Annotated in this window: 45 protein-coding genes, 6 tRNA genes and 3 rRNA genes (1 of these 54 only partly in view); 29 read left to right on the top strand and 25 right to left on the bottom strand. The window is 42.8% G+C overall.

Features of this window, described 5'->3' with window-relative positions; all coding sequences use genetic code 11:
- A partial coding sequence (locus E0H82_RS09050) for a transposase (protein WP_165492939.1) occupies positions 1-218 on the top strand: 218 nt, incomplete at its 5' end.
- 132 nt (positions 219-350) lie between these two features.
- Here the strand turns inward: E0H82_RS09050 and E0H82_RS09045 are convergent.
- The 5 genes from E0H82_RS09045 to rnr are packed head-to-tail and all read right to left on the bottom strand — an operon-like array spanning position 351 to position 6,537.
- Positions 351-794, bottom strand: coding sequence for a hypothetical protein (locus tag E0H82_RS09045; RefSeq protein WP_131264318.1), 444 nt, complete (start codon positions 792-794; stop codon positions 351-353).
- Between the two features lie 16 nt (positions 795-810).
- Positions 811-1,017 carry a YheV family putative metal-binding protein gene (locus E0H82_RS09040; RefSeq protein ID WP_016168574.1) on the bottom strand — a complete coding sequence of 69 codons (207 nt, stop codon included), beginning with the start codon at positions 1,015-1,017 and terminating at the stop codon, positions 811-813.
- A gap of 38 nt (positions 1,018-1,055) precedes the next feature.
- The gene (locus tag E0H82_RS09035; protein ID WP_131264317.1) at positions 1,056-3,095 is read right to left on the bottom strand and encodes a M3 family metallopeptidase; all 2,040 of its coding nucleotides are present in this window, start codon (positions 3,093-3,095) and stop codon (positions 1,056-1,058) included.
- A 58-nt stretch (positions 3,096-3,153) separates the two neighbouring features.
- A complete protein-coding gene (locus E0H82_RS09030; protein WP_131264316.1) occupies positions 3,154-4,041 on the bottom strand; it encodes a VanW family protein in 888 nt (295 codons plus the stop codon).
- 54 nt (positions 4,042-4,095) lie between these two features.
- The gene (rnr, locus tag E0H82_RS09025) at positions 4,096-6,537 is read right to left on the bottom strand and encodes a ribonuclease R (RefSeq protein ID WP_171458275.1); all 2,442 of its coding nucleotides are present in this window, start codon (positions 6,535-6,537) and stop codon (positions 4,096-4,098) included.
- 265 nt (positions 6,538-6,802) lie between these two features.
- On the opposite strand from rnr, the gene E0H82_RS09020 reads away from it, so the two are divergent.
- From E0H82_RS09020 to E0H82_RS08990, 7 genes are all read left to right on the top strand, one after another.
- Positions 6,803-6,892: transfer RNA gene (locus E0H82_RS09020), tRNA-Ser, on the top strand.
- A 14-nt stretch (positions 6,893-6,906) separates the two neighbouring features.
- A tRNA-Arg gene (locus E0H82_RS09015) sits at positions 6,907-6,983 on the top strand.
- Positions 6,984-7,031: 48 nt separating this feature from the next.
- Positions 7,032-7,108: transfer RNA gene (locus E0H82_RS09010), tRNA-Arg, on the top strand.
- A gap of 72 nt (positions 7,109-7,180) precedes the next feature.
- Positions 7,181-7,783: an HAD-IB family hydrolase gene (locus tag E0H82_RS09005; RefSeq protein WP_131264315.1), complete on the top strand. Its 603-nt coding sequence runs from the start codon at positions 7,181-7,183 to the stop codon at positions 7,781-7,783.
- A gap of 110 nt (positions 7,784-7,893) precedes the next feature.
- Positions 7,894-7,970: transfer RNA gene (locus E0H82_RS09000), tRNA-Arg, on the top strand.
- Between the two features lie 211 nt (positions 7,971-8,181).
- Positions 8,182-8,685 (top strand): YcxB family protein, encoded by a 504-nt coding sequence (locus tag E0H82_RS08995; protein WP_131264314.1) that lies wholly within the window; start codon positions 8,182-8,184, stop codon positions 8,683-8,685.
- 3 nt (positions 8,686-8,688) lie between these two features.
- Entirely contained in the window at positions 8,689-9,366 is a 678-nt protein-coding gene (locus E0H82_RS08990) for a fumarylacetoacetate hydrolase family protein (RefSeq protein WP_228258643.1), read from the top strand.
- 42 nt (positions 9,367-9,408) lie between these two features.
- On the opposite strand, the gene E0H82_RS08985 is transcribed toward E0H82_RS08990, so the two are convergent.
- Positions 9,409-10,215 (bottom strand): AraC family transcriptional regulator, encoded by an 807-nt coding sequence (locus E0H82_RS08985; RefSeq protein ID WP_131264312.1) that lies wholly within the window; start codon positions 10,213-10,215, stop codon positions 9,409-9,411.
- A gap of 117 nt (positions 10,216-10,332) precedes the next feature.
- Here E0H82_RS08985 and E0H82_RS08980 point away from each other — a divergent pair, with 117 nt between their 5' ends.
- Complete coding sequence (locus E0H82_RS08980; protein ID WP_131264311.1) at positions 10,333-11,268, top strand: DMT family transporter; 936 nt, start codon at positions 10,333-10,335, stop codon at positions 11,266-11,268.
- A 63-nt stretch (positions 11,269-11,331) separates the two neighbouring features.
- On the opposite strand, the gene E0H82_RS08975 is transcribed toward E0H82_RS08980, so the two are convergent.
- From E0H82_RS08975 to E0H82_RS08960, 4 genes are all read right to left on the bottom strand, one after another.
- Positions 11,332-11,817, bottom strand: a complete 486-nt coding sequence (locus tag E0H82_RS08975) for a hypothetical protein (protein ID WP_131264310.1) — start codon at positions 11,815-11,817, stop codon at positions 11,332-11,334.
- A gap of 77 nt (positions 11,818-11,894) precedes the next feature.
- Positions 11,895-12,944, bottom strand: coding sequence for a linear amide C-N hydrolase (locus E0H82_RS08970; protein ID WP_131264309.1), 1,050 nt, complete (start codon positions 12,942-12,944; stop codon positions 11,895-11,897).
- Positions 12,941-14,098, bottom strand: coding sequence for a TIGR00341 family protein (locus E0H82_RS08965; RefSeq protein WP_131264308.1), 1,158 nt, complete (start codon positions 14,096-14,098; stop codon positions 12,941-12,943). The genes E0H82_RS08970 and E0H82_RS08965 overlap by 4 nt, the downstream gene beginning before the upstream one ends.
- A gap of 268 nt (positions 14,099-14,366) precedes the next feature.
- Positions 14,367-15,617: a YihY family inner membrane protein gene (locus E0H82_RS08960; protein WP_131264307.1), complete on the bottom strand. Its 1,251-nt coding sequence runs from the start codon at positions 15,615-15,617 to the stop codon at positions 14,367-14,369.
- Positions 15,618-15,729: 112 nt separating this feature from the next.
- On the opposite strand from E0H82_RS08960, the gene wrbA reads away from it, so the two are divergent.
- Positions 15,730-16,332: an NAD(P)H:quinone oxidoreductase gene (gene wrbA / locus E0H82_RS08955; RefSeq protein ID WP_131264306.1), complete on the top strand. Its 603-nt coding sequence runs from the start codon at positions 15,730-15,732 to the stop codon at positions 16,330-16,332.
- Positions 16,333-16,394: 62 nt separating this feature from the next.
- Here wrbA and E0H82_RS08950 read toward each other — a convergent pair whose 3' ends face one another.
- The 5 genes from E0H82_RS08950 to E0H82_RS08930 all read right to left on the bottom strand — a co-directional run bounded on the left by E0H82_RS08950 (position 16,395) and on the right by E0H82_RS08930 (position 20,586).
- Entirely contained in the window at positions 16,395-16,763 is a 369-nt protein-coding gene (locus E0H82_RS08950) for a hypothetical protein (protein WP_131264305.1), read from the bottom strand.
- A 251-nt stretch (positions 16,764-17,014) separates the two neighbouring features.
- Positions 17,015-18,076: a sensor domain-containing diguanylate cyclase gene (locus E0H82_RS08945; protein WP_131264304.1), complete on the bottom strand. Its 1,062-nt coding sequence runs from the start codon at positions 18,074-18,076 to the stop codon at positions 17,015-17,017.
- A gap of 280 nt (positions 18,077-18,356) precedes the next feature.
- Positions 18,357-18,932 carry a xanthine phosphoribosyltransferase gene (locus E0H82_RS08940; protein ID WP_131264303.1) on the bottom strand — a complete coding sequence of 192 codons (576 nt, stop codon included), beginning with the start codon at positions 18,930-18,932 and terminating at the stop codon, positions 18,357-18,359.
- Between the two features lie 90 nt (positions 18,933-19,022).
- Complete coding sequence (locus E0H82_RS08935; protein WP_131264302.1) at positions 19,023-19,736, bottom strand: DUF3108 domain-containing protein; 714 nt, start codon at positions 19,734-19,736, stop codon at positions 19,023-19,025.
- A 166-nt stretch (positions 19,737-19,902) separates the two neighbouring features.
- Positions 19,903-20,586: a hypothetical protein gene (locus E0H82_RS08930; RefSeq protein WP_131264301.1), complete on the bottom strand. Its 684-nt coding sequence runs from the start codon at positions 20,584-20,586 to the stop codon at positions 19,903-19,905.
- 230 nt (positions 20,587-20,816) lie between these two features.
- Here E0H82_RS08930 and E0H82_RS08925 point away from each other — a divergent pair, with 230 nt between their 5' ends.
- A complete protein-coding gene (locus tag E0H82_RS08925; protein ID WP_131264300.1) occupies positions 20,817-21,698 on the top strand; it encodes an energy transducer TonB in 882 nt (293 codons plus the stop codon).
- 42 nt (positions 21,699-21,740) lie between these two features.
- Here E0H82_RS08925 and E0H82_RS08920 read toward each other — a convergent pair whose 3' ends face one another.
- From E0H82_RS08920 to miaB, 4 genes are all read right to left on the bottom strand, one after another.
- Positions 21,741-22,058, bottom strand: a complete 318-nt coding sequence (locus E0H82_RS08920; RefSeq protein ID WP_131264299.1) for an antibiotic biosynthesis monooxygenase family protein — start codon at positions 22,056-22,058, stop codon at positions 21,741-21,743.
- 79 nt (positions 22,059-22,137) lie between these two features.
- On the bottom strand, positions 22,138-22,620 hold the full coding sequence (ybeY, locus tag E0H82_RS08915; protein ID WP_131264298.1) for an rRNA maturation RNase YbeY: 483 nt from the start codon (positions 22,618-22,620) through the stop codon (positions 22,138-22,140).
- A gap of 18 nt (positions 22,621-22,638) precedes the next feature.
- Complete coding sequence (locus tag E0H82_RS08910; protein WP_131264297.1) at positions 22,639-23,715, bottom strand: PhoH family protein; 1,077 nt, start codon at positions 23,713-23,715, stop codon at positions 22,639-22,641.
- 39 nt (positions 23,716-23,754) lie between these two features.
- A complete protein-coding gene (gene miaB, locus E0H82_RS08905; RefSeq protein ID WP_131264296.1) occupies positions 23,755-25,209 on the bottom strand; it encodes a tRNA (N6-isopentenyl adenosine(37)-C2)-methylthiotransferase MiaB in 1,455 nt (484 codons plus the stop codon).
- A gap of 354 nt (positions 25,210-25,563) precedes the next feature.
- Here miaB and E0H82_RS08900 point away from each other — a divergent pair, with 354 nt between their 5' ends.
- From E0H82_RS08900 to E0H82_RS08880, 5 genes are all read left to right on the top strand, one after another.
- Positions 25,564-27,522 carry a lytic transglycosylase domain-containing protein gene (locus E0H82_RS08900; protein ID WP_131264295.1) on the top strand — a complete coding sequence of 653 codons (1,959 nt, stop codon included), beginning with the start codon at positions 25,564-25,566 and terminating at the stop codon, positions 27,520-27,522.
- A gap of 91 nt (positions 27,523-27,613) precedes the next feature.
- The gene (locus E0H82_RS08895) at positions 27,614-28,228 is read left to right on the top strand and encodes a ribonuclease I (protein WP_131264331.1); all 615 of its coding nucleotides are present in this window, start codon (positions 27,614-27,616) and stop codon (positions 28,226-28,228) included.
- A gap of 171 nt (positions 28,229-28,399) precedes the next feature.
- Positions 28,400-29,386 carry a malate dehydrogenase gene (locus tag E0H82_RS08890; protein WP_131264294.1) on the top strand — a complete coding sequence of 329 codons (987 nt, stop codon included), beginning with the start codon at positions 28,400-28,402 and terminating at the stop codon, positions 29,384-29,386.
- Positions 29,387-29,548: 162 nt separating this feature from the next.
- Entirely contained in the window at positions 29,549-29,806 is a 258-nt protein-coding gene (locus tag E0H82_RS08885; protein WP_131264293.1) for a DUF2789 family protein, read from the top strand.
- A 145-nt stretch (positions 29,807-29,951) separates the two neighbouring features.
- Positions 29,952-30,203 (top strand): DUF2789 family protein, encoded by a 252-nt coding sequence (locus tag E0H82_RS08880; RefSeq protein ID WP_016168546.1) that lies wholly within the window; start codon positions 29,952-29,954, stop codon positions 30,201-30,203.
- Between the two features lie 87 nt (positions 30,204-30,290).
- On the opposite strand, the gene E0H82_RS08875 is transcribed toward E0H82_RS08880, so the two are convergent.
- Both E0H82_RS08875 and E0H82_RS08870 read right to left on the bottom strand, forming a co-directional pair.
- Positions 30,291-30,818 carry a hypothetical protein gene (locus E0H82_RS08875; protein ID WP_131264292.1) on the bottom strand — a complete coding sequence of 176 codons (528 nt, stop codon included), beginning with the start codon at positions 30,816-30,818 and terminating at the stop codon, positions 30,291-30,293.
- 59 nt (positions 30,819-30,877) lie between these two features.
- Positions 30,878-31,480, bottom strand: coding sequence for a 2OG-Fe(II) oxygenase (locus tag E0H82_RS08870; RefSeq protein ID WP_131264291.1), 603 nt, complete (start codon positions 31,478-31,480; stop codon positions 30,878-30,880).
- Between the two features lie 115 nt (positions 31,481-31,595).
- Between E0H82_RS08870 and E0H82_RS08865 the strand changes: the two genes are divergently transcribed.
- From E0H82_RS08865 to E0H82_RS08815, 11 genes are all read left to right on the top strand, one after another.
- Complete coding sequence (locus tag E0H82_RS08865; protein ID WP_131264290.1) at positions 31,596-32,453, top strand: 23S rRNA (adenine(2030)-N(6))-methyltransferase RlmJ; 858 nt, start codon at positions 31,596-31,598, stop codon at positions 32,451-32,453.
- A gap of 46 nt (positions 32,454-32,499) precedes the next feature.
- A complete protein-coding gene (gene pssA / locus E0H82_RS08860) occupies positions 32,500-33,324 on the top strand; it encodes a CDP-diacylglycerol--serine O-phosphatidyltransferase (protein ID WP_131264289.1) in 825 nt (274 codons plus the stop codon).
- 31 nt (positions 33,325-33,355) lie between these two features.
- Positions 33,356-34,429, top strand: coding sequence for a DUF6670 family protein (locus E0H82_RS08855; RefSeq protein ID WP_131264288.1), 1,074 nt, complete (start codon positions 33,356-33,358; stop codon positions 34,427-34,429).
- A gap of 439 nt (positions 34,430-34,868) precedes the next feature.
- Positions 34,869-36,405: ribosomal RNA gene (locus E0H82_RS08850) — 16S ribosomal RNA — on the top strand.
- Positions 36,406-36,466: 61 nt separating this feature from the next.
- Positions 36,467-36,543: transfer RNA gene (locus tag E0H82_RS08845), tRNA-Ile, on the top strand.
- A 71-nt stretch (positions 36,544-36,614) separates the two neighbouring features.
- Positions 36,615-36,690: transfer RNA gene (locus tag E0H82_RS08840), tRNA-Ala, on the top strand.
- 341 nt (positions 36,691-37,031) lie between these two features.
- Positions 37,032-39,925, top strand: a 23S ribosomal RNA gene (locus E0H82_RS08835).
- 171 nt (positions 39,926-40,096) lie between these two features.
- Positions 40,097-40,211 (top strand): 5S ribosomal RNA (gene rrf / locus E0H82_RS08830).
- Together the 16S, 23S and 5S rRNA genes with 2 tRNA genes alongside form the textbook arrangement of a ribosomal RNA operon.
- 366 nt (positions 40,212-40,577) lie before the next feature.
- Entirely contained in the window at positions 40,578-41,939 is a 1,362-nt protein-coding gene (locus tag E0H82_RS08825; RefSeq protein ID WP_131264287.1) for an MFS transporter, read from the top strand.
- A gap of 358 nt (positions 41,940-42,297) precedes the next feature.
- Positions 42,298-43,458 (top strand): PQQ-dependent sugar dehydrogenase, encoded by a 1,161-nt coding sequence (locus E0H82_RS08820; protein ID WP_131264286.1) that lies wholly within the window; start codon positions 42,298-42,300, stop codon positions 43,456-43,458.
- Between the two features lie 195 nt (positions 43,459-43,653).
- Positions 43,654-44,382, top strand: a complete 729-nt coding sequence (locus E0H82_RS08815) for a sulfite exporter TauE/SafE family protein (protein ID WP_416224494.1) — start codon at positions 43,654-43,656, stop codon at positions 44,380-44,382.
- Here the strand turns inward: E0H82_RS08815 and E0H82_RS08810 are convergent.
- From E0H82_RS08810 to E0H82_RS08795, 4 genes are all read right to left on the bottom strand, one after another.
- Positions 44,372-45,295, bottom strand: coding sequence for a LysR family transcriptional regulator (locus E0H82_RS08810; protein ID WP_131264329.1), 924 nt, complete (start codon positions 45,293-45,295; stop codon positions 44,372-44,374). The two genes, E0H82_RS08815 and E0H82_RS08810, sit on opposite strands and share 11 nt — an antisense overlap.
- 120 nt (positions 45,296-45,415) lie before the next feature.
- Positions 45,416-46,720 carry a solute carrier family 23 protein gene (locus E0H82_RS08805; RefSeq protein ID WP_131264285.1) on the bottom strand — a complete coding sequence of 435 codons (1,305 nt, stop codon included), beginning with the start codon at positions 46,718-46,720 and terminating at the stop codon, positions 45,416-45,418.
- Between the two features lie 370 nt (positions 46,721-47,090).
- Positions 47,091-49,781, bottom strand: coding sequence for a phosphoenolpyruvate carboxylase (gene ppc, locus E0H82_RS08800; protein ID WP_131264284.1), 2,691 nt, complete (start codon positions 49,779-49,781; stop codon positions 47,091-47,093).
- A 145-nt stretch (positions 49,782-49,926) separates the two neighbouring features.
- Complete coding sequence (locus E0H82_RS08795) at positions 49,927-50,550, bottom strand: TetR/AcrR family transcriptional regulator (protein WP_131264283.1); 624 nt, start codon at positions 50,548-50,550, stop codon at positions 49,927-49,929.
- Between the two features lie 145 nt (positions 50,551-50,695).
- Between E0H82_RS08795 and E0H82_RS08790 the strand changes: the two genes are divergently transcribed.
- Together E0H82_RS08790 and E0H82_RS08785 are read left to right on the top strand one after the other, a co-directional pair.
- Positions 50,696-51,814, top strand: a complete 1,119-nt coding sequence (locus E0H82_RS08790) for an efflux RND transporter periplasmic adaptor subunit (RefSeq protein ID WP_131264282.1) — start codon at positions 50,696-50,698, stop codon at positions 51,812-51,814.
- Positions 51,814-54,361: the 5' portion of an efflux RND transporter permease subunit gene (locus E0H82_RS08785; protein WP_131264281.1), read on the top strand. 575 nt of this gene lie beyond the right edge of the window; 2,548 of the gene's 3,123 nt are visible here — the first part of the coding sequence; its start codon is at positions 51,814-51,816; its stop codon lies off the right edge, out of view. The genes E0H82_RS08790 and E0H82_RS08785 overlap by 1 nt, the downstream gene beginning before the upstream one ends.

Here is a 54,361-nt window from a genome sequence, read left to right as displayed (position 1 = left end):
TAATACCAATAAAAGCAAAACGAGGATGTCAATTAGATCCTGTATTAAAACAACACAACCGTGAAATCAATAAAAGAAGAATAGGAATTGAACATGTATTTGGTGTACTCAAGACCTTCAAAATACTTTCAGAGCGCTATCGAAATAGAGGGAAAAGGCTCGGTTTAAGATTCAATTTAATTGCTGGAATTTACAACTTAGAATTGAATGAAAAATGAGTTATGAAAGAGATCTATTGATATGCACGAATACATGATCTATTGGTTAGATCTGCAACACGAGCAGATCAGCTAGAAAATTCGGCATAGAGGGAAACGGAATCCATTCTAGCCGAATTTTATTTGAATATTTTATTGCGCTTTGGCGAGCTGAGCTTCGAGTAATTTCACCTGTTCTTCTTTCAAGGCTATTAGGTCATCTGCATCAGTATGTTGCGCTTTCAATGTTTTCTCTTGTTCATCCAGTTGTGTCTGAATGTCATCCAGTTTCGCAATTTCTTCTTTGGCCAAGCTGGCATTTTTCGGCACATCTTGTTTTAAAATGGCTTCATCGACCAATTGAATCGGTGCTTCAGTAGTCGTATTTGCAGCCGCCGTAGAAGCCGAATTGTCCACCACAGGTACAGCCGCTTTCACCACGGGTTTTGCAGGTGCATGAACCACTTGCTGCTCAACTTCATGTTGTGGTTGAGTGCTCGACATCCATTGATAAGCTAAAAAAATAGCCACCAATACAACCAGTCCAGCAATAATCCCCATTAAAAGTTTTGAATTTTGTCTTTGATCTAACGTCATGACTTAAACCTTGCTGTTATTCAGGCTGACGAGGTTTGAATTGAATGACCCCAATTTCGTCTGGATGTTCAGGTTCAGCAGACTCGACATGGGTTGGGCGCTTTTCTGTATATTCACACGTTATACATTCAATCCACTCGTCATCCACAGTGATGATTTTAACCACACGATCTAAAGCTCCGCATTTAGGACATTTTGCGCCTGCGATAAACTGTCTTTTCATGTCAGTTAATAACACCCTGTGAACAATAATGACGTAGTTTAAGCGGTTTTATCTGCGTTCGTCCAACCCTGATGGCGTAATAATGCATCTATTTTTGGTTCACGTCCGCGGAAATTGATAAATGCATCAAGTGCGGTATCTTTTCCGCCAACTGCTAGAATAAACTGTCGAAACTCTTTGCCAGTCTGGGTATTGAAAATTCCTTCTTTTTCGAAACGATCAAAGGCATCGCTGGCTAAAACTTCCGCCCATTTATAAGAATAATAGCCCGCAGCATAACCTCCCGCGAAAATGTGACTAAAGCTATGTTGGAAACGGTTATAAGATGCTGTTGGGGCAACGGCATAGTTCTGACGAATTTGATCTAATGTTGTTTGAATGCCCGCTGAATTTAAAGCAGGGGTAGTACGATGAATATTCAGATCAAATAAGGCAAACTCGATTTGACGTAAGGTTTGCATACCAGACTGGAAAAAACGGGCATCAAGCAAGGCTTTGAGCAAGGATTCAGGAAGTACCGCTTTGCTTTCAATATGCTCGCTGAGTAAATCTAAACTTTCTTTGTCCCATGTCCAGAATTCCATAAATTGACTTGGCAATTCTACCGCATCCCAAGCAACGCCATGCGTCCCTGCCACAGAAATATGATCGACTTCGGTCAGCATGTGGTGTAAGCCATGCCCAAATTCGTGGAATAGGGTGGTGACTTCATCATGAGTCAATAAAGCCGCTTGTCCTGCGACGGGTGGAGTAAAGTTACATACCATGTAGCAAATCGGTTTTTGTAAACCTTGTGCGGTTTGCATACGGGAGCGGAAGCCACTCATCCATGCACCACCACGTTTGCCACTCCGCGCGTAGAGGTCAAAATAGAAACCACCGACCACTTTACCTTGATCTTCCAGTTCAAAATATTGTGCATCTGGATGCCAAACAGGGGCTTCACGTTGCACAATTTGAATGCCATATAGGCGTTCAACAATGCTGAATAAGCCTTGTATAATTTTAGGAGCAGGGAAATATGGTTTTAAATCTTCCTGAGATAGATTGAATTGCTGAACTTTGAGTTTTTCTGAGTAAAAACCTGTATCCCACGGTTCTAGGTTTTCAACCCCATCTTGTTGTGCAATGGCTTTCAGTTCAGCAATTTCTTGTTCAGCGGGTTGACGTGCATGTTCTGCCAGTTCGATTAAAAAGTTGGCGACGGTGTCAACATCAGGTGCCATTTTGCTGGCGAGGGACAATTCAGCATAGTTGTTAAAACCGAGCAACTGTGCCATTTCCTGACGCAGACTCAAGATTTCTTCCATCACTATCGTATTATCAAATTCAGCTTGTTCTGCTTGATCGGAAGCGCGGGTGGTATAAGCACGATACAATTCTTCGCGGATACCGCGATCTTCTGCGTAGGTCATAATCGCCAAATAAGCAGGAATATCTAAGGTGGCAACGGCTTGTTCAAGTTCACGTTGCTGACCATATTGTTTTAACAGTTCAACACTGCTGGCAGGTAGACCTTTAAGTTGGTCTTTGCTTAAGGGTTTGAAATAGGCTTGAGAGGCATCCAACACATGGTTGGAGAAATCGGAAGACAATTGCGATAAGCGCGCTGAGATTTCAGCATAACGCTTTTTCGCTTCGCCTTCTAAGGCTACGCCAGAGAGTTTGAAATCACGTAATGCCAGTTTGATGGCACTTTGCTGTGCCGCAGGTAATTGCTGAAATTCTGCTGAATCTTGTACCTGTTGATAAGTTTGGTACAGTACCGTGTGTTGCCCAAGCGCCGTATAATATTCACTGAGTGCAGGGAGTAAAGACTGATAGACATCACGAGTTTCAGCATTGTTCATCACTGCATTTAAGTGGGATAAAACACCCCATGATTCACTCATATTATTTTCAAGTTCATCGACTTGGCTTAAAACTTGAAGTTGTGCAGGGTGCTGTTCAGGTACTGCAGTGAGTTCGGCTAAAAATTGCTGACCGTGTTGAATGGCTTGTTCAATTTGTTGTTTTAAGTCGCTAAGTTGAATTTGATCAAACTGAGGAACAGGTAGAGTTGCTTGATCTAAGTGCATGTGCATTCGCCATTTCATTTTAAACTTCATCTAGATGTAGGGGCTCTTGCACGGGAAATCAAGTTTTAATTGATCGAGTTTGCTGTTCAGACCTAAATTCAGCCCAAGAGGTAAAGGATTGATCTATACGCTGAGGAATATACAAGACCTTGGCAAAGTTACGGGTCATACATTCTGTTTCCAGAATTTCACCACTTTTGTATTTTTCTTTGCGATGGCGCCAGATTTCGTTCTGTCGATAATAGTCTTGCCCAATTTTTAAGAATGCATGCTGTTGCTCAAACACATGATAGACATACCCCAAGTCTGCCGAACAGCGAAGTTCTCCTTCCAGACATTTGTCACTAAACCACAAGCGGATTTGAAAGCTATGTGGCGTTGGATTATAAAATTGATAATCAATATAGTTATAAAAGATCGCAGCACCGCTGCCAAAAGGTAAAACCCGTCCTTGATCGGGGAATGGGTCAAAGGAGTGCTGGGCGCGCTGCACCACTTGTAATGGGCTATGGAGTACCAACCAATGAATCAGATTGGCAATTTGACAGATTCCACCACCAATCCCACCGCGTGCTTGGCCAAAACTCAGTTCCATCCCTTCAACATAGCCTTTGGCTTGTGTAGGTTGCCCGACCAGTTGGCAGAAAGAAAAGGTTTGTTTGGGATGAATAAGAATGCCTGAAATACAAGGGCTGGCTATTTTTAAGTTGATCACTTTGTTGTGTTGCCAGTGCTGTTCACTGTCGCCTAATTTTCGAATCAAGACTGATTGATGTTTTTTAACCCGATAGGGTAAGCGCGTTGAGCATTTTTGCTGGGCATAATCTTGACCATCAGTTTTCCATTGCCAATGACGTAATGCCCGTCGAGTGCGGGTCGATAAAAAATAAAACAGCGGATGATACTGGCTAATGGGTTTACGGATAAAACGTCGAATAAATTTCATTATAGTTTTATAAAAAAAGGGTGTTAAGACCAGAAGTCTTAACACCGCATCGGTTTATTCGCTACGCACTTTCGCGTTGGCTTTTTTCTTTTTGTCTTTGCTCTTTTTCTTGGCTTTGTCTTTGCCTTTAGTCTCAGTTTTACCCGAGGCTTTCTTATCGGCTTTTTTAGCGAAAGAATTGGCTTTGGACTTGGCTTTCTTTTTCACAACGGGTTGATCGCCAGATTCTCGTGCTTCAGTTGCAGCTTTCGCCGCACGTGGGTTAAAAGTTTCTTCTTTCGCCTGAACCGTTGCTGCTTTGGCAATACGTGGAGCACGGCTACGAATCGCACGTCCCGCGTGGGTCAGTTGTTGAATCAGTTCAAAATCAATCTTGCGCTCTTCTAAGTTCACGCCAGCCACTTTAATTTTGACTTCATCGCCTAAACCAAACGTTTGTCCACGGTTTTGTCCCACCAGACTTTGGCTGACTTGGTCAAACACAAAGAAGTCATCGCCGAGTTTACTGACATGTACCATACCATCGACATACAGGTCTTTCAGGGTCACGAACAGACCAAATTCAGCCACAGCCGAAATCACCCCGACAAATTCATCCCCTAGATGCTGTTGCATATAGTGGCATTTTAACCACATGGTTACAGAGCGAGAGGCTTCATCTGCACGACGTTCAGTCTGAGAGAAATGTTCACCAGCATCATCCAGTGCTGCGCCTGAAAGTGGGAATGGTTTTCCAGCTAATTTTGCTTTAATGGCACGATGCAGCAGTAAATCTGGGTAGCGGCGAATTGGCGAAGTGAAGTGGGTATAGGCTTCATAAGCCAGACCATAGTGTCCTGCATTTTTCGCGCCGTAATAAGCTTGCATCATAGAGCGTAACAACACTGCATGAATACTTGGTGCATCGATACGATCTTTGGTCGCTTCAATGACTGCCTGATAATCTGCTTGTGTGGGTTGGTCTGGGAATTTCAGTCCCAATAATTTAACAAAATCACGGACTTTTTGAATGCGAGAGAACTCAGGTGGTTCATGCACACGGTACAGCATTGGAATATCATGCTCGAGAGCAAACTCAGCCGCAGCCACGTTCGCCAACAACATACATTCTTCAATCAGTTTATGTGCATCGTTACGCGTGCGTGGCAGAATTTCATTAATACCACCCAAGTCATCAAAGGTCATGTAGGTTTCGACGGTTTCAAATTCCATAGCATGACGTTTGCCACGTAAGTCTTTAAGGATTTGGTACAGTTGGAGTAAGGTATTCAGTGATTTACGTACTTCACGATCTTCAGGCACTGCAGCACTGTCGCCATCGAAATATTGGGCAACTTGTGTGTAGGTGAGACGTGCTTTGGAATGCATGACTGAAGGGTAGAATTCAAAGCTTGTGACGCGACCTGCACGGGAAAGTTTTAAATCACAGACCATGCATAAACGGTCTACATGCGGATTTAAAGAACACAATCCATTCGAGAGTGCTTCAGGCAACATTGGCAGCACAAAATGCGGGAAATAAACTGAGGTGCCACGTTCTTGTGCTTCATCATCCAGCGGTTTGCCAATACGGACATAGTGACTGACATCGGCAATCGCCACGACTACACGATAGCCTCCGCCAGAACGTTTTTCGGCATAAACGGCATCATCAAAGTCGCGAGCATCTTCACCATCAATGGTGACTAAAGGCAAGTCGCGTAAATCGATACGACCTTCACGGTCTTTAGCATTGGGTTCTTTAAAGCTTTCAGCTTCTTTCAGGACTTCTTCTGGGAATTCATATGGCAAACCAAACTCTAGAATGGTTTGCGGAATAATGATTTCGGTATCCGCTTTGTCAGCCATGGACTGAATCACGTGTCCCGTTGCGAATTCTTCACGAGTTGGGTAGTCGTCAATCGCAATACGGACTGAATCACCCAGTTTGAGTTTTGCATGCTCAATCAACTCTTTTTCTAGTGTAATGGGTTGATGTGCATTTGGATTGGCAGGTTGAATAAAGTATTCACCTTCATGTTGTGAGACTTTTCCGATGATTTGCTTGACGCGACGTTGCAAAACTTCAGAGACAAAGCCCCAAGCTTTACCTTTGCGGTCAACCGAAGTTTGTTGCACTTTAACCCGATCACCATTAAAGACTTGGCGCAGTTCACGTTCAGGTAGAAATAAATCATCATGACCTGCGATACTGGCTGTACCAAAGCCTTTACTGTTGATATAGACCGTAGCTTCATGGCTTGGTTGATCGGCCATACGTTGAAATTTAAAACCATCTTTCATGAGTTGACCATCACGCACCATAGCGATGAGGCGGTGACTTAGAGCATCAATGCTCTTTTGATCGGCAATTTGGAAATGTTCCACTAAATCAGCATGTGATTGTGGCGAGTTTAATTGTTCTATGGTTTCTAAAATGAGCGTACGGCTCGGAATAGGATTTTCGTAGCGTTCAGCTTCCGCTTTAGCTTCAGGATCGACCCAATTTTTCATCATGGATTTGGTTTTGTGTCAGAAGATAGGATTAGCATAAGACATGCTGCGTCAGACTGCACGTAAATGATTGCAATAATGTGTTTTTCACAGCGCAATTCAAGTGAGCGGGTTGAGTTTTGGATGCTAGAACCTGAGATACCGTATAAATTCCGTTCAAGTTTGAATAAATTGCTTAAAAAGTATTTAAATGAGCAAAAAAAAGCAAAAAATTGAGCGTCTTTGCTTGCAGTGCTAGCATGAAGTTTGTATTATGGCGGCACGTTACGGTGAGATGGGTGAGTGGCTGAAACCACATCCCTGCTAAGGATGCGTACGGGTAACTGTACCGAGGGTTCGAATCCCTCTCTCACCGCCAACTTTACTTATGTCGCGCTCATAGCTCAGCTGGATAGAGCACTTGGCTACGAACTAAGGGGTCGGGAGTTCGAATCTCTCTGAGCGCACCAATAAGTAAACTGTATGTAACGTATCGCCTGAATTGGCACACAAGTAACGCGCTCATAGCTCAGCTGGATAGAGCACTTGGCTACGAACTAAGGGGTCGGGAGTTCGAATCTCTCTGAGCGCACCAACTTGAACAATTAACCGCACATGTTGCGGTTTTTTTGTGCGTGAAATTTATAAAAATAGTAGATTAAATAATATGAACCTTGCACTTTTTGATTTCGATAACACCATTACACATTCCGACAGTTTTAGTCATTTTTTAAAATATTCATTGTCCTATCGAAAACAGTTATTCGGAGGTTTAAGCGTTGCGCCGTGGCTCATTGGGTTTCGGCTAGGATATGTTAATGATCAACAAATTCGAATCCGACTTTGTCGTGCTGCTTTTAAAAACTATCCTTCCATAATGCTTGAGCAACAAGGTCAGCAATTTTCGAAAACAATTTTGCCCAATTTAATGAATGAACATACCCTTCAACAAATCGCTAATCATCAACAAAAAGGAGATCAAGTTGTGGTGGTCTCATCCTCTTTAGATGTTTATTTAAGCCATTGGTGTCAGCAACAGCGCATTGATCTGATCTGTAATCAGTTAGAAGTACGAGAGGGCAGTTATACTGGAGAGTTAGAGCATGGTGATTGTGGGTATATGGAAAAAGCTAAGCGTATACAACAGAAGTATGCCTTAAGTGATTTTGATGCCGTATATGCCTATGGAGATAGCCCGAATGATCATGCAATGTTGGCGTTAGCCGACCATAAATTTTATCAGGGACAGGAAATAAAGGTTTCGAATTAGTTGTCTGTTTAAGGAATGTTTGCCTAATAACTAAGCATTCAAAATCATTTTTTGAAAAAAGACTAGGCATCTTGATAAAAGTGCGTATAATGCCCAACCATCAAGACGTCGCGCTCATAGCTCAGCTGGATAGAGCACTTGGCTACGAACTAAGGGGTCGGGAGTTCGAATCTCTCTGAGCGCACCAACTTGAGAGCATAGATCATTTATTTGTTCTATCGCATAAAAAAGAAACCGCATTTTTTGCGGTTTTTTTGTGCCTAAAGTAACGCAAAGGCATGTCTATTTCGTGACAAAAATAAAAATCTGTTGCTGCTAAGTCACAATGAAAAGCATAAAGAAAAGCTAAAATTTGGTGTACTATGCTGTAGTCTCGTTTTCAGATTGATGATGGATTTATGTCAGACAGCAAGCCTGCCTTATCTTTACGTTATTATTTAAATCTTGAGGAATCTCAGGATGGCTTTGCTTTAGCCACCTTTGGTAAAAAGCTGTTCACACGTTTTATTACCCCTTTAATTAGTATTGCCATCATTGGATGGGGTATTTATTTAGGTTTTACTGGGGTAGGACGCTATTACGTTGCACTGGGCGTATTTTTCTTGGTTTTACAACTGGTTTTGCGCTATTGGTTCTTGCCGATGATGTTTAAGCGTCAGTTTGTAAAATATCAATTTGGTAAAAGCGAGCAAGGCATCGATTTGTATCAGGAACATGCCGATATTTATGCCAATGGGCGTAAAAAAATTGTGCACTATCATGAAGTACAGAATTTTGCATCTGGTAAGCTGACCTACATGCTGGAATTAAAAAATCGCACTGTGGTGATTGTGCCAAAACGTGCCTTTGCAACAGCTGAAGATCAAAGCATATTTGAAAATACATTTAAACATTCTAAATAAAAGATTTATTGTCACAAAAAAGTCGAAGGGAAGATTATGAGTACACGTCCATCTAAAATTGTTTGTGTCGGTCGTAGCTATGCAGACCATGCGAGAGAGTTGGGAAATGCGATTCCCGACCGTCCTGTATTGTTTATTAAGCCACCGAGCAGCTTAAAAGCACTGGAAGATGGAATTTCGTGGAACTCGGCGTGGGGCAGTTGTCATTATGAATGTGAGCTGACGCTCAGAATTGATCGTGAACTGAAAGCAGAAACTGATCCATTAAAAGCCTTGCAAGCAGTGGGTGCAGTGACTTTGGGTTTAGATTTAACCTTACGTGATTTGCAGGATGATTTGAAACAGAAAGGTCAGCCGTGGGAACGTGCCAAAGCTTTTGATGGTTCATGTATGGTGGCAGATTGGGTCAATGTTGCTGATGTAGTTAAAGATTGGAACGATGTACATTACACCTTGCAGGTGAATGATGAACTTCGTCAACAAGGCAATACATCGCATTTAATTTTTGATATTGGTACATTATTGGCAGATATAAGTCAGTTCTTTACCCTAGAAGTGGGTGATGTGATCATGACGGGGACACCTGCAGGCGTTGCAGCATTACAAGCGGGTGATCAACTGAAAATGACTTTGCAAGGTCAGCAACAAGACTATGTTTGGAATACTTTTGTTCATGCTTAAGTCAAGTTGAACTTAAAGAGGACTGTATTTACAGTCCTTTTTTTATTGGGATTGTTTTTCCGCGGCGTAGTTCTTGCGAAATTGATCGGGGGTGCAGCGCATCCAACGTTTGAATAGGTTAATAAAAGCAGAGGCATTGGCATAGCCTAAATCAAGTGCAATACTTTCTACCGTTCTGTTTTCATTCAGCATCGACATGGCTTTAATCACTTTAAGCCGTTGTCGCCATTCATTTAAGGACATGCCCAGTTCTTGCTGACTATAACGCGCCAGCGTGCGCTCGGTCATATTAATCCGCCGTGCCAGTTGTGCCAACGTGCTTTGATCGGCTGGATATTGTTGTAGATAGTCCAATAAACTCTGTAAAGCAGGATGCTGACTCGAGGGTAAATAACTGCCCACCCATTCGGCATGCTCCAGTTGATCCAATAGCACATGCAACAAACGCAAGTGTTCGGGGTCATGATCAGGCAGAGGATGATAGCGTAAATGATGTAATAACGCAGGAACTAAAGCGGAAGTGAGCAAAATACCTGCCTGTTTCGGCAGTCTTTCACACAGACTTTCATGTACATACAAAGTGGAATGAGTCACTTCGGTACGGTTAATGCCTGCATGTTTTAAATGTGGAGGTAACCAAATGCCATAAGGGGGCGGGGTCAGAAAATGAATCTGATCCACTTTGACTTCGAGCACGCCGTTGAGGGCATAGACAAATTCTCCCCAAGCATGTTCATGCGTGGGATAGCAAGATTCTGCGGGTGCATCGGAAATGCGAAACCATAGCGGTGCAGGAATATCATCATTGGTGGGCATGGGATGATAGTCATGTTGTTGACGTGTATGCATCTATTTCTCCCGCTGCTCATTTTGCCTGAATAATAGTATGGGTTGTCTGTTTTGAAGTATATCTTTTAAAAGTGACAGGTCTATAGTGGTGATTTATGAGTTGAGCTGGAGTAGATCGTGAGTGAGCGTCGGGCATTAGACAGTAAAGCATCGGGCATTATGTTTGTGCTGTGTATTATTTGGGGTTTGCAGCAAGTCATTTTAAAAATGGCTGCGCCAGATATTTCCGCTGTGATGCAAATTGCATTACGCTCAGGTCTTTCCGCACTCATGGTTTACCCCATGATTAAGCTTGCAGATGGCGTCTCTTTGTGGCGTCGAGATTATTTGGCAGCAGGTATTTTGGTGGGGGTTCTGTTTGCCTCGGAATTCTTTTTGGTGGCACAAGCATTACGTTTTACCTCGGCATCACATACGGTGGTACTGCTGTATACCGCCCCAATTTTTGTGGCATTGGGGCTACACTGGAAGCTTCCGTCTGAGCGGTTGAGTATGTTGCAGTGGTCTGGGATCGTGCTTGCATTTGTCGGTATTAGCATTGCTTTTCTATTTCATCCAACTGGTTCGGTAGCGGCATCGAGCACTATTTTGTGGGGAGATGCCTTGGCATTACTGGCGGGGATTTTATGGGCGGCAACCACGATTGCAGTGCGTTTAACCAAGCTAGCAGAAGCACCTGCAACCCAGACTTTATTTTATCAACTGTTGATTGCTTTCCTTCTGCTATTTCCACTGGCATTTGCAATGGGGCAAGCCAGTATTGATTGGACGCCGTTTGCGATTGGTAGTTTACTGTTTCATACCATTATTGTGTCTTTTGCCAGTTATCTGATTTGGTTTTGGCTGTTAAAAGAGTATCTGGCTTCTCGTTTGGGGGTGTTCTCCTTTTTAACCCCGTTGTTTGGGGTGTTATTTGGGGTTGTCTTGCTGAATGAAAAAATTGAACTGAACTTTGTTGTCGGTACAGTATTGGTGATGGTGGGCATTATGGTGGTGAGTTTACAAGGCTGGGTACAATCACGAAGTTTGGCAAAAGCCTTAAAATCGGATTAATTCCACTTAAAATATTTAGAAAAAAGCCTGTCATAACGACAGGCTTTTAATTAGGTCAAAAAATTAAGGTTGGTATAAGTTAATAAAAGCACGATAAGCAGCGGATTGTTGTCCATTACGATATACAGGACGGGTAATATTGCCTTTGTTTGTCACCAGTTTTAATTCAATATCTTTGGCATTTTTAAACGTGCTTAAGAAGGAACTCGGCACCACAATATAGTTAGATGAGCGATGAGGAACCATACGGCTGATGTATTCATGTGTGGTTGCTGCCGTAGGGGCATAACTATAGGTTTTTTGATCAATTAAGAACACAAACTGCTGAATATCATAATCATCTTTGGCGCTTGGCAAATATGCCGTGACTTTTAAATTGCTACGATTTTGTTCGTTCCGGGTGACTTTCACCGCAGGACAAAGTTCATTTTGTGCACAGATTAACAACCCTGTCGATGCGATATTTTGAGGTTGTGTGCTTGAAGTTGCACAGCCTACAAGCCCCATAGTCGCTACTATTCCAAATAGACTGATTTTTAAAATATTCATGTTTAACCTTTATTGATATCGATAGAAAACTGACGACACATCTTTTTCATAAATGAACGCTATGTACCATGCAGTATTTATTCTTTTCCTAAAAACTGAAATGCTTTCGTGGTCTTAAAGTGTGTTGTGGCATCTCCAGCATAGATATTGGCTTGATCTGCACCTAAGTCCAGTTTCTTGAAAGGCGTAGATTTAAAGTTAATTTGCTTTAAATCTACCCAGAACGTATTGGGTGAAACTGCCGATTCAAAAAAGTATAACAAATTCTTATGGTCAACAACCGTACGCCAGCGTGTTGATGAAATATTTGGTTCTTCTTCCGTATTTAGACCGAAGGGAACCGACGCATTTCGAATCACACTAAATACACTGGCAAGGCTCTGTTTGCTATTGGCATTTTTAGGAATGGCATTGACATAAAATGAGGCGCGGGCAAAACGATCTGAAGCACGATTGGTGCCGGGTAAGAAAGTTGTTCCTCCAATGTTCTTCCAATATTGATTCAGTGCCAACTGTTCATCAAAAGTGGGGGAATTGGTCATGACTTGATACTTGGCATTATGATGAATCACTTGTTGACCATCGATGTATTCCACAATGGCACTATCTCCCGATGCATCTGAAAGAGAAAGATGTAAGGTCGCAAGACGCTTTTCCCCAGGCACATTATCCGTGACTACAACAAAAGGCTCTTTCTCCAGTGCCCGAATGGCTTCATTGACAGTTGCGTAATTATCTAAAACATATTGTGCCCAAAGTGAAATACTTAAAGTGGGCTTTTTATTGTTTTTTACTTCTGGATATTCAGATTCGACCAGCCAAAGTAGGTTGGCTGTCAGTCCTTTTTCATTGATCCCATCGGTGGTTGAAATGTCATAACCTGTCGCAATCACACTGCCATATTTAGCCGTCCAATGAATGGATTGAGGCCCTGCCAAACCATTACGGGCGATGTTTTGCGGCATAATCCATAGATTGGTGCCAACATCGACTTTCCAGTCCATTGAGCGAGCAGTCATGATGTTTTGATTATTCCCATGAAACACTACTCTGGTGCAGGCTTGAAGCGATGAATGAATCAAAAGCCCGCTGGTTAATGTTGCAATAAAAAGTAATTTTTTTGTCATGAGGGATCCTGTTGTTTGAGTATTTTAATGGTTGGTTGTTCTGTTGTTATTGGATTTAAAGGAACGATTTTCGTAGGTTGGGTTTGAAGAATTTGAATTGGGATAAATCGAATTTGCACATAAGTGGGATGACCATTCCGGTCTGCGTCAAGTGTACGGTTTAACTCATCAATTTGCTGGGTTGAAGGAGGCGTAACACCACGAATAAAGACACGTGCAAGCGTAAAGTTAGGGTGTGGATCAAACTCAACGGTATCAATAATATTGGTTTCATTGTTTAACGTTTGGCTGAGTTGATCAGTAATTTTAGATTTATACAGTTCATTATGAACGGTATAAAATAAATTGAAACTGAGATAAATAGCGAGGGTTAAAAGAATAACGAGGCTGACCCCATTACGTTTGATGAACTCTAGGTATTTGCTAGAAACTTCTTCATTCGAGCCACGTCGGAATCCAGCAATCCAAAGTACCATCGCAGAACTGACTTGAATAGCAATAATATTGGTAAAAGTGAGCAAGAAGGCATTGGCAGAGAGCCGAAATTCAGCACGAGATAATAAAATACCACTGGCAACTAAAGGGGGAACCAAAGCAGTTGCGACGGCAACCCCGACCACGGCGACAGACAGGCGGGGAGAAACTGATGCAAATGCACCTGCGGCCCCTCCTGCAAGGGCAATCATCAGATCCAAAGAGTTAGGATGTGTGCGTGCCAAAATTTCATTGGTAATGCTGATATTGGGATATAGAATACCGAGTAGAAATCCAATCCCATAAATCATCAGAATACCTAAAACCAAGGTTTGTAGGGCTGTTCGAAATAAAATCCAGCGGCTATCAATTAAGGCTAAAGAAATACCTGAAATTGGTCCGAGCATCATGGCAACCAGCATTGCACCAATGACCACGGCAGTGGAGTCACTCAGCAGGCCATAGGCTGCAATAATCGCAGCGAGTGCATTCATAATGAAAAAGGTTTTACTCGGAAGCGCATCGGTCTGAATATTGAGACGCACCTGTTTGTGGTCGATTTTCCTTGAATTTTCACGTACTGCTTGCTGGTAGCGTAGCTTTTCTTTGAGGTTCTCAAACTGTTTCTGTTCGGGTTTGTCATCAATAATGATAGTGGGTGTTTCTTTTTTGTCTGTCATAGCGAATTCTCGATTGAATCACGCAAACAAAAGCATTGCTTGTGGATATTATTGGTTAAATTATACTTTTAGATGATTTTATCGTTTGGTCTAATGCTAATTTTAGCTGTTTTTTTAATCGTTTTGTAGCGTGAAATTTAGATAATTAAAATCATTCAACGACAGATTTTGCTGCTGGAACTTATTGTTAAAATAAAAAAATGACACGACTGCATGGTCTTAATTTAAGGAGATGGACTATATTCCATCTCCCGGTGTTGAAATAGGTTTAGCGCTGCTCAAAAATGCTTGCTAGGGGTAGAGAGAGTTTGGCTGCCAGATAATCATCCGCTTCTTCAAACATAGGACCAATCCGCTGCATCCACTCATGGTCATCGGTATGAATATTTTTAACGTCGGGACGGCGTGGCAGAGGATAGGGAAGTGATTTATAAAAACTCCAAAAATCGACCTGCGTTAAATTACGGACTAACACATATTCATTGTTATCGGTACGTTTCACTAAATTTTGCTGCTCTAATAATAAAACATAGCTTGGCCAGTGCCCAATTTCTTCCCGACCTAAAACATCCAGCGCTTCTTTGTCGGACATGCTTTCACCACTTTGTTGCTTGATATGGAAAAGTTGCAGGATATCCAACAGCATAATCACAGGATGGCGCCGTTGTTCTTTTCCTGTATAGAAAGCGGTCAGTGCATAACTAATTTCGACGCCAAGCAGCACAATATTCCAAGACAGAAAAATCCATAACAGGAAAATAGGGAGCGCAGCAAATGCACCATAGATAATTTCATAACTGGTGAAATTAGACATGATGTAACCAAATAGGTTTTTTAATAATTCAAAAATACTGGCGCTGAATATGCCTGCAAAGAGGGCAGCTTTAATTGGAACGCTACGATTGGGAATGGTCCAATATAAAATAAAAAAACCTAGAATTGAGAGCGTAAAGGAGATGACCCAGAGCAGGAAGGCACCATCGACTTCATAGCCTGCCAAATGGCTACTCAGCAGATTCATGGACGCTACGGTAGAAGATAGGACAAATGCACTGCCCAGTATAATTGGACCTAAAGAAATAATGGTCCAATAGCGCATAAAGCCAATCATACCACCACGTTTTTCCCGAACACGCCAAATACGATTAAACACATTTTCAATACTGGTGAGCATCATGACGGTAGTCACAAACAGAAATAGTATCCCGATGATGGTCAAATTATTGGATTTATCAGTAAATGCGGTCAGTACTTTGTCAAAAGCGATGGTGGTTTTTGGTAAAAAATTACTATAAATCAACTGCTGTAGCTGTTGTCGCGCAGGCTCTAGAGCTTTAATTGAAGAAATAATCACTAAAAATACGGTTAACATCGGAACCACCGCAAACAGTGTGGTATAGGTTAAAGAACCTGCTTGTTCGCGGCATCGGTCTGCTTCAAAACGTCGAAGGACAAATAAAACAAACTGAAACCAAGTTTTGCTGTAAAAAGGCAGTCTTACTAAATACTTTTCTATCATGCGTTTCTAGTCTCAATTTTTGATCATTTTATATAATTTTCAAGCACAAGCTTAACCAAAAAGTCGGCAAAATACCGTATAGTTTTCATTTTTAGCTTAGATCATAAATGTCATGCAACCTTATGTCCTTGTTTTATATTACAGCAAATATGGCTCTACCAAAGAAATGGCGCATTTAATTGCCAATGGCATCGAGTCGACAGGGATGGCTGTCAAGATTCGTACTGTGCCTAATTTGGCTACAGTCGTGACGGAAGCGGCTGCAAGTATTCCTGCTGAAGGGGATATTTATTGTACTTTAGAAGATTTGCAGTATTGTTCGGGTTTAGCTTTAGGTTCACCCACACGTTTTGGCAATATGGCATCAGAAATGAAATATTTTTGGGATCAAACCACCAGTTTGTGGTTAAACGGTGCTTTGCATAATAAGCCAGCCTGTGTTTTTACCGCGTCAGGTTCAATGCATGGCGGACAGGAAAGTACCTTATTAACGATGCTTCCTCCATTATTTCATCATGGCATGATGGTGATGGGATTAACCAATGCACAAGCCGCATTATCGAATACCAAAACAGGTGGAACACCTTATGGTGCAAGTCATGTGAGTGGCCCACGCCATGATCAGCAGTTGAGTCAAGATGAAAAAGTGCTCTGTACGGAACAAGGGCGCCGTTTAGCCACCATCGTACAAAAGTTGCAGACTCCGCTGGTTTAACTTGAAAGGTCAGCATCAAGATGATGTTGACCTTTTGTTTTTAAATCTAAGCCAGTACAGGCTTATGATTTCTCAATTTTTTGCTTAAAGCGATAATTACATTTTGAGCATTTGTAATCGAGAAAAATATTCTTATCCATCACAATACCTGCTTTCTTGCCAAAATAATTGCCTAGAAAGCCTCCTGTAATTCCAACACTAATTCCACCAATAAAAGTGCCTATTGTACCGCCCACAATAACGCCCAGTGGCCCAGCTACAGCTCCAATCGCGGCACCTGTTGATGCTCCAGTGGCAGCGCCACCCACAGTTCCTGCTGCAACGCCTGCAGAACCCAGTAAAATCCCACTGGCTTTTTTCAGGTGTTGGTCATGGTCGCGTTTTTCAACTTCACTTGAACCACATTTAGGACAGAGAATCGTATTTTCCATAGATGATTTGCCTTTGCGTGCCGTAAACTCAATCACGAGATACAGCAATTTTTGTCAAGATTTACGTGTGAGCAGAACCACCATGTGCTGCTTCGACTTGGATGAATTCGCTAAGTCCGTAAATCTAGAGTGAATTCTAGCGAAAAAGAACAGTCATGTGTTTAATTGAGTTGTAAACAGCTTGTCCTTCTACATATCATTGTGAAGTAAATATGAAGCACAGATACGTATATTCTATTTCATCTTGATGTTTATATTTTATAAATAGGCATGTCTAAATGAACCCGATTGCGTCCTGCTTGCTTGGCTTGAGACAAAGCTTTGTCGGCACGTTTCAATACCGTTTCCGCACTCAAGTCTGTAGCGTGTGCTTCAGCGACCCCAATACTAACGGTAAAACAGATGATTTCTTCTAGATACGGAATTTTCAGATCTTCAATTGCCGCACGTATTTGTTTAAAGCGCTTGATGGCGTCTTTGGCAGAGTGGGTTGGTAAGATAATGGCAAATTCTTCTCCCCCAATTCGTGCAAGAAAATCATGCTCACTTAAATAAGTTTGAATGCATTCACACATCTGCTGGAGCACATAATCACCAGCTTGATGACCATAAAAATCATTTAAAGTTTTGAAATAGTCAATATCGAGGATACCCATACTAAAGGGCGTGTTGGCATTAGAAAAGAGCGACATGTTGTGATTGCTTTGTTGTGTAAACATGCGTCGATTAAAAGTGCCAGTTAATTCATCGGTCGAGGTGAGTTTTTGCATTTCCTGCACCTGTAAGTGCAATTTAATGTTTAACGCAATCCAGTTTGCCAAACATTGTAAGAAGATGGCCTGTTGCTCGGTGTAATGAAACTTGGCGTGGTCGGCAACGTTTAATGTACCCAAGCAGTTTCCATTATGTATTAAAGGCACATCCATGCATGATCCCATGCCATTTTGAGCCAGCATTTGACAATCCAATTCTTCAAATAAAGTTACATCATCACAAATACGGAGTGTGGCAGTACTAAAAACGCGCCCAACAAAGGTATTTTGAATGGGCAGTTTAAAATCAAGAGGAATCGCCTGATTGCCCGATATGGAGTACAGTTTGAGAAAATTAGGTCGATCATACAGGGTAATACTGACACGTTCAGCTTGAAAGACCTGAGAAAGCCAGCAGGCAATTTTGTCTAAAAGACTTCGTAAGCAATCTGCTTGTGCAAGATCATGAATGAAGTTGATTGGAAGTTGAATGCAATCACTTTCATTTAGTGGCTTCAGTTGATTTGGGGGATAAACCCGTTCAGCAGTATTGTTGTTCATTGCCAGATATTCTCTAAATTCAATGGTCAGTTGAAGCGGTATACTTATTGGAGTTGAATTGTTGATGAAATCAGTGATTCTGTAGTCGCATTTCAATGGTAATTTAGTTTGAATACATCAGACAATACATGTACTTACACTTACATACTAAGCATTTTTTCTGAGTTTTTCTAAAAAAATATCAAACTGATCAGGACAAAAGTGACGTGAGTATTTAGAACATCAGGAATAGACCAATAAAAAAGAGCGCTTAAGCGCTCTTTAAATACAGGATTTGAACTTAGTCACGTTCAAATTCAACGGTACCATTGGCTAAAGATTTTACACGTGCCAAAGATTCAACACGGTAACCTTTTTCCAATAACAACGCGCGACCAGGCTGGAATGATTTTTCAATCACAATGCCAATTCCTACAACTTCAGCTTGGGCTTGGTGAATCAAATCAGCAAGACCTAAAGCAGCTTGACCATTGGCTAAAAAGTCATCAATTACCAATACTTTATCTGTAGCACTGATGTGTTTGTTTGAAATTGCAATGGTGCTTTCAATTTGCTTGGTAAACGAGAAGACTTTTGAGCGGTATAAATCATCTTTTAAAGTTAAAGACTGATATTTACGTGCAAAAATGACAGACACGCCGAGCTCTAAACCAGCCATAACAGCAGGTGCAATACCTGATGCTTCAATTGTGATGATTTTGGTGATTCCCGCATCTTTAAACAGACGCGCAAATTCTTGACCAATTTGTTGCATCATAACAGGGTCAATTTGGTGGTTTAAGAAAGAATCGACTTTCAGAACTTGATCAGAGAGAACGATACCTTCTGCTAAGATTTTCTGTTCTAGTGCGTGCACGGGAGAATCCTCGGGGGCAGGTGCTTTTTCAAGCAAAAGCGTATTTTAGAAAGCACCTGAAAAAAATCAAGTAAAAATCGTCAAAATGAATTACTTCGTGGATCCTTTATATCCAGTCAGCAATAAACCATAAGATGATTTCCCATCCTGATGGGTCACTTTCACTGGAAGATAATCCAATTTAGGAGCTAACCAGAAGATGGTATCACGACCAGGTTTATCGTGTTTCATCACCACTTTAACGGTATCGAAAGTGCCATAAGAGGTTTTAATTTTTTCAGAACCTTGTTTTATGAATTGGCGGGCTTCGACTTCTTTTGCATCTGCAATCAGATAGGTCGATTTCATGCCAACACCTTTCAAGTCTTCACGAATTTGCAATTCGGCATTGAGCTCATCCAGTACGCCAGCCTTCCAAGCAAACGAACGTGCTTTATCATCTTTTTTGGTGTTAATGGTTTTGCTATTTGGATTAAAGTTGATAGTCATGGTGTTGTTATGCACCAAAATTTTGCTGGTTCGGCTGAAACTATTGGAACTAATTTTGCCAGCATTGAAACCGAAACGGCTGGTTTCAGAAGCAGAAGCGATCGAACCTGCTTTGGCTGCGAAAACATAGGTCCAGTTATTTCCTGAGTTGCTTAAGGTACGAGTCGCCGAGCCCATGTTCTTGCCATTGTAGTTAAATTGATAACTTGCTTGGAAGGGACTCATGGCGAATGCTTGGCTGGAAAAGCCAGTAAATAACAATGTAGAGGCAATACCCGTAGTCATTGCTATTGTTTTCAAAACATTTTTAGCCATTAGTGAAAGTGTTCCTGTGAAGTTTAAAATAAGTGTATTGTAAAATTACACCCGTTTATTATGCCTAAGCATTATGAAGATAAAATCTGCTTTTCTGTGCAAAATGTATCTTTCCTGTAGCCTTTTTTCTTGGTATTTCACGCCAAGTTAGCGATGAAATCTGTGCTTATGTGCGCTTTTGTTTAATCGGTGTGACGTGGTTTTCAGGAATTCCCTCATGTGCCCAATCTTCAATTTCATCTTCAGTCATTCTGCCAAATAAGGCGGCTAAATTGACATTGCCTAAAACCACTAATTCAGCTTCGCGCAAAACCGCATGATTGACATGCACCTTATTGAGTGTATCCAGAATTGAACGTTTTTTGCCTAGCCAACGATTCAGATCTAAATGTAATAAATCATCCTTTACTTTAATCACATTCAATTTTTCTAAAATCATGCCTAAAGGATCTTTATTCAGAATTTTTTGATAGAAAAACAGGGCAGCATTAAAACCCATTTTATGGAACCCATTTTTGAATTTAGCTTCTATAACCTGCGTATCACTAATTTGCTCGAACACAATCAGTTGAATATCTTTGTTCATTTCCATTTGAACCAGCTTTAGATCGACAGAGAGGGTAGTATAAATCCCTTTAAACTCTAAAGTGGCATAGAGACGTAACCAGTCATCATGTAGGTCTGCATGCAAATCTTTCAGCATTTTTACATTGTCAGTGACAAAGCGTTGGAAAGTCGCATTTAAAAAGACTTGTGAGAGTGGAAATTCACGTTCATCTTCAATAAAGCCTTCCGCTTTTTGGTACACTTGATGTAGCCGTTTAGAAATATTGGAAAGTAGCGTTTGCATAAAGGCATCCTAGCAAGTGAATCTACTGGCTTTTGATTAATTTTGCCGAATTGTATTTAAAATACAAAAATTCAATCTTGCAGTTTAGCAAAATTAATTGCACCATTTTCAGTATTTTAAGGCAGTGATTCTGTTGTATTGATGAACGTCAGGTTTTTATCAACATAATAGCAACCAAGTCAAAATTTTACTGTATATGCAGTGTGGGGAAGGCAGTTTGTCGGTTAGTTATGATACTGAATAAAATAAATTATACGCCTTTATTGCGCGCGTGGTGGAAAGACCCGATTTTTACAACTGCGGTGGGCTTTGCGCTGGCCTTACATCTTGCTGTTTTAGCCATTGAATTTGCTGCGCCCACGCAACAGGATGCAGCAGTGAAGGAAATTGCGGTAACGTTACGACCGAGCGAACAGAAGGTTGAACAGGCTGACTTTCTGGCGCAAGCAGATCAGAAAGGTTCGGGAACATTCCGCGAAGCGCATCGGATATCGAGTGACATGCCAGCACCGATGTTGGAACAAAGTGCGGGCGAAAAGCAGATGGAAACGTTGCAAAAAACTCAACAAAAGCGTGAACTGAATTTTGAAGAAAAAGTCTTGATGACCACGCTCAGTTGGCAAAAGCAGGCTGAACAAACTCGTCGGAAAAAGGCGATGGATGAATTAAACAGTCAGTTCCAAGCCAAAGCCGCTATGGTAGCGAGTCTGGAAGCACAATATTTACAGCGCCAACAAAATTTCAGCCGCCAACAGAAAATTAAAACGGTCGATGGTATTCAAGCCAAGCAAGATATTACCGCGGCATATTTAGAAAAATTTAGACAGAAAGTGGAATTTTACGGCAACCGTTATTATCCAGAGCAAGCAAAACAACAGCGTTTAGCGGGTGAAGTTCGCTTGATGGTGATTCTGAACCGCAATGGCGGGATTCGGGCCATTCGTTTAATTGAAAGTTCTGGGCATGACTTACTCGATGAAGCAGCGAAAGCATCGGTACGTAAAGCAGCGCCATTTACTGGATTTGATCGTAATATGAAAGATATCTCTGAGTTACGCATTGTTCGAACTTGGCGTTTTGACCCTGCGGAAGCCGAGTTTGAAGTGCATTAAATTGCAGGGAGAACGCCATTCTCATCATCACATTTCTGTGGGCTAAATAGTGTTTGCTTGGGAATGGGGTGCGTTAGAATAGTGGCGTTCAATCTTACAAATTTCTACACTAAACGATTGATACCATTGTTCTTTGCCTAATTGCTGCGCCACTTGGTGTTCTGCATCTAGATGCCATGCCTGAATGTCTGCCAAGCAGTCCCAGTAAGACAATGCAATTTCAAAGTCTTGCTCGGAAATGGCTTCAAACTTTTGACAATTAAACTGACTCAGTGCTTTTTCACGTAATAACTGCGCCGTTTGAGAATATTGTTCATCTAAGGCTTTAATTTTGGCTTTAAAAATGACCACGTATTTCATAGCTATCCTGTTGTATCTCGTTGAGATTTGTCATTGTGGAGTGCATAAAAAAGCGAGCCGAAGCTCGCATTTTTCTGATTTAATCTTGTTCTAAATAGGGATTGTCAAAACCTAGTTTTGCTAATATTTCGATTTCTAGAGCTTCCATTTCCTCAGCATCTGCTTCAGAGGTTTCATGGTCGTAGCCCATTAAGTGCAAAGTGCCATGTACCAGCATATGCGTGAAATGCGTCAGTGGTGCTTTGTTTTGCTCTTGCGCTTCTAAAAGCACAACAGGAATGCAAATCACTAAATCACCAAGCGGAAATGAATCAAGAACTTGTGCCATTTCATCTGGCAGGTCACTTGGAAAAGACAATACATTGGTTGGCTTGTCTTTACCGCGGTATTCCAAATTTAATTTATGACTTTCAGCATTGTCGACACAGGCAATACCTATTTCACAGTCACTTTGTGTATCGATATGGCGTAAGCTGGTTTCCACGATTTTTTTGATATAAGCGCGTTTCAGTACCAACTCTGGGGACTGAAACGACTGTTGTAGAGAAAGACTAAGTTTCAAAATGAATCCTTAAAGTGGTTAATCTTGTGCATCCGCAGCAGCATCATTTTCAGCAATTAAGGCTTCTTGACGCGCTTTACGTTCTGCACGTGCTTCGGCACTCAGGCGTTGTTGTTCACTGTCCCAACCTTCGTAAGCTTCTACGATTTTTTGAACCAGTTGATGACGAACCACATCACGTGAATGGAAGCGGGTGATGTGAATTTCTTTTACATTTTCAATGACACGCAGTGCATGTGCGAGACCTGATTGTTGACCACGTGGCAAGTCGACCTGCGTGACATCGCCCGTAATCACTGCACGTGAACCAAAGCCTAAACGCGTCAAGAACATTTTCATTTGTTCAGGCGTGGTGTTTTGAGCTTCATCCAGAATTACGAAAGAATGATTTAAGGTACGACCACGCATGTAAGCCAGTGGGGCAACTTCGATCACTTGACGTTCAATCAGTTTAGCCACTTTTTCAAAACCGAGCATTTCATACAAGGCATCATATAAAGGGCGGAGGTATGGATCGATTTTCTGACTTAAGTCACCCGGTAGGAAACCGAGCTTTTCACCTGCTTCGACTGCAGGGCGCACCAATAAAATACGTTGGATTTCGTTGCGTTCTAACATATCGACTGCTGCGGCAACGGCAAGATAAGTCTTACCTGTACCTGCGGGGCCAATACCAAATGAAATATCGCTTTGTAGAATACGCTGAACATAGCGTCGTTGGTTTGCACCGCGTGGATTAATACGACCTTTACGGGTTTGTAGATAAACATCTTCTAAACCTGTGTGGTCATTATCAGAAAAGTCGTCTTGAATTTCACGGTCAGTTTGGCTGCCTTGAATCATCATGTGGATGACATCGGCAGTAATTTGTTGAGAGGTTTCAGCTTCTTCATGCAGACGTTGCAAGAGTGTCTCGGCTCTTTCGACTGCATCAATCTCCCCATCGATGTAGAAATAATCACCTCGATGGGAAATTTGGACATCTAGACGTTGTTCAATTTGTTTCAAGTGACCGTTATAAGCACCGAGCATGCTCTTTAAACGCTCCATTGAAATACCAGGAAAAGTTACTGTACGTCGAATCGCTGCAGTCAAGAGAGTTCCTTTATGGTAGCTTGAATCTATACCCTTACATTACGCCACGTCAGGCTCAAGATTCAAGAGTTCACCATAAACAAAATTCAAAGTTTTAATCTCGGTAATTTCGATCTCAGCGAAACGTCCAACCCATGCTGCATCGCCGATAAAGCTCACGTAACGGGTGTTGTCTGCTGTACCAATCAGTAAGTTAGGATCTTTATCCGAAACTTTCTCAATTAATACCCGTTGTATGCTGCCGAGCATGGCATCTGTTTTGTCAATACTTGAGCGTTTAATCCACTTTTGAACTTTGGCTAAACGTTCTTTTTTCACCTCGTCAGGGGTGGTGTCTTCAAGGTCAGATGCAGGTGTACCTGGGCGTTTTGAATAAACGAAACTATAAGAGTGATCGAAGTCCATATCTTTGATGAATTGATAGGTTTCTTCAAAGTGAGCATCAGTTTCGCCCGGGAAGCCAATGATAAAATCACTGGATAAATGCATGTCAGGACGAACTTTGCGTAATTTGGCAATTTTGTCGATATACACATCAATCGTGTGGTTACGCTTCATGGCTTGCAGAACATCGTTTGAGCCACTTTGTACGGGCAAATGTAGATGCGACACCATTTGCGGTAGGTCGCGGTAACATTCAATCAAGTCATCGTTAAATTCAAGTGGGTGCGAGGTGGTATAACGCAAACGCCCAATCCCCGGAATTTCTGCAACCAGACGTAACAAGTCTGCAAAAGTACAGATATTACCTTCGAAAGTTTCACCGCGGTAACCATTGACGTTTTGACCGAGCAAAGAAATTTCTCGTACGCCTTTTTCGGCTAAGGTGGCAATTTCTGCTAAAACATCATCGAGTGGGCGTGAAACTTCTTCACCACGGGTGTAAGGCACCACACAGAATGAACAATATTTTGAACAACCTTCCATAATTGAAACAAAAGCCTTGTAACCTTCAACACGCGGTTCAGGTAAAAAGTCGAATTTTTCAATGTCTGGGAAAGAAATATCCACCAGTTTGATTTTTTCTTTCTTGGGTTTTTCAATTTGATCGAAATGCTGATCGAGCATTTGCGGCAAACGGTGTAAGGTTTGCGGGCCAAAAATCATATCGACATAATTGGCACGTTTTTGAATGTTGTCGCCTTCTTGCGAGGCTACACAACCACCAACACCAATAATCAGATCAGGATTTTTGTCTTTCAGCTTGCGCCAACGACCTAGCTCAGAGAACACTTTTTCTTGCGCTTTTTCACGAATCGAGCAGGTATTCATCAGTAGAATATCGGCTTCTTTCGGGTCTTGAGTCAGCACATAGCCGTGCGAGTCGCCAAGTAAGTCTGCCATACGGTGACTGTCATACTCATTCATCTGACACCCTTGCGTTTCGATATACAGTTTTTTAACTGAACCGTTGGCTGGGGTGTGCTGTGGCTGGGTAACAGTGTTTTCTGAGGCAGCTTGGGCACCATTTGGAATGAAGGTTTGAACCGTCATGTAGGCTCCTAACAGGATAAAACGGAGAAACGTGTAACAACTGTATCTGTTTTGTGGGTTGATAATAAAAAACTATTCAACATTTACACGTACAGAAACAAGGGTTAAACACGATAGCAGTATAAGAAAGGCGCGTATTTTAGCAGGATTTACAGAAAAACGGACAGCTTTAAATATTGAAGCAAAAATATTGATTTATGAAGCAAAAATGCTTGAAAATTAATATTGCCTTATCAGAAGGTTACATAACACAACAACAGCGCGGCTAGAGAATATTCTAAACTAGCCGCACGAACGAAGTGTTTACATTGAGATTGAGTCGAATAGGTTAAAATAAAGGATGAAGGCACACATATGTTAAATCGGTGGTTAGATAAAAAAAATTATTATCACGTACTTGCATGGAGTGTGGCTTCAATAGGTATATTCGGGCATGCCTATGCAGCAGATGAACAATTTAATGATGCTTTGCAGGCAGCCAATTCTGGCAACACTGAGTTATTACAACAATACCAAATGTCCATGCAAAATGATGCTTTGGGCTACTACCCAGAATATTGGGCTTTAAATGCCAATTTGGGCTTTCAGCCAGCAAACAATATTGTTAATTTTGCCCGTCGTTATCCTCAATCGGCGATGGCAGAAAAATTAGCGGCAGATTATGTCGAAGAAAAGGTCAAGCAAGCTGATTTTAATAGTGCACAGCCTGTTTTACCCTATGTGACCAATCCCGATCAGGCAGAAAGTTGTGCAGTTGCCCAAGTGCGTGCAAAAACTGGGGATGCATTGGTTTTTGCAGAATATAAAGATGTTTGGCTGACAACCAATTCACAACCAGAGTCTTGTACAGGTTTAGCACGACAAATGCTATCGAGTCCTTTAATGACTCAGCAAGATAGGCAACAACGTTTATGGGGATTGTTGCGTGCAGGTCAATCTGGGCAAGCAGTAGCAACAGCACAGTCGTTGGGATTAAATTTAAGCCTAGCTCAGTTGAATCAGATTCAAGCCGATCCATTAAACTATGTTTGGTCTGCACCTAAAGCGAGCGCAGAAGAGCAAGCTTATTTAATCTTTGCGATGGGGCGTATGGCAGATAGTGATCTGGATGCCGCGATGTCCTCTGTGCAACGTGCTGCTCAAGGAACACCAGAAGCAGTACAAAAAGCCTTGTACCGTGCAGTGGGGTATGTGGGCGCTACAACGGTCATGAAGAATAACTTCAAACGTGAAGTGCTCAATAATTTGGATGCCAGTTATGGCTTACCATTTAGCCCAGAAGAAGCCGAAATCTATGCGCGCCAAGCCATTCGTTTTAGTGCTTGGGAAAGTTTAATTCGTGCCATTGATGCCATGAGTGTCAATCAAAAACAAGAAGATCGTTGGCAATATTGGTTGGCCCGTGCTTATGAGCAACGTAATGATGCCAGTGCGAAACGTAGCGCACAGGAAATTTTCCGTAAATTGGCTCAAGGCGACCAGTATCATAATTTATTAGCCAAAGACCATGTAGGACAGCGATACAGTACGATTCCAAGTAATGTTCAGCCGACCAACAATGACTTGCAGCGTTTGAGTCAAGATATTCATTTTAACCGTGCTTTTGCACTGCGTAATGTCAATGCTCCAGACAATTATGTGAATCGTGAATGGAACTGGGCAGTACGACAAGCTTATTTAAAACATGATGATGGTTTGTTGCTGGCGGCTGCTAAACGTGCAACCGATATGGGGTGGTATGACCGCGCTATTTATGCAGCCGATCGTACGGAAAATAAACATAACTATGCGTATCGTTATGCGATGCCCCATCAAAGTTATGTGGTCAGTCATAGTCAGAATGCGGGGATTGACCCTGCATGGGCATATGGCTTAATGCGTCAGGAAAGTCGTTTTGTTTCGAGTGCTCGTTCACATGTTGGTGCTGGTGGTTTAATGCAGATCATGCCAGATACAGCACGATTAGTTGCCAAGCAAATGGGTGAAACTTATAATCCTGCCGCGTTATCGGATATGAATACCAATATTCGTTATGGAACATTTTATCTGTCGATGATTAATAGCCAATTAAGCAGTAATCCCGTGTTGGCGACTGCGGGCTATAATGCTGGGCCGAATCGGGCACGTCGTTGGCAGCCTGATGATCGTCCCCTTGCCGCAGATCAATATACGGAAACCATCCCGTTGAATGAAACCCGAGACTATGTCAAACAAGTTATGACCAATGCCACGCATTATGGGGTCTTGTTGGGACAGGGGGCTCAGTCTATTGGGAATCGTATGCAAGTGATTCCTTATCGCGGGACGCCATAAATTTATTGTGTAATAAGCAGCATGAGAAGGTCGAGCATTCATGTGGTTTGATGTAGTTGAAAATAAACAGATTAAAGCGACTTACCTAGCAATGGGTGGGTTAGGTCTGGCTGTTTGTACTCAGCTTACCCATGCTGCTCCTTCTGTTGCGCCGCATGGTTATGTTATGGAAATACAAATGACACCCGCGGCGTGTATGATGGATAGTCAACGCAGTAAACGACGCAAATGTTTAGAAGGATATTCGCTGAATATTGTCGGATTATTACCTGAAACTGCACAGAGAGACTGTGAAATCTCATCTTCTGCAACCTTGTCTCCTCTGCAAGCCAAAGTCGTGGCTAGAGTCATGCCTGACGAAAATGCACGTGTTCAACTTTGGCAATCGATTGGAGGCTGCGTGCCAATGGGAGCGAGTCAGTATTTCCGCACCATTATTAATTATGCAGAACGCTTAAAGATTCCAGCAGAGTTATCGAGTCCAGAAACACGAACTTTGCCGCAAAATCAGATTAAATTACAGTTTTTACGTTTAAATCCGACCTTGCCCAGTACAGGAATTCAGTTGGGTTGCCAGAGTTATCGTGGTGAAAACTTTTTGACCAAAGTGAATGTTTGTTATAAAACCAATGGGCAATATAAACAGTGCTCTACTGCGGTTGTTGGCAATTGCCCAAATCAGATCACGATTAAAGGGTCATACTAAGTTTTTTGGGACGGTTAATTTATATTTCCTATCAGACTTTTGTTGAAATTGATGCTCTTTTTTATGCATATCCTGAAGGATTGGAGTACAATCTTTGCCGTTTATGATAATTCGATGAAAACGGACAGACCCGTTTAATCATATTAACGATCCTCAATTGGAGATACTTACATGAAGCAACCTGTTCGCGTTGCCGTTACTGGTGCAGCTGGTCAAATCGGTTACAGCTTATTATTCCGTATTGCCAGCGGTGAAATGCTTGGTAAAGACCAACCTGTTATTTTGCAATTGTTAGAAGTTCCATTTGAGAAAGCTCAAGCTGCGCTTAAAGGCGTAATGATGGAATTAGATGACTGTGCTTTCCCATTATTGGCTGGCATGATCGGTACTGATGATCCGAAAGTTGCATTTAAAGATGCTGACTACGCGTTATTGGTTGGTTCACGTCCACGTGGTCCTGGTATGGAACGTGCTGACTTGTTAAAAGTGAACGGCGAAATCTTTATTGGTCAAGGTCAAGCATTAAACGAAGTTGCTAGCCGTGACGTTAAAGTGCTTGTTGTAGGTAACCCTGCGAACACCAACGCTTACATCGCAATGAAATCTGCTCCAGATCTTCCAGCGAAAAACTTCACTGCAATGTTACGTCTTGACCACAACCGCGCGTTAACTCAACTTGCTCAAAAAGCGGGTGTTGCAGTTTCTGACATCGAAGACATGACTGTTTGGGGTAACCACTCTCCAACAATGTATGCTGACTACCGCTTTGCAAAAGTAAACGGTGAAAGCTTAAAAGACAAAATCAACGATGCAGCATGGAATAAAGATGTATTCCTTCCTACCGTTGGTAAACGTGGTGCTGCGATCATCGAAGCACGTGGTTTGTCTTCTGCTGCGTCTGCTGCTAACGCTGCAATCGACCACATGCGCGATTGGGCTCTTGGCACAAACGGCAAATGGGTAACAATGGGTATTCCTTCTGACGGTTCTTATGGAATTCCTGAAGGCGTAATGTTCGGTTTCCCTGTTACAACTGAAAATGGCGAATACAAAATCGTTCAAGGTCTTGAAATCGATGAATTCAGCCGTGAGCGTATCAACTTCACGCTTAATGAGTTAGAAGAAGAACGTGCAGCAATTGCTGACATGGTGAACTAATTTAATCTTTGTTGATTAAGTTAAAAAAGCGCTCCATTTAGGGGTGCTTTTTTTATGCTGGAATAGAATCAACAAAAAATAACATGCTGAAAAAATATACAGAATGATTTTGTCGTACTATTCGGTTACCTTAAAAAGAGAACAATGAGATAGGGGTGTAATATGTTTGATGTACAGCCAACCCTAATACTGCTTTTCGACCAGTTGGGTTTAGATTCCAATGAAAGTGCAATGGATCAATTTATACGTCAGCATCAACTGGCGGCAGATGTCGTACTGCATCAAGCAAGCTTTTGGACAGATGCACAGCGTGAATTTTTACATAGCCACTGGGATAAAGATGATGAATGGGCAATCGTGATTGATACTTTAAATGAGCAATTGCATGAAGATGCTGGAGGCATGAATTTCTCAGGTTAATAACAAATAAATGTAGGCTGTCGCACTTTCCTGTAGTTCACAAAAAGCTACAACAAAGTCGCGATAGCCCCTTTTTTTGCCTGCACAATTCTTATAAGTTAATTAAATAATAAATTATAGATAAACTGATAAGGGGCGGGAAACGATGAAAAATAATCCATCCTTAGAGCTACTGTTTTCGCAATTAGGTCTGGCAAACAGTCTGGCCGCTATAGAGCTGTATGTGCGTACACATCAGTTGCCTGCACATTTATCTTTACATGAAGCACCGTTTTGGAATCGTTCACAACGCGATTTTCTCATTAGTCATTTGGTACAGGATGATGATTGGGCAATCTGGATTGATGAGTTAAATCAACAACTTCATATGGATGCTTATAAATTACAAACGGCTTAACATCCTGAACGGTTGTTGTGTTTACTCAATGTATATTTTAAAAAAAGCGTCTCTCAGGACGCTTTTTTTAATACAAATTTTCGATGTTTAGTGTGGTTTTGGCTGTGTGAGTTGTACGAACCATAGCGTTTCACGATAAGGTGCAAAAGCAGAGTGTTGCTGTAATAAGAAAGCATCAAATTCAGAGGTTTGACTATATTTTTTCAACCAATGGCGACTTAGGGCAGTGTCATTTTTACATGCGCTGGCGTAGGCAAGAAAGAAATAGACATCACCATGCTCATGCACAGTTAAGGGTTTTAGGATCTGCTGGGTAATTAAAGCAAAACGCTGTTCTTTGGTAATTTCAAAGTACAGCATGTAGGCCTTGGCCAAAAGCAAGGACAAGTCTAAATAAGTACGTAGCGGTATTTCTTCAAATTCGATACGACCTTGTTCAAGTAACACAATGGCTTCTTGTAAAAAGTGGAGTTGCTCCTGACGAACACGACTCAACGTCACCAATGCCAAACGTAAGTCTGCACGTTCAAGCGCTAAATCGGGTGTATTACCTTCCAAATACATTTGGTCAGTTTCGCCAATTCTCGCAATAATTTGCTTTGCATCTTTTAGCATTCGTGCAGTCCTCTCTAGTTAAGCCTACTATATAGGGTCATTCGGGAAGATTTAAAGGTTTACCAGATGGTATTGCCACTTCTTAACCATGCAGTAATCGAAAGCCGCTGTTGTTTGGCTTCAATCACTTCATGTAGTAAATCACTGCGAAATAAGGCAATCCGATTTGGTTGTGGTTGAATAGTATGCCACTCGCCATTTTTATCCTGAAGCCGAAGCTGGCCGCCCCAATCGTCTTGCCATTGCTCATGCAAATAATAAACCGTGGAAATAACGCGATCATTTTTCTGTTGCGGATTATCACGATGGAGCGCATAAAACTCACCCGCAGAGTAACAAGCAAAATGCGCTTCAACTTCACGAATTCCTAAATAAAACGCCTGATTCAGTTGTTCGGACAAGAGTGATAAGGTTTCGACATGTCGTTGTGCAACTTGTAATTCTGGATGAATCCATAAAATATGATCACTACGAATTTGACTAACCACACCATTTTGAATTGCTGCTTCACGAAATTGATTTAAATGAGAGGTACATTCATATATTAAATCAGTGACATATTCAGTAGCATAGGCGTGATCAATCAGTGCAAAACCATGTTGGTCAAGATCATTGAGAACTTGATCGATATTCCACGATGCAGGAAGCTTGGAAACAAGCATAGAAGCACAACTCAAAACAAGAAAACAGAACTGCTTTATTCTAGAACAACATATCCGTCGGAATGAAACTATTTTTCATGCTAAAATAACCGTTGATTTTAGGAATTAAATAGAAATGAATTACCGCCACCATTTCCATGCAGGCAACTTTGCCGATGTCATGAAGCATGTTTTATTGCTGCAGCTTTTGACGCGACTCAATGCAAAAGATAAACCATATCGCTATGTTGATACGCATGGTGGTGCGGGTAAATATGACTTATCGACTTCAGAAGCACAAAAATCTGGTGAATTTTTAAATGGTATTCATCGTTTAGTTAAGCTGGATGATTCAGTGAAACGTACTGCGCCTGAAGGGGTTCAGCAATATTTAAAAATTGTTGAAAAAATGCGTAGTAATTTTGGTAAAGGGGCATATCCTGGTTCGCCGTGGTTTGCGCTAGAAGGTATGCGTGACATAGATAAAGCGACCATTTTTGAAATGCAGCGTGATGTCTTTCAGCAATTACGTCATAACATTCATGACAAACGCGCAGGCTTGCATGAGCGTGATGCTTATGAAGGTTTACTGGGCGTAATTCCACCGAAAGAAAAGCGTGGCTTGGTCATGATCGATCCACCTTATGAAGTGGAACGTAAAGATTTTCCGCAATTGGTTGAACTCTTAGTTGCTGCTTATAAAAAATGGCCAACAGGAGTATTTGCGGTCTGGTATCCAATTAAAGATCGCGCCATGATTGAGCGTTTTGAGAAAAAAATGTTTAAAACAGGTATTCGTCGCCAATTGGTTTGTGAAGTCTGCGTTTGGCCAGATGATACCCCTGTAGGCTTAAATGGTTGTGGTTTATTGGTGATTAATCCACCTTGGAAGTTCTCTGAAGATGCCGATGAAGCATTACAATGGTTATTTCCACATTTGCGCATGCAAGAGCATGGTGGTCATGCCGCAGTACGTTGGTTAGTTGGCGAATAATTGCCGTAGATAGAATAAATTAGGTTGCAGATTAGGATATAAAACAATGACAAATAGCTCTAAACCTGAAGGTGAGTTACATGCTCCAGACCATGACTACGATGGAATTACCTTCGAAGTTGTTGAAGAGGAGCATACTCAAGAAGGGCAAAAGATCAAACGTCGTGGTATCTATCTGTGGCCGAATTTAATTACCACAGCCGCATTACTGTCAGGTTTTTATTCCGTTATTGCCAGTATGAACGGTGAGTTTACTCAAGCCATTTATGCCATTTTTATCGCCGCTTTGTTTGATGGTTTGGATGGTCGTGTTGCACGTGCCATTGGTGCACAAAGTGCTTTCGGAGAGCAATTTGACTCACTTTCCGACTTATTAGCTTTTGGTGTTGCGCCTGCCATCCTCATGTATAGCTGGAGTCTGCATGACTTGGGTCGTATTGGTTTAGCCTGTTGTTTTATTTACACTGCGTGTGCTGCATTTCGTCTGGCGCGTTTTAATGTGCAAATTGGGGTAGTCGATAAGCGCTACTTCATTGGGGTGGCCAGTCCATTAGCCGCTATCATGATTATTTCAATGGTGTGGGTTGGTCGTGATTTTCCAAATATCTTTGATTTAAATGAATTAGGTATTCAGATTGTCAATGCTGCCATTATTGTGGCAGTTGGGCTACTGATGATTTCTAATATCAAGTATTATTCATTTAAAACGGTAGACCGGAAGCGCGTTCCATTTGCAGTGTTACCTATTGCTGTCTTTATCCTCGCTGCGATGACTTACAATATTCCTGTAGGTATATTAGTGATTTCAATTATTTATGCGCTTTCTGGTTTTGTCACTACCTTTCTTGCTCGCAAACAGACGGTGAGCTAAATATGAGATAGTTGTGATGAGGAGCTAGGTTATGCAATTGTTTCAAGATTTTTTAGATCGATCCAAACAATTGAATCTGGCTCCGAAAAAGTCACGCTTAAACTTTCATATCCCTACGCATCAATATAAATTCATCTATTTCGGCATTATTTTGCCAAATCTTCCAGCACCTCTGCATTATTTTAATTTTATTGGACTAATGGGGGCTGCTCATGCGCCGATGTTACGTAATGAGAGCGCAATTCATAGCACCGCAATAGATACGGCAACTATTTTGTGTAGTAGCAGTCCACACATGGTGGGGCAATTGCACAGTTATGCCATACAACGAGATTGTCATTTTTCTAAAAACTTGTGGCAGTTTTCAAATCATGAGCAAATTTTAGGAAGTTTACCTAACTTTCAAATCCAACGCGATGATGATGAATTAAGTTGTCAGCTTTCTATTCACACAACCGCGCAAGTCAGCTATTTCAATAAAATGCGTCTGGGGCTGGGTGAACATTGGTCTACACGATGTTTTTGTGAGGGAGAAATTACTTATAAAGAACAAGTTTTTCCGATTGCACAGCATGGCGTATTTGAGTTTGCGCGTGCAGTCCAGCTTCCTTACTTACCTTTGGCATTTTTTACTTACCAAATTATTCAACTTAATAATGGCGATCAAGTGTTGATAGCGCAAACACGAGATCACTTTAATCGTATTGTGCAATCTCGTATTTATCTTAAATATGCCAATGTTGAACGCACAGAACTTTTCGATGAACACGTACAGTTCAAAGTGCATCGAGTTTATCCCAAAGTGGTGACCCCAAATGGGCAAGCGATGTATTTACCTCGAGAGTTTGAATGGAACTATCAAAATAAAACTGGCGATACCATTCAAATACAAGCACAAAGCCGAGGAGATTTTAAATTTGGATTGGCTGCGGGTTATGTAGGGAGTTTTAAATATCAAATTAAAATCAATGCCCGAGAAGAATATGGTGAAGCTGGCTATTGTGAATATGTCGATTGTCGTGCATTAAAATGGCAAGAAAAAAATCAAGATGAAAAAATACTGGATGATTTAGTTAATACTGTACCTTTTATGCTCAAAAAATGAAGAAAAAAGTAGATTTTGAGTATTAAATAACCATGTGGGTGTTATTTTCGAATAAAATCTAAAAAGGGTATTGCAAGGGATTAGAAATGCTGTAGAATGCACATCCATCGGCGGTGATGTTGATTAAAACTTGTTGAGAAACAAGGATTTAGCCCAAGCGGTAGAATCTAGAAGTCTTGAATAAGTTTAAAAATAATTAACAAAACCTGTTGACTTTAACTTAGATTAGAGTAACATAGCCGACCTAGCTTGATGATGACGAGTCATCAAGAAGATCATTAAGAGATTATGAAGAACAACTTGTGTGGATTTTTACTGATTGATTGATCGAAATTATTTTCATTGATTGATGGTAGAAATTACTCGAAGTTTATTTGAGAAATATTTGTCAGAAAATTGATGAGCCAAGATTGGCACCCTTATAGGTGCTACTGATTTTAAACTGAAGAGTTTGATCATGGCTCAGATTGAACGCTGGCGGCAGGCTTAACACATGCAAGTCGAGCGGAGAGAGGTAGCTTGCTACTGATCTTAGCGGCGGACGGGTGAGTAATGCTTAGGAATCTGCCTATTAGTGGGGGACAACATTCCGAAAGGAATGCTAATACCGCATACGCCCTACGGGGGAAAGCAGGGGATCTTCGGACCTTGCGCTAATAGATGAGCCTAAGTCGGATTAGCTAGTTGGTGGGGTAAAGGCCTACCAAGGCGACGATCTGTAGCGGGTCTGAGAGGATGATCCGCCACACTGGGACTGAGACACGGCCCAGACTCCTACGGGAGGCAGCAGTGGGGAATATTGGACAATGGGGGGAACCCTGATCCAGCCATGCCGCGTGTGTGAAGAAGGCCTTTTGGTTGTAAAGCACTTTAAGCGAGGAGGAGGCTACTGGTACTAATACTACTGGATAGTGGACGTTACTCGCAGAATAAGCACCGGCTAACTCTGTGCCAGCAGCCGCGGTAATACAGAGGGTGCGAGCGTTAATCGGATTTACTGGGCGTAAAGCGTGCGTAGGCGGCTGATTAAGTCGGATGTGAAATCCCTGAGCTTAACTTAGGAATTGCATTCGATACTGGTCAGCTAGAGTATGGGAGAGGATGGTAGAATTCCAGGTGTAGCGGTGAAATGCGTAGAGATCTGGAGGAATACCGATGGCGAAGGCAGCCATCTGGCCTAATACTGACGCTGAGGTACGAAAGCATGGGGAGCAAACAGGATTAGATACCCTGGTAGTCCATGCCGTAAACGATGTCTACTAGCCGTTGGGGCCTTTGAGGCTTTAGTGGCGCAGCTAACGCGATAAGTAGACCGCCTGGGGAGTACGGTCGCAAGACTAAAACTCAAATGAATTGACGGGGGCCCGCACAAGCGGTGGAGCATGTGGTTTAATTCGATGCAACGCGAAGAACCTTACCTGGTCTTGACATAGTAAGAACTTTCCAGAGATGGATTGGTGCCTTCGGGAGCTTACATACAGGTGCTGCATGGCTGTCGTCAGCTCGTGTCGTGAGATGTTGGGTTAAGTCCCGCAACGAGCGCAACCCTTTTCCTTATTTGCCAGCACTTCGGGTGGGAACTTTAAGGATACTGCCAGTGACAAACTGGAGGAAGGCGGGGACGACGTCAAGTCATCATGGCCCTTACGACCAGGGCTACACACGTGCTACAATGGTCGGTACAAAGGGTTGCTACCTAGCGATAGGATGCTAATCTCAAAAAGCCGATCGTAGTCCGGATTGGAGTCTGCAACTCGACTCCATGAAGTCGGAATCGCTAGTAATCGCGGATCAGAATGCCGCGGTGAATACGTTCCCGGGCCTTGTACACACCGCCCGTCACACCATGGGAGTTTGTTGCACCAGAAGTAGGTAGTCTAACCGTAAGGAGGACGCTTACCACGGTGTGGCCGATGACTGGGGTGAAGTCGTAACAAGGTAGCCGTAGGGGAACCTGCGGCTGGATCACCTCCTTAACGAAAGATTGACGATTGGTAAGAATCCACAACAAGTTGTTCTTCATGACGATGTATCTGAGGGTCTGTAGCTCAGTTGGTTAGAGCACACGCTTGATAAGCGTGGGGTCACAAGTTCAAGTCTTGTCAGACCCACCAAATCTGACTAACGAAGCATTTGAAGGAATGCTGAATACAGAAAAACAGAGACATTAACTTATTGATAAGCTGGGGACTTAGCTTAGTTGGTAGAGCGCCTGCTTTGCACGCAGGAGGTCAGGAGTTCGACTCTCCTAGTCTCCACCATATATTGAACATCAATATATAAGCTAAGTAGTTAGATTATAGAATTTAGTAAACATAAAGTTTATTAAGTTCTGTGATTTATCACAGTTTCCTGACCTGACGAAGGCTGGAAGAATCATTAACAGAATATATTTGAGTTGAAATAATTTGTTCATACTCGTTTCAAGCAAGCAATTGCAAGAAATGAGTTACTAGCGAAATTAACTGAATCAAGCGTTTTGGTATGTGAATTTGAATTGAAGCTGTACAGTGTTTAAGTACACAGAGCAACAAACTGTATGATCGAGTAATCGATCTGTCTTAGTACTACTTGTAGGTGCTACGACTGTTTGGGGTTGTATAGTCAAGTAATTAAGTGCATGTGGTGGATGCCTTGGCAGTCAGAGGCGATGAAAGACGTAATAGCCTGCGATAAGCTCCGGGGAGGCGGCAAATATCCTGTGATCCGGAGATTTCTGAATGGGGAAACCCACCTACTATAAGGTAGGTATTGCAACATGAATACATAGTGTTGCAAGGCGAACGAGGGGAAGTGAAACATCTCAGTACCCTTAGGAAAAGAAATCAATTGAGATTCCCTTAGTAGCGGCGAGCGAACGGGGAAAAGCCCATTAAGTCATATAAGTTCTAGTGGAATGCTCTGGGAAGTGCAACCATAGTGGGTGATAGTCCTGTACACGAAAGGGCTTATATGATGATGTCGAGTAGGGCGAGGCACGTGAAACCTTGTCTGAATATGGGGGGACCATCCTCCAAGGCTAAATACTCCTGACTGACCGATAGTGAACCAGTACCGTGAGGGAAAGGCGAAAAGAACCCCTGTGAGGGGAGTGAAATAGATCCTGAAACCGCATGCATACAAGCAGTGGGAGCCGACTAGTTCGGTGACTGCGTACCTTTTGTATAATGGGTCAGCGACTTACATTCAGTAGCAAGGTTAACCGAATAGGGGAGCCGTAGAGAAATCGAGTCTTAATAGGGCGTTTAGTTGCTGGGTGTAGACCCGAAACCAGGCGATCTATCCATGAGCAGGTTGAAGGTTGGGTAACACTAACTGGAGGACCGAACCCACTGTCGTTGAAAAGCCAGGGGATGACTTGTGGATAGGGGTGAAAGGCTAATCAAGCCTGGTGATAGCTGGTTCTCCCCGAAAGCTATTTAGGTAGCGCCTCGGACGAATACCATAGGGGGTAGAGCACTGTTTCGGCTAGGGGGTCATCCCGACTTACCAAACCGATGCAAACTCCGAATACCTATGAGTACTATCCGGGAGACAGACTGCGGGTGCTAACGTCCGTAGTCAAGAGGAAAACAATCCAGACCGCCAGCTAAGGCCCCAAAATTATAGTTAAGTGGGAAACGATGTGGGAAGGCATAGACAGCTAGGAGGTTGGCTTAGAAGCAGCCACCCTTTAAAGAAAGCGTAATAGCTCACTAGTCGAGTCGGCCTGCGCGGAAGATGTAACGGGGCTAAAACTATATGCCGAAGCTGCGGATTTGCAATTTATTGCAAGTGGTAGGGGAGCGTTCTGTAAGCCGATGAAGGTGTATTGAGAAGTATGCTGGAGGTATCAGAAGTGCGAATGCTGACGTGAGTAACGACAATGCGAGTGAAAAACTCGCACGCTGAAAGACCAAGGGTTCCAGTCCAACGTTAATCGGGGCTGGGTGAGTCGACCCCTAAGGCGAGGCCGAGAGGCGTAGTCGATGGGAAATTGGTTAATATTCCAATACTTCTGTGTAATGCGATGAGAGGACGGAGAAGGTTAAGTCAGCCTGGCGTTGGTTGTCCAGGTGAAAGGTTGTAGGCATGTATCTTAGGCAAATCCGGGGTACTCTATGCTGAGAACTGATAGCAAGCTGTACTTGTACAGTGAAGTGGCTGATACCATGCTTCCAGGAAAAGTCTCTAAGCTTCAGTTACACAGGAATCGTACCCGAAACCGACACAGGTGGTCAGGTCGAGTAGACCAAAGCGCTTGAGAGAACTCTGCTGAAGGAACTAGGCAAAATGGTACCGTAACTTCGGGAGAAGGTACGCTGCTGACGGTGATTCCCCTTGCGGGATGAGCTATTGGCAGCCACAGAAACCAGGCCCCTGCAACTGTTTATTAAAAACATAGCACTCTGCAAACACGAAAGTGGACGTATAGGGTGTGATGCCTGCCCGGTGCTGGAAGGTTAATTGATGGGGTTAGCGTAAGCGAAGCTCTTGATCGAAGCCCCAGTAAACGGCGGCCGTAACTATAACGGTCCTAAGGTAGCGAAATTCCTTGTCGGGTAAGTTCCGACCTGCACGAATGGCATAATGATGGGGGCGCTGTCTCCAGCAGAGACTCAGTGAAATCGAATTCGCCGTGAAGATGCGGTGTACCCGCGGCTAGACGGAAAGACCCCGTGAACCTTTACTGCAGCTTGACATTGAACTTTGATCTTACTTGTGTAGGATAGGTGGGAGGCTTTGAAGTTGGAACGCTAGTTCCAATGGAGCCGTCCTTGAAATACCACCCTGGTAATATTGAGGTTCTAACTCTGTCCCGTTATCCGGGACGAGGACCATGTCTGGTGGGTAGTTTGACTGGGGCGGTCTCCTCCTAAAGAGTAACGGAGGAGTACGAAGGTGCGCTCAGCGTGGTCGGAAATCACGCGTAGAGTATAAAGGCAAAAGCGCGCTTAACTGCGAGACCCACAAGTCGAGCAGGTACGAAAGTAGGTCTTAGTGATCCGGTGGTTCTGTATGGAAGGGCCATCGCTCAACGGATAAAAGGTACTCTGGGGATAACAGGCTGATACCGCCCAAGAGTTCATATCGACGGCGGTGTTTGGCACCTCGATGTCGGCTCATCTCATCCTGGGGCTGAAGCAGGTCCCAAGGGTATGGCTGTTCGCCATTTAAAGAGGTACGCGAGCTGGGTTTAGAACGTCGTGAGACAGTTCGGTCCCTATCTACCGTGGGCGCTGGAAATTTGAGAGGATCTGCTCCTAGTACGAGAGGACCAGAGTGGACGAACCTCTGGTGTACCGGTTGTGACGCCAGTCGCATCGCCGGGTAGCTATGTTCGGAAGGGATAACCGCTGAAAGCATCTAAGCGGGAAGCCTACCTCAAGATAAGATTTCCCTAGGACTTTATGTCCTCTAAAGAGCCGTTGAAGACTACGACGTTGATAGGTTGGATGTGGAAGCATAGTGATATGTGAAGCTGACCAATACTAATTGCTCGTGAGGCTTGACTATACAACACCCAAACAGTTGGTGTTGTGGTTCAAATCACTGCAAATAACTTGATTTAGTTATAAAGCTAGATACAATATCCAACTCAAATATACCTGTTAATAACTCATTTGATGAAAGTTAGGCATACACGCTGTGTAAATAAGACCATAACGAATAGTCATAAACAGTTGTGCTGGCGACAATAGCAAGAGTGAACCACCTGATCCCTTCCCGAACTCAGAAGTGAAACCTCTTAGCGCTGATGGTAGTGTGGGGTTACCCATGTGAGAGTAAGTCATCGCCAGCTCATTATTCAAACACCCCCTAACCAACGTTAGGGGGTGTTTCTTTATTACACATTATAAAATAATGGATGAAAATTATTCGAAGAAGATGATCAATTTACAAAGCAAGTTAACTTTGGTCTTATTGTTTAGTAGTTTAATTTTAACACTATGATTTTAAATAAATAATTGTTAATGATTGCAATATAAGTAACGCTTTTACTAGGTTTTAGAATCTATTCAGCACTTAAAACATTGATGAAATGTTCCATTTGATAGGTTAAATACCTAATAGGTATATTTTTATACCCTTGAGGTTTTAGACAAAAAATGAACCGCTATTCATTGTATGTTGACAATAAAAATCTCACAATTGGAGGTGAGTAGAAATGACAGCGACAACAATGAATGTAAATGCTGTAATTGATCAGGCTAGATTTAAACCTTTTCATTTAACGGTTGTTTTGTGGTGTTTATTTGTAGTTTTATTTGATGGTTATGATTTGGCGATTAATGGCGTTGCCTTACCTTTATTAATGAAAGAGTGGGGAATGACAGCAGTACAAGCGGGAATGCTGGCCAGTACTGCGTTGGCAGGCATGATGTTTGGTGCCATGTTATTTGGTATGTTGGCCGATAAAATTGGTCGTAAAAAAGTCATTATTATCTGTGTCACATTGTTTAGTAGTTTTACTTTTGCGGGTGGTTTCGCATCTAACCCAACCGAATTTGGTGTTTTACGTTTTATTGCAGGTTTAGGAATTGGTGGTGTCTTGCCTAATTTGGTGGCACTCACTTCAGAATATGCACCACAAAAATTTCGTAGTACCTTGGTGACGGCTATGTTTAGCGGTTATGCGATGGGTGGCATTATGGCAGCATTATTGGGTGCTACATTTACCCCTACGTTTGGTTGGCAAATTATGTTCTTCATAGCAGGTATCCCGCTTTTATTTGTGCCAATTTTATGGAAATTCTTACCTGAATCAGTCACCTTTTTGGTCAAGGCTCAGCAAACGGAAAAAGCACGCGATATTATTCAACGTCTTGTACCTGCCGAAACAGTAACTTCAAATACAGTTTTAGTGCTCAATGAAGCGAAAGTCCCGGATGCTTCTGTTGCAGCACTGTTTAAAAATGGTCGTGCCATGGGGACCATTTTATTCTGGAGCTGTTTCTTCATGTGCCTACTGATGGTTTATGCCTTAGGTAGCTGGTTACCAAAACTCATGATGGCTGCAGGTTATTCATTGGGCAGTAGCTTAATGTTCCTGCTTTCTTTGAACATTGGTGCAGTTATTGGTACAGCAGGTGGCGGTATTCTTGCTGATCGCTTCCATTTAAAACCAGTGATTATCAGTATGCTGATTGTGGGGGCATTGGCACTTGTTGGTTTAGGTTTTAATTCTCCACAACCCGTGATTTATTTATTGGTGGCATTGGCAGGTGCAGCTTCGATTGGCTGTAGTATCTTGCTGTATAGTTATGTCGCGCAATATTACCCACTAGCAGTTCGTTCTACGGGTTTAGGATGGGCATCTGGTATTGGTCGTGTCGGAGCTATTGTTGGTCCAATCGTGATTGGTATGTTATTAGGAATGGAGCTTCCGCATAAAATGAACTTCATTGCGGTTGCGATTCCTGCAATTATTGCGGCTTTTGCAGTTTCTTTTATTAAAACGAATCAAGCAGAAGAAGTGGCTGAAGTGCCTACAACATCTCAAGCGACCAAACAAAGATCCTATAGTTAAGATGTTGATAAGAGCCTCTTGATGAGGCTCTTTTTATTGAGATATAGACATGATAAAAATAAAAAAGCCCCGATATCCTATCGAGGCTTTTTCGTATTTCATCAAAGGTAAAACTCCTGTAATACCTCAACGTCCTATTGTCGTCTCTTTATTGTTATTCTAAGAAACATCCTGTTTCTGTATGAGTTCAATGTACCCTGAAAGCGGATTTGGGTGTAGGCGTGTTTGCTGAATTCCTTGTACGCTTTAGCTGACATGGATTCAATCTTAGATAGATTTGAAAGCTACATATTCGCTCTATTTATCGGAAGAGGGTTTGGTTAGATTGAATAGAAATAAGACCTGTAGTGAGGGCATAATGAACTATTCAAAGTACTGTTTGCTTTTGTGGCTCGGATTCCTTAGCTCGGTGTCTATTGTAGCCTGTCATGCACAAGATAAGGCAGCAGATGAACCAAACTCGCAAGCCGCCAAAGCCACGCTTTCTCAGTCTTATAAAATCAGAAAAATCGGGGAGTTTAATGAACCTTGGGCGATAGCCGTGTTGCCCGATCAGCGCTTATTAATTACTGAGAAATCAGGAAAGCTGTTGGCGTTTAACCCTAAAACACAGCAAAAAATAAGCGTACAAGGAGTGCCACAGGTTGCTTATGGGGGGCAAGGTGGTTTGGGTGATGTAGCGCTACATCCTGATTTTAAGCAGAATCATGTGATTTATTTCAGTTACGCCGAACAAGGTAAAGGCGGCTATGGTGCAGTGGTTGCCCGTGCAGTTTTAGATGAACATCTGCCCAATCAACCACGATTAACCGAGATACAATCGATTTGGCAACAAGTTCCTAAAGTAGCAGGTCATGGGCATTATGCACATCGCTTGGCATTTGATTCGGCAGGAAAATTATGGATTAGTTCTGGTGAACGGCAAAAGTTTCAGCCTGCACAAGATATGCAAAGTAACTTGGGTAAAATTCTTCGATTGAATGAAGATGGTTCGCCAGCAGTAGGGAATCCATTTATGGCTCAAGGTTCGATTGCGGCACAAATTTGGAGCCTAGGCCATCGAAACCCTTTGGGGCTGGCTTTTGATGCACAAGGGCAGCTTTGGGTTGCTGAAATGGGACCCCGTGGTGGAGATGAATTCAACCGTATTCGTAAAGCTGCGAATTATGGTTACCCAATTGTGTCGAATGGTGATCATTATAGCGGAAGGGACATTCCGGATCATGATACCCGTCCCGAGTTTCAGGCCCCTGAAATTAGTTGGACCCCAGTCATTTCTCCATCGAGTTTAATGTTTTATCGAGGTTCTAAATTCCCAAAATGGACCAATAAAGCCTTGATTGGTGGACTGTCTTCACAGGCGATTATTGTGGTGGATACGCAAACTGTGCCTGTACAGGAAGTGCAACGATTAGCCATGAAACAGCGGATTCGTGCTTTGGTTGAAGCACAGGATGGTTCAATTTGGGGAGTCGAAGATGGTAAAAATGCAGCTTTATTTCAATTGACGGCACCTTAATGGTCATGATTTTAGATCATAACCGTGTGGTTGAGAGGTCTGGGGCTGCTTGCTGTTTTTGTTTCAAAATAGGGATTGTATCGTGAAATCCTCGGATGAGGCCTCAAGCAAAAATTGAGGCTGACTTCAAAAAAGCCTGATTTTTCTTTGTACTGAATTGACTTAGCATCGCACTACGATCATTTGAGGAAGAGCATGGTGCTGAGTTTTATTGTGGTGGTTTTTCTGCTGGCAGGGATGGTGAAAGGCATGATTGGTTTAGGTTTGCCTGCCGTATCGATGGGCCTATTGACCATGCTGATTAGTCCTTATCAAGCGGCAGCATTGTTGATAGTCCCTTCTATGGTGACCAACATTTGGCAATTGTTTGCTGAAGGGCAGGTGTTGCGTGTTTTGGCTCGGTTTTGGACACTTTTGCTGGGCATTGTTGCAGGTTCAATTTGGAGTATTTTCCCTCGCTTAGGTCAAAGTGAATTTAACAGCGAAGCACTTTTAGGCGGTATGTTATTGCTGTATGGCTTATATGGTTTAGCTGCAAAACAAATCCCGAACTTGTCTCGTTATGCGGGAATCTTATCTCCATTAATAGGCTATTTGGGCGGCGCATTGACTGTGGCGACTGGGGTCGTGGTCATTCCTGTGGTGCCTTATTTACAGTCTCTACATTTGCAGCGTGATGATCTGGTCCAGTCGTTGGGTATGGCATTTACCGTTTCGACCATGTGCTTGGCCATTTTTTTGCAGCAAAATCCTGTGGCTCACCTCGACATTGATTATATGTGGTCAGTCATGGCGTTGATTCCTGCATTGCTCGGGATGTGGTTGGGTACGCGGATACGCTATAAAATTGCAGAGCAGAAATTTCGCAAAGTCTTTTTCTGTGGTTTGATTGCCTTGGGGGGATACATGCTACTTAGTCATTAAATTGGTCAGACAGGCTCTCGAGTTGAGGACGTTGTCGAATTAAAAATTGACTAAAATGCTGATAATCCAGAGGTAAAGCATCAAAGTTTTGTGCAGCCAAGAGTAATTTACGGTTTGCCCATGCGCCTTTTAATTGAATCTGCTGGAATGAATATAGCTGTTGTAAGCGTTGTGCAGCTCGCTTCGGGATAATGGCAATGCCAACACCATTGGCAACAACCTGCGCGATTGCAGCAAAATTAGGCAGGCGGAGGCGATATTGAATCCTGCATCCCAGTAGTCTGGCTTGCGTTTCAATCGATTGTTGTAAGGAGTGATATTGCATTAACCCAACAAAGGCATGCTCCAAAGTATCGACCAAGGTTAATGCAGGATGCTGTGTTAAAGGATGCTGGCGTGGACAAATCAAAACCAGAGGATCATCTGCAAATGCTAAGGTTTGTAGGGTTTGGGCATTAAAAAAATTCGAAATTAAGCCCAGTTGGGCGCTACCTTTGCTTAAGGCTTGAATAATGTCATTGGTTTCTGTTTCTTGTAGTTCAATCTGTAAATGTGGGTTTTCCATGAGGTAAGCAGGCAGCACCAAGGGTAAATATTCACTTTGTGCTGAAGAATTACACCACAGGGTCATTCTACTATTTTGCCTTTGTGAAAAAGGCAACATTGTTTGTTCGAGTTGCTGACATTGCTGAATTAAACTTTGGGCGTGTTGATTAAACGTTTGACCTGCCAACGTGAGTTTGACGCCAGTTGCATGACGGGTAAAGAGTGAGACAGAGAACTGTTGTTCGAGTTTTTTAATTCGTTCACTTGCCGCTTGTAAGGAAATTGCAGAACACTCTGCCCCTTTGGTGAGGCTGCCTGTTTCTACAATATTTAGAAATAAGGTTAAATCAAAAAAATCGAGGCGCATAGCCATAAATTCATCTTATATTGAGTTTTCCATCTTAAAAACTTGATCGCCAAGAGGCAATGTTAAAGCCTGAAAATATAAAAAAAGCAGCCCGTAGGCTGCTATAAAATGTAGCAATATTTATTCGCTTTGATCTTTTAAGCTGAAGAACCAGTTTAAAACCAAGGCTGCGAAGGTTGCCGTTCCAATGCCACCCAAGTTGAAATTGCCAAATTGTAAGGCAAAGTCGCCTGTGCCTAAAATAATGGTTACAGCAGCAACCATGAGGTTCTTATTTTTAGAAAAATCGACTTTGTTTTCAATCCAGATTTTGGCACCTGCAATGGTGATTAAACCAAAGACCACAATGGAAGCACCGGTGAGGATTGCCGTTGGAATGGTGTGAATAATGGCGCCAAACTTCGGAGATAGACCCAAGAAAATGGCAAACACACCGGCAATGACAAAGACGATGGTAGAGTAAACGCGAGTAACCGCCATGACTCCAATATTTTCACCATAAGTGGTCATACCTGGTGCACCAACACCGCCAGAAAGCGTGGTTGCAATCCCATCTGCCAAGAAGGCTTTACCAATCTGTGGGTCTAGATTTTCACCCGTCATGGCGCTCACTGCTTTAATATGCCCCAAATTTTCAGCCACTAAAATTAAAGCCACTGGAGCAATAATTAACATCGCGTTCACATCAAACTGAGGTGAATGGAACGTTGGGAGACCAAACCAAGCCGCTTGCTGAATTGGGGTAAAATTAATGGCTGTGCCATAACCCATGACATTCGAAACGATAAAGTAAATGAGATAAGCCAATAATAAGCCAATTAAGAGTAGTAAGCGTTGTAATAAGCCTTTAGTGAAGACCGCGATAGATCCCATACAAAGCACTGTCACCAGTGCCATCCACATATTAAAGGGATTGCCCGCCACGCCTTTCACTGTCACAGGTGCCAGATTTAAACCAATAATCATTACCACAGCACCAGTCACGACAGGCGGCATGAGCTTTTCAATCCATTGGGTACCTGTTGCCATCACCATGAGACCAAACAGGGCATACAACACACCACATGCCATAATCCCGCCAGCGGCTACGGCTAAATTGGCATTGGGTGCACCCGTTCCTGAGGCCGCATAACCCGTTGCAGCAATGACCACGCCAATAAAAGCAAAGCTTGAGCCGAGATAACTTGGAACACGTCCACCCGTCATGAAAAAGAACAGAATGGTACAGATGCCCGACATGAAGATTGCGAGATTGGGGTCAAAACCCATCAAAAATGGGGCAAGAACTGTCGCACCAAACATGGCAAAGGCATGCTGAATGCCCAGCACAGCACTCTGAACAGGCGGAAGATATTCATTTGTTCCGACAGGACGTGTCTCGACATTGCCTGAATAAGGGCGCCATTTGGGAAACCAATTGGACATAAATTGATCGCTTTAGAAATAAATTGTGCACATCATACTCTTTCTTTTCGAGTGATTTAATCATTGATTTTTAATTTTAGATTAAGTAGAAGTCTGATTTATAATAATTTTATACCAAGTGGTAAAATTTTATATTTTTTAAATTAGCAATAAATCAATATATTATTCTATAAATTATAGTCAATAAATCCAATTTATTCGCTTTACTCAGCAATAAATATTTTTTATCAATCTTTCAAATTTTTTTAACAATGCAAAAAAAACTGCTGAAAATTGAATGTAGCAAGAACTATTTTGCCAATCGATGCAAAATTAAATGCCGTATTGGCAACACCGAAAAACTTCGGGTTGCCAATCGTAGGTGCGTGCATCAACCCGTATTACGTAAACCTGCGGCAATGCCGGCAATACTGACCATTAAGGCATGATCGACAGGGGTATGTTCAGCCTGACGTTCAGCCAGATATAAACGACGTCGTTTCATCAGTTCTGCTTGCAGCAAATGTAAAGGCAGCAAGTAGGGTTTACGCACACGCATCGACTGATCCAGCACTTCATTGCTACTGAGCAGTTTCGATTCATCTTTTAAAGTGAGTAAGGTTTCAACCGCATCTTGTAGACGTTGACGTAATGTTGTACCTAGGGCTTTTAAGTCTTCATCTTGAGTCAGGTGAGTTTCATAATACAATGCCACATGCCCATCGGCTTTAGACAAGACCATTTCCAACATATCAATCAGGGTTTGGAAATAAGGCCATTGCTGCAACATTTCTTCTAAGGTCGCTTTATGTCCTTGTTCAATCACTTGGTTAATGGCCGCACCTGTGCCTAACCAAGCAGGAAGCATTAAGCGAATTTGTGTCCAAGCAAACACCCAAGGAATGGCGCGTAAGGATTCAATCCCGCCACTGACTTTACGTTTGGCTGGGCGTGAACCCAAAGGTAACATTTGCAGTTCCAGTTCAGGCGTGACCGTTCTTAAATATTTCACAAAGTGTGGATTTTCACGTACCGTTTGACGATAGACCTGTACCGAAAGATCGGTCATGCGATGCATCAGTTCACGCCATTCTGCTTTAGGCTCTGGGGGCGGAAGTAAGGTTGCTTCGAGCGTTGCTGCGGTATAAATTTCCAGATTTTGTAGAGCAATACCTTCCAGTCCGAATTTAAAGCGGATCATTTCCCCTTGTTCAGTCACACGAATAGCACCAGAAATTGAACCTGGAGGTTGAGAAAATAACGCCTGTTGGGTTGGAGCACCGCCACGACTGATAGAACCACCGCGACCATGGAATAGGGTCAGTTGGACCGCATGTTGTTTGGCAATTGCGGTGAGTTCTTCTTGAGCACGGTATTGCGCCCAATTGGCAGACATAAAACCAGCATCTTTGGCCGAGTCTGAATAACCAATCATGACTTCATGTTTGCCCTGAATGTGCTGTTTATACCAGTGCATACTGAACAGCGTTTGCATGGTGTGCGCTGCACCATCCAAGTCCTTGAGGGTTTCAAACAGCGGCACTACACGTAAAGGATGTTGAATGCCAGCTTCTTTTTGTAAGAGTAGGACAGCAAGCACATCACTTGGATATTCCGCCATGGAAATAATATAGGCACCTAGGCTTTCAGCAGGCTGTTCTGCCAAGGTCCGCATGGTGGCAAATACTTCTTGTACATCAGGATGCAGAATCAGGCTTTGCTCAGGTTCATTTAAATGCTTGGGCAGCAACGGACGTTTGCTTTGTAATTCTTGCAATAGAAAGTTTTGACGGGCTTGTTCCGTCCATGTTTCAAAATTACCTAAACCCAAATATTCGGTAATGGCAGAAATGGCTTGGCGATGACGTCCTGATTCCTGACGAATATCCAACTTTAATAATTCAATCCCGAAGCAATTGACCCGATGGATGAAGTCCAATAATTTGCCATTGGCAATTTCAGGCAGATTGCAGGAGATTAAAGAGCGATAGCAGAGTAACAAAGGCTGTAACAGTTCATGTTTGCTTTTGATCACGCGACTGTCATCCAAAACCTGATCTTGACCTTGGAGCTTATGGGCCAACCATTCACGGGTAATTTTTAAGCGTTCGCGAGTGTCTCGTAAATATTCACGATAGGGTTCAGGATGAGGTGCCCCCAAAGCCTGCATTAACTCATTGCTACAGTTTTGAATCGACAATTCCCAACGCAAGTCTTCAATATCGCGTAAATATAAGTCAGCCGCTTTCCAGCGTGACAACCACAGCACTTCTTGGGTCACATTGTGGGTCACATTCGGATTGCCATCACGGTCGCCCCCCATCCAAGAGGCAAAACGGACAGGTGCCACATGCAGCGGTAAACGCTGACCACAATGTTGTTCCACCATGCCATCCAGTTCACGCATGAACTTGGGTACGGCATTCCACAAGGTTTGCTCAATGGTGGTGAAGCCCCATTTGGCTTCATCGATAGGGGTCGGACGATGTTGACGAATTTCATCGGTTTGCCATGCGGAACAGATCAGTTGTTTTAAGTCATCTAATACCGCTTGACGTTCGCGTGGGGTGAGTTTTTGCTGATCGAATTTAAATAAACAGTCATTAATGCCATCATATTTTTGAATCAGGGTGCGTCGGCTCACTTCTGTCGGGTGTGCAGTCAACACCAGTTCAATTTTGAGCTCACACAGTTGTTGGTAGAGTTGTTCGGCTGAGACTTGATGGGTTTTAAATTTTTGGAACAGATGATCGAGTGGATTAGGGGATGGGGCTTCAGGATTAAATTCACTTTGGCGACGGCTACGCACCACATGGTATTGTTCGGCGATATTGGCAAAGTTCAAAAAGTGTGTGAAGGCACGGGTAAGCGGAAGAATTTCATTATCTTCTAGGCTGAGGAAAAGCTGCTCTAGTTGCTTTTCGGCTTCAACTTGTCCATCACGTGCACCTTTGGCTAACGCCCGAATCTGTTCTATCTGATTAAACAAATCTTGCCCGGCATGTTCTTTTAGGGTTTCACCCAATAAATTACCCAGTAACCGTACGTCTTCGCGTAGTGGAGCATCAATTTGTTGAATCATTTTCCATTCTCCAGTTCTTATTCTTTTTGACTATACCCCGATTTAATTGAATGCCAAGTAGCAGGGCTACAAAAGTCGCAAGCTTTTGTTGATAAAACTAGCAATTGGATAATGGAATGAAGCTGAGAGACAATCAAAATGGGCGCTAGGCATTCGATCCATACTTCAGCATGAATAACTCGATACTTTGTTGAATGATTTCCTGCTGTTGTTGAGGGGTTGGAATGGCACGTATCCCCAGTAAAATTTCTAAATGGCGCAGTCCAAGCAGTAAAGACAGCAGCAATAGGCGTTGCTCTTCGATATCCCCATGTTGAATAAAACCGAATGCTGCGGCTTGTTGAAAAAACTCTTCCCAGCCATCACACATTTTTTGATGAGACGCATTATAAAACTGCAACGCCAAGGGGTTTTGTTCGGCTGCCAGTTCAATCAGCAAATGTTCCAGTTTCACTGCTTCGGGTAAGTACACAATGTTCAAGGCGATTTGGCAGGCTTGAGCAAAAGCCTCAACAAAATCGCTGTCTGCATGTAATTCAAAAGGACGTGTGGCCATTAAACTTTCGCAGGTCAGTTCAATAGCGCAGGTAAATAGACTGGCTTTGTCTTGAAAATGATTATAAATCGTTAGCTTAGTGACTCCAGCCTCTTGGGCAATTTGATTCATGCTCGAACCATGATAGCCCTGTTTTAGGAACAGGTTTCTGGCAGCCAGCAGAATTTGCTTATGCTTTTCTAAATCTTTGGGCCGACCGACATTCATTTGCACAAATTTTTCCACTTTCGCTTAGTTAAGTCATTTACTTTAAACAGGGCTTTTAATTAATGTACCACGTGGTATATTAATTAAAATTTGTTCAAAGAACAGCATAGTATTTTGCCCTAAAAATGACATTTAGATAAGAGCACAACGCATGAACCCTGCCAAGACCTTAATTGCTAGTCTTATAATTTTATCCAGTATGACCCTTTGGGGCTGTAGTCGAGAACAGGCTACAACAGAACAAGTTCCCTTTGTTATGGTGGCACAACCATCCACCGCTTTAACTGAACAAAAAAGTTATGCGGGTGAAGTCAAAGCGCGACAACAAACTGATTTGGCATTTCGGGTGTCTGGGCAGGTCATGCAACGTTTTGTCGATGTTGGCGATCAGGTGCGAGTCGGGCAGGTTCTGGCCAAACTGGATGTAAAAGATGCTCAATTACAATTAAATGCTTCCCGCGCGCAATTGGAAAGTGCTCAGTCCGCAGCGAAAGTGGCAGAACAGGAGCTGACACGCTTTAAGCAATTGTTGCCAATGAACGCCGTGAGCCGTTCACAATACGATGCGATAAATAATCAGTATCAAGCTGCATTGGCCAGTCTGAAACAGGCGCAATCCAACCATGAAGTTAGTCAAAACCAGACCCGTTATAACCAACTCGTTGCAGACAAAAGTGGCGTGATTACCGCACGTAATATTGAAGTGGGGCAGGTGGTTGCAGCAGGGCAAGCGGCTTATCAATTGGCGATTTCGGGTGAGCGTGAAGTGCTCATTGGCGTGCCTGAGCAAGCCATTAATGACATCCGTATTGGGCAGGAAGCATGGGTGACTTTATGGTCAAAACCACAGGATAAATTTGCGGGTTATGTGCGTGAAATTTCCCCTGCGGCAGATCAGTCACGTACCTTTAGCGTAAAAGTTGCCTTAAAGACCCAGAGTCAAGATATTCAATTGGGGCAAAGTGCGCGGGTATTTTTTAGTAGCTTGCAACACAATATCTTAAGTGTGCCCTTATCCAGTGTTTCGGCGAATGAACAACAGGCCTTTGTGTGGGTGGTTTATCCAGATTCGCGAATCCATAAAGTATCAGTCACCTTAGGGGCTTATGGGCGCGATACAGTGTCTGTACTGTCAGGATTAAAACCAGAGGATTATGTGGTGGTTGGCGGCGTACATCTGCTGCATGAGCAACAAAAAATTCGCCCAATTGATCGAGAAAATCGCGTTGTAGCCTTGTCTACCGCACAGCAACCGACAGGAGCAAAATAATGAATTTTAACCTGTCGGAATGGGCACTGAAAAACAAAGGCTTGGTTCTATATTTCATGATCTTGCTGGGCATCGTCGGCATGGTGTCTTATTCCAAATTGTCGCAAAGCGAAGATCCGCCGTTTACCTTTAAAGTCATGGTGGTGCAAACCTATTGGCCGGGTGCAACAGCGAAGCAAGTGTCGCTACAAGTGACCGATCGCATTGAAAAAGAGCTCATGAGCACAGGCAATTATGAGCGCATTATGGCGTATTCCCGTCCGGGGGAATCGTTGGTAACTTTTTTTGCGAAGGATTCATTGCGATCTGCACAAATTCCTGATGTCTGGTATGACGTACGTAAAAAGGTCAATGACATTCGGCATGAACTACCGAGTGATGTGCAAGGTCCTTTTTTTAATGATGAATTTGGCGATACTTTCGGCAACATTTATGTGTTGACAGGAAAGGGCTTTGATTATGCCATTTTGAAAGAATATGCCGACCGACTACAACTGCAATTACAGCGGGTCCAAGATGTCGGTAAGGTAGATTTGATTGGGCTGCAAGATCAGAAAATCTGGATAGATTTATCTAACACCAAAGCCACACAATTGGGTATTCCAATTACTGCCATTCAACAGGCTTTGCAGCAACAAAATACCATGGCCAGCGCAGGTTATTTTGAAACCCAAACCGACCGCATTCAAATTCGAGTGAGCGGTCAGCTGCATAACGTCGAAGACCTGAAAAATATGCCATTACTGGTCAATGGTCAAACCATTCAATTGGGCGATGTGGCAGAGGTGTACCGTGGCTTTAGTGAACCTGCCCAGCCACGCATGCGTTTTATGGGGGAAAATGGCATTGGTATTGCGGTTTCGATGCGTAAGGGGGGCGATATTCTGGCTTTGGGTGAAAACTTGCAGGCCGAGTTTGCCAACTTACAGAAAAGCTTGCCGTTGGGGATGCATTTACAAAAAGTCTCCGATCAGCCCGTTGCGGTTGAGCGTAGTGTGCATGAATTCATGAAAGTCTTGGCCGAGGCCGTGATTATTGTGCTGTTGGTGAGTTTCTTTTCTTTGGGTTTTCGCACAGGCTTGGTGGTGGCATTTTCCATTCCACTGGTACTGGCCATGACCTTTGCGGGCATGAATTTATTTGATGTAGGGCTGCATAAAATTTCTTTAGGCGCACTGATTTTAGCCCTCGGTTTGTTGGTCGATGATGCCATTATTGCCATCGAAATGATGGCGATTCGCATGGAACAAGGCTACAGCCGCTTACAAGCTGCGGGGTTTGCGTGGAAAACCACGGCATTTCCGATGCTGACGGGGACTTTAATTACCGCAGCAGGATTCTTGCCGATTGCTACAGCCGCTTCTAGCACTGGTGAATATACCCGTTCCATTTTTCAGGTCGTGACTATTGCGTTAATTGTGTCATGGGTTGCAGCAGTGCTGTTTGTCCCTTATTTGGGAGATAAGTTACTGCCTGATTTTCAACAACAGCCAGTTCGTGCACCATGGTATCAAAGGCTTTGGGCACGTTTTAGAAAACAACCTGAGCCACAGCCTGTTATGGGGCATGGCATAGAACATGATCCTTATCAAACCCAGTTTTATCAGCGCTTTCGCACGTGGGTCAACTGGTGTGTGACCTATCGTAAAACCGTGATTGCCGCGACGTTGGGCATGTTTGTGCTTTCCGTGTTGATGTTTAAATTGGTGCCCCAACAATTTTTCCCATCGTCGAATCGTGCTGAAATTTTGGTGGATTTAAAACTTGAAGAAGGAGCATCCTTAAAGGCCACCGAAGCAGCAGTAAAAAAGGTTGAGCATTTCCTTTCGAAGCAACACGGGATTGAAAATTATGTGGCTTATGTGGGAACAGGTTCGCCGCGTTTTTATTTACCTTTAGATCAGCAATTACCCCAAGCCAGTTTTGCTCAGTTTGTGGTGCTGGCATCCTCTTTGGATGATCGCAATGATATTCGCCATTCTTTGGAACAGCAGATTCGTCAATTACTGCCTGAAGTGCGGACACGGGTTTCCTTATTGGAAAATGGTCCACCTGTAGGTTACCCAATCCAGTATCGTATTTCGGGGGAAGATCTCAATTCGGTTCGCCAATCGGCGCAAAAAGTTGCTGCCGTAGTGGGGGCGAATCCGAATACCACCAATGTGCATTTAGATTGGGGTGAACCCAGCAAAATTATTCAATTGCAGATTGATCAAGACCGTGCCCGCCAAATGGGAGTATCAAGTTTAGATTTAGCCAATTTTCTGAATAGTTCAATTCAGGGCGCGGTATTGCAGCCCTACCGTGAAAAGCGCGAGTTAATTGATATTCGTTTACGCGGTGATGAAGCGGAGCGTTTGAGTGTTGAATCACTGGCCAGTTTGGCAGTACCGACCGCCCGAGGGACTTTCGTACCATTGGCCCAGATTGCCAAAATTGAATACCGTTTTGAAGAGGGTTTGATTTGGCATCGTAATCGTTTACCGACCATTACCGTACGCGCGGATATTCGTACGAAATTACAACCCGCAACGGTGGTGGTGCAAT

The organism is Acinetobacter sp. ANC 4910, assembly GCF_004331035.1.
GTDB lineage: Bacteria > Pseudomonadota > Gammaproteobacteria > Pseudomonadales > Moraxellaceae > Acinetobacter.
Note: the sequence above shows the minus strand (reverse complement) of the source record. Positions and strands in the feature narration are given on the sequence as shown.

Excerpts from the sequence above, each read along its gene's own strand:
- E0H82_RS09045 (WP_131264318.1), bottom strand. The coding sequence starts at position 794 with ATGACGTTAGATCAAAGACAAAATTCAAAACTTTTAATGGGGATTATT.
- E0H82_RS09040 (WP_016168574.1), bottom strand. The coding sequence starts at position 1,017 with ATGAAAAGACAGTTTATCGCAGGCGCAAAATGTCCTAAATGCGGAGCT.
- E0H82_RS09035 (WP_131264317.1), bottom strand. The coding sequence starts at position 3,095 with ATGCACTTAGATCAAGCAACTCTACCTGTTCCTCAGTTTGATCAAATT.
- E0H82_RS09030 (WP_131264316.1), bottom strand. The coding sequence starts at position 4,041 with ATGAAATTTATTCGACGTTTTATCCGTAAACCCATTAGCCAGTATCAT.
- rnr (WP_171458275.1), bottom strand. The coding sequence starts at position 6,537 with ATGATGAAAAATTGGGTCGATCCTGAAGCTAAAGCGGAAGCTGAACGC.
- E0H82_RS09005 (WP_131264315.1), top strand. The coding sequence starts at position 7,181 with ATGAACCTTGCACTTTTTGATTTCGATAACACCATTACACATTCCGAC.
- E0H82_RS08995 (WP_131264314.1), top strand. The coding sequence starts at position 8,182 with ATGTCAGACAGCAAGCCTGCCTTATCTTTACGTTATTATTTAAATCTT.
- E0H82_RS08985 (WP_131264312.1), bottom strand. The coding sequence starts at position 10,215 with ATGCATACACGTCAACAACATGACTATCATCCCATGCCCACCAATGAT.
- E0H82_RS08975 (WP_131264310.1), bottom strand. The coding sequence starts at position 11,817 with ATGAATATTTTAAAAATCAGTCTATTTGGAATAGTAGCGACTATGGGG.
- E0H82_RS08970 (WP_131264309.1), bottom strand. The coding sequence starts at position 12,944 with ATGACAAAAAAATTACTTTTTATTGCAACATTAACCAGCGGGCTTTTG.
- E0H82_RS08965 (WP_131264308.1), bottom strand. The coding sequence starts at position 14,098 with ATGACAGACAAAAAAGAAACACCCACTATCATTATTGATGACAAACCC.
- E0H82_RS08960 (WP_131264307.1), bottom strand. The coding sequence starts at position 15,617 with ATGATAGAAAAGTATTTAGTAAGACTGCCTTTTTACAGCAAAACTTGG.
- wrbA (WP_131264306.1), top strand. The coding sequence starts at position 15,730 with ATGCAACCTTATGTCCTTGTTTTATATTACAGCAAATATGGCTCTACC.
- E0H82_RS08950 (WP_131264305.1), bottom strand. The coding sequence starts at position 16,763 with ATGGAAAATACGATTCTCTGTCCTAAATGTGGTTCAAGTGAAGTTGAA.
- E0H82_RS08945 (WP_131264304.1), bottom strand. The coding sequence starts at position 18,076 with ATGAACAACAATACTGCTGAACGGGTTTATCCCCCAAATCAACTGAAG.
- E0H82_RS08935 (WP_131264302.1), bottom strand. The coding sequence starts at position 19,736 with ATGGCTAAAAATGTTTTGAAAACAATAGCAATGACTACGGGTATTGCC.
- E0H82_RS08930 (WP_131264301.1), bottom strand. The coding sequence starts at position 20,586 with ATGCAAACGCTACTTTCCAATATTTCTAAACGGCTACATCAAGTGTAC.
- E0H82_RS08925 (WP_131264300.1), top strand. The coding sequence starts at position 20,817 with ATGATACTGAATAAAATAAATTATACGCCTTTATTGCGCGCGTGGTGG.
- E0H82_RS08920 (WP_131264299.1), bottom strand. The coding sequence starts at position 22,058 with ATGAAATACGTGGTCATTTTTAAAGCCAAAATTAAAGCCTTAGATGAA.
- miaB (WP_131264296.1), bottom strand. The coding sequence starts at position 25,209 with ATGACGGTTCAAACCTTCATTCCAAATGGTGCCCAAGCTGCCTCAGAA.
- E0H82_RS08900 (WP_131264295.1), top strand. The coding sequence starts at position 25,564 with ATGTTAAATCGGTGGTTAGATAAAAAAAATTATTATCACGTACTTGCA.
- E0H82_RS08895 (WP_131264331.1), top strand. The coding sequence starts at position 27,614 with ATGGGTGGGTTAGGTCTGGCTGTTTGTACTCAGCTTACCCATGCTGCT.
- E0H82_RS08890 (WP_131264294.1), top strand. The coding sequence starts at position 28,400 with ATGAAGCAACCTGTTCGCGTTGCCGTTACTGGTGCAGCTGGTCAAATC.
- E0H82_RS08885 (WP_131264293.1), top strand. The coding sequence starts at position 29,549 with ATGTTTGATGTACAGCCAACCCTAATACTGCTTTTCGACCAGTTGGGT.
- E0H82_RS08880 (WP_016168546.1), top strand. The coding sequence starts at position 29,952 with ATGAAAAATAATCCATCCTTAGAGCTACTGTTTTCGCAATTAGGTCTG.
- E0H82_RS08875 (WP_131264292.1), bottom strand. The coding sequence starts at position 30,818 with ATGCTAAAAGATGCAAAGCAAATTATTGCGAGAATTGGCGAAACTGAC.
- E0H82_RS08870 (WP_131264291.1), bottom strand. The coding sequence starts at position 31,480 with ATGCTTGTTTCCAAGCTTCCTGCATCGTGGAATATCGATCAAGTTCTC.
- E0H82_RS08865 (WP_131264290.1), top strand. The coding sequence starts at position 31,596 with ATGAATTACCGCCACCATTTCCATGCAGGCAACTTTGCCGATGTCATG.
- pssA (WP_131264289.1), top strand. The coding sequence starts at position 32,500 with ATGACAAATAGCTCTAAACCTGAAGGTGAGTTACATGCTCCAGACCAT.
- E0H82_RS08855 (WP_131264288.1), top strand. The coding sequence starts at position 33,356 with ATGCAATTGTTTCAAGATTTTTTAGATCGATCCAAACAATTGAATCTG.
- E0H82_RS08825 (WP_131264287.1), top strand. The coding sequence starts at position 40,578 with ATGACAGCGACAACAATGAATGTAAATGCTGTAATTGATCAGGCTAGA.
- E0H82_RS08820 (WP_131264286.1), top strand. The coding sequence starts at position 42,298 with ATGAACTATTCAAAGTACTGTTTGCTTTTGTGGCTCGGATTCCTTAGC.
- E0H82_RS08815 (WP_416224494.1), top strand. The coding sequence starts at position 43,654 with ATGGTGCTGAGTTTTATTGTGGTGGTTTTTCTGCTGGCAGGGATGGTG.
- E0H82_RS08810 (WP_131264329.1), bottom strand. The coding sequence starts at position 45,295 with ATGCGCCTCGATTTTTTTGATTTAACCTTATTTCTAAATATTGTAGAA.
- E0H82_RS08805 (WP_131264285.1), bottom strand. The coding sequence starts at position 46,720 with ATGTCCAATTGGTTTCCCAAATGGCGCCCTTATTCAGGCAATGTCGAG.
- ppc (WP_131264284.1), bottom strand. The coding sequence starts at position 49,781 with ATGATTCAACAAATTGATGCTCCACTACGCGAAGACGTACGGTTACTG.
- E0H82_RS08790 (WP_131264282.1), top strand. The coding sequence starts at position 50,696 with ATGAACCCTGCCAAGACCTTAATTGCTAGTCTTATAATTTTATCCAGT.